Genomic DNA, 56,630 nt, shown 5'->3' with positions numbered 1-56,630 from the left:
CTTGCTGGCGATGTGCGCGTACAGGCTGCCTGGGAGCATGCCGACGGCCTTGGCGATGTCGCGCATCGAGGTGCCGGTGTAGCCCCGTTCGCCGAACAGGCGCGTGGCCTCTCGGAAGATCGTCGTGTATCCGTCGGACGCCTGCTCCGCCGCCGCACCCGTGTTCCACACAAAACAAATGTTTGTATAGTCGCTTCACCGGTGTCAAGATGAGGCGGGAGTGAGCGTCAATGAAGCATGCGAGCGCACGTCACGGGACCACGGCGGCGCAGATCCTCTGGACCGGGGCCGAGCTCTTCGCGGACCGGGCGTGTGTCACCGACCTGGACGCGGCGGCCGCCGGCGAGACCTTCGACTACGGGACGGCGGCGGCCAGGGCGGCCGCCACCGGGGGCGCGCTCCGTGCGCTCGGCCTGCGGCGCGGCGACCGCGTGGCCGTCCTGCTGCACAACAGCCAGAGTTACGTCGACGTCTTCCTGGGCGCGCTCGCGGCCGGGCTGATCGTCGTCCCGCTCAACACCCGGCTCACCGGCGAGGATTACCGGCACATGCTGACCGACTCCGGCTCTCGCGCCCTCGTCACCACCGCCGAGTTCGGCGAACGGCTCCCGGAGGTGCGCGGCCTCACCGTGGTCCTCGCCGACCCTTCGGCCGATGGATCGCTGCCCGGCCTGGCCGCGGCCGCGACTCCCCTCACCGCTCCCGAGCCGGCCGCCGAGACCGACGTCGCCAGCCTCATGTACACCTCGGGCACGACCGGTTCGCCGAAGGCGGTCATGCTCACCCATGCCTCCTGGCGCAGCGTCGCCGGCGCCGCCATCGACGTACTCGGGTTCGCCGACGGAGAAGTGACGCTGCACGTCGCTCCGCTGACGCACGGGGCCGGCTTCCTCTTTCTGCCGACGTTGATGAGCGGCGGCCACAATCTGCTCTGCCGCTCCTTCGATGCCGCCCGCACCGCCGCCCTGCTCGGCAGCCATGGCGTCACGGGAATGTTCGTCGTCCCGTCGATGATCAGGATGCTGCTGGACGCCGTGCCGCCCGCTTTCACGGCCCCACCGGCCTTCCGCCGCCTCTACTACGCGGGCTCCCCCATCGACGCCGGGACGTTGCGCGAGGCCACCGCGGCGTTCGGCGGGCGGGTCGTCCAGTCGTTCGGGCAGATGGAGTCGCCGATGTTCGTCACCGTGCTCGACCAGGAGGACCACCGCCGCGCGCTGCGCGAGCCCGGCCTGCCGCTGGTGCGCTCGGCGGGCGGGGTCCTGCCCGGCGTCGAGCTCCGCGTCGCCGGCGACGACGGGGAGCCCTTGCCGACCGGCGAGCCCGGGGAGATCCTCGCGCGGGCTCCGCAGACGATGGCGGGCTACTGGAACCGGCCCGAGGCCACGGCCGTGGCCCTGTCCGGCGGCTGGCTGCACACCGGGGACGTCGGCTATCTCGACGAGGACGGCTACCTCTTCCTGGTGGACCGCAAGAAGGACATGATCGTCACCGGCGGCTCCAACGTCTACGCGCGGGAGGTCGAGGAGGTCCTGCTCGCCCTGCCGGGCGTGCGTGAGGCGGCCGTCGTCGGGCTGCCGCACCGTGTCTGGGGCGAGGCGGTGACCGCCGTGCTCGTCGCCGACGGCAGCCCGCGCGCGGAAGAAGAGATCATCGCGGACTGCCGCGCGCGGCTCGCCGGCTATCGGGTGCCCAAACGGGTCGTCTGGGTGGAGGAGCTGCCCCGCAACGCCTACGGCAAGGTGCTCAAGCGGCGGCTCCGCGACGAGCTCGGCAACGTGACCCGCATTGACACCCGGGACGGGACGGAGCTAGCTTAAAACAAATGATTGTTTGTTTTGAACTCCCGGATGTGAGGAGTGACATCTGTGACTCAGACGCGACCGGACACCGAGCTGACCACGGCCGAACAGCAGTACCCGTTGCCACCGAGCCTGCTCGGCAAGTCCGTCTACACCGATCCCGACCGGTACCGGCGCGAGCTCACCGAGATCTTCCACCACGCGTGGTTCCCCGTGCACCCGTCGTCGGACGTGGCCCGCCCGCGCGACTACGTCGTCTGGGACCAGATCGGGCAGTCGATCGTGATCACCAGGCTCCCCGACGGCGCGGTCAGCGCCTGGCACAACGTGTGCCAGCACCGCGGCGCCCGGCTGGTGAACGGCTCGGGCAACTGCGGCAACGCCCGCTTCACCTGCCCGTGGCACGGCTTCGTGTACGGGCTGGACGGCGTGGTCGCCAGCGTGCCGCTACGTGGCAGCTTCGACGCGGCCGAACTGGACGGCCTCCGGGCGCCCGCCGTCAGGAACCAGGAGTGGGGCGGGTGGATCTGGCTGTGCTTGTCCGACGACGTGCCGCCCCTGCTGGACTACCTCGGCGTGATCGGCGAGGAGCTGTCCGGTTACGGGCTGGAGGGCTTCACCACCAAGTTCCGCACGTCGGTGCGCCTGACGGCGAACTGGAAGATCGTCGTCGACGGGTTCAACGAGACCTGGCACGTGCCCTTCACCCACAAGGACACGCTGGCCGGGCTCGTGATGTGGCGGGACGCCATCCTCAAGATCACGCCCCCGCACTCGTGGATGACGCTGCCGATCCGCGGCTTCACCGACAAGGCCCTGCGCGACGGCGACCATCGGGCCTCGCATCTCTGCCATTACCTGGTGTTCCCCAACACGATCTTCAGCTGCTTCCCGACGCACCTGCAGATGTGGAGCGCGTGGCCGATCTCACCCGGGGAGACGCTGCTCACCGCGTACGAGGTGGTCGGCCCGCCACCGGACGGCATGCCGGCGGACAAGTGGGAGCGGCACAACCGGCGGGACTGGGACCAGTTCCTCGAGGTGCTCGGGGAGGACGCCGAGGTCATCAACGGCCTGGCCACCGTGATCGGCTCGCTGGGCTTCAGGCGGAACATGTTCAGCACGGCCGAGAGCAGGCTCACCGCCTTCCACGAGGAGATCGCCAAGCGGCTCGGGGAAGGGGCGCCACGATGACCGCCGTCAAGGTGGACCGCTCGAGTTGTCAGGGGTACGGAAACTGCGTGTTCGCGCTGGCGCCGGTCTTCGACCTTGACGAGGAGGGACTCGTCGTGCTCAAGCGCGAGCACGTCACGCCGGATGAGCTGGACGGGCTGCGGCGGGCGGCTTACGACTGCCCGACCGACTCCATCGCGTTCACCGAATGACCGGGGCCGGGGCGGGCGTGCCCGCTCCGGCTACAGGCCCATCTCCTTGGCGATGATGCTGCGCTGGATCTCGTTGGCGCCGCCGCCGACCATGGCGTGCTTGGCCTCGCGGAAATAGCGCTCCATGTCGTACTCGGGCAGCTGGGCGTAGCCGCCCAGGGCCTGCATGCCGTTGAAGGAGGTCTTGAACGCGGTGTCGGCGGCGAACACCTTCGCCATCGACACCTCCTTGAGCGCGCGTTCGCCACGGGCCATCTTGGTCGCCGCGTTGTAGACCAGCAGCCGCGCCGCCTCGACCTCGCACTCGTTCTCCGCCATCCGGTGCTTGAGCACCTGGAAGGACGACAGCGGCCGGCCGAACTGGGTGCGGTCCTTGGTGTATCGGATGGTGTCGTCCAGCGCGGTGCGCGCGTTGCCGACGTAGGACGCCGCCAGGCTCAGCCTCTCGTACTCCAGGTGCTCACCGATGTACGCCCATCCGGTGCCCGGCTCGCCGATGATGTTCCCGCTCGGCACGCGGACGTCGGTCAGGAAGATCTCGGTGGTACCGAGGCTGCGGCGGACGATCGTGTTCAGCTTCCTGATGTCCACGCCCGGTGCCGTGTTCGGCACCAGGATGAGGCTCAGGCCCTTGTGCTTGTCAGGGCCCGTCCTAGCCAGCACCGTGATGATCGTGTCCGGGAGGTGGGCACCCGAGCAGAACACCTTGTTGCCGTTGAGCACCCACTCCTCGCCGTCCAGGACCGCCTTCGTCTGCAGGCTCGCGGCGTCCGACCCGGCGCCCGGCTCGGTGATGGAGATGCTGAACTTCGTGCGGCCCTGCAGGAAGCCCGGCAGGTACCTCTCGCGCTGCTCCGCGCTCCCGTGGTTGGCGATGTTCGTCGCGGTGAACATCGAGGTCATCACCGCGGCGGCGAAGTCGAGACTGTACTTCGCGATCGCCTCGCAGAAGATCGCGTACATCACCGGGTCGGCGTCCAGGCCGCCGTACTGCTCGGGGATCAGCAGGCCGAGCCAGCCGCGGTCGGCGATCTTCTGGTACGCCTCGTCGGGGAACTCGCGGGACTCGTCGTGCTTGCGGATGTAGTCCCGGCCGACCTCGCGCTCCATGAAGGTGTGCAGCGTGTCGCTCCACAGTCGCTGTTCTTCGGTGAACCGGAAATCCATCCTCGGCCCCTTCGTCGGTCGACGCCCGCGGCGCGGGCACGTGGTCTTCAAGCTAGCTCCGCACCTTCGTCATAACAAGTGTTTGTTTTAACGCAGGCGGTCGTCTAGGGTGAGGCACGAGCACTGGCGGTCACCTCACTGTCCCGGAGCAGCACCGTGAGCCTGGAGCGTACCCACCCCGACCTCCGCGTCCTGGACCTCAGCGAGAACATCGCCGGCCCGCTGGCCTGCATGATCCTCGGTGATCTCGGCGCCGACGTGATCAAGATCGAACGTCCGGGCACCGGCGAGGCCACCAGGGACCTGCCGCCCCGGTGGGGCCTCGAGAGCACGGTCTTCCTCACCATGAACAGGAACAAGCGCAGCGTCGCCCTCGACCTGCGGACACCGCAGGGCCGTGAGGCGGTGTTGCGCGTGGCCCGCGGCGCCGACGTCGTCGTGGAATCCTTCCGTCCCGGCGTGGCGAACCGGCTGGGGCTCGGCTTCGAGGACTTCCGCCGGGTGAGCCCGAGCGTGGTGCACTGTTCGGTGAGCGCCTTCGGCGAGCGTGCGCTCGGTCACGACCGGCCCGGCTACGATGCCCTCGTCCAGGCGTTCACCGGCATCATGGCGATGACGGGCGAGCAAGACGGGCGACCGGCCAGAGCGGCGCCCTCCGTCGTGGACATCTCCACCGGGCTGTGGGCCGCCATCTCGATCCAGGCCGCACTCGCCCGGCGCACCGGCGGCGGTGCCGAGCAGTTGCGCGTCAGCCTGGTGGACAGCGGGTTCTTTCTCCTGGCCCACCAGATCATGGGATACCTGGGCAGCGGGGTGTTCCCCGGCAGGCTGGGCTCCGCCGCGCCGAGCACCGCCCCGTACGAGGCGTTCTCCACCGCCGACGGTTCGATCATGGTCGCGGCCGCGACCGACCGCCTGTTCGCGCGGCTGTGCGCCGTGCTCAAGCTCGACCGCCTCGTGGCCGACGGCCGATTCCGCACAGTGGCGGACCGGGTCGTGAACCGGGCCGTACTGAGCGAGATCATCGAAGGCCGGCTCCGTACGGCGGGATCGGAGCACTGGCTGGAGGAGATCGCGGCCGCGGGGGTCCCCGTGGGGCCGGTCAACGACCTCGCCGCCGCGCTGGCCCACCCCGTGACGACCGAGCGCGGCATCGTGCGCGACGCCCTCGACGGGCGGATACCCGGGCTCAAGCAGATCCGGTTGCCCATCGACGAGCACGCCCGATGCTCGATGCGCCAGCCTCCCGCGCTGGGCGCGCACACCGAAGAGGTCCTCACAGAAGCCGGCCTGTCCGAGGCCGAGATCGGCCGGCTCGTTGCACCGATGGAAAGGACGGCGTGACAGGGATGAGCGACGTTTCCCCCGCCGAGCGACGAGCGAGGCTCGAAGCCCGGCACCCGGTGTGGGTTCCGCGCACAACCGCCCAGCAGCTCGACGTGACCGCGGCCGCCTTCCCCGACCGTCCCGCGATTCTCGGCGAGCGCATCCACACCTACGCCGAACTACGGGACTGGACGATCCGGCTGGCCGCCGGGCTGATCGCGGCAGGGGTGGAACCCGGTGATCACGTGGCCGTCGACATGGCCAACTTCCCTGAGGCGGTCGCGCTCAAGTACGCGGTGGCCAGAGTCGGAGCGGTGTCGGTGTCGATCAACTTCCTGCTCCGCCACGAGGAACTGCGCTACATCCTGAGCCAGTCGAACGCCACGATGCTGATCACGATGGACCGCTTCCGTGACGTGGACTACCTGGACGCGCTCGACCGCATCGCGCCCGGGTGGGAACGGGACGGCGAGGGCGCTGGGGGCGCTGTCCTGCCGCGGCTGCGCGCGGTCTTCGTCATGGGGACAGAGCGGCCGCCGGCCCGCGGCAGAACACTGGCGGACCTCATCGCCCTGGGCGCGCCCGTCCCGGACGAGGTCGTGCTGCGGCGGACCGCGGCCGCCGACCCGCTCGGCGCCTCCGACCTGCTGTACACCTCCGGCACGACAGGCAGGGCCAAGGGCGTGCTGCTGCGGCACGACGCCGTCCTGCGGACCGCCTACGCCAGCGCGTACACGCGCGCCTTCCAGGACGGCCGGCGCATCCTGTTCGCCCTGCCGATCTACCACGTCTTCGGCTACGTCGAGGCCACCGTCGCCGCGTTGTTCGTCGCAGGCGCGATCTGCCCGCACACGGTGTTCGACGCCGACCTGATGCTCCGATCCGTGGCGGCCCACCGGATCGACGAGCTGATCTGCGTGCCCGCGATGACCTCGGTCGTGCTGGAGAAGGCGCGGTCCGGCGACTACGACCTGAGCTCGCTCACCACGATGTTCTCCTCCGGCGCGGCCCACCACCCGGCGATGTGGCAGGAGATGGCAGCCGTGCTGGGCGTCGACGAGCTGTTCACGGCCTACGGGCAGACCGAGACGACCGCCTCCACCCTCTGCACGCGGCCCGGCGACCCCCTCGACCGGCTGCGGGGGACCAACGGGTGCCTGAAGCCGGCAGGCACGGCCGGCGAGCCCGAGCTCGGTGGCGCACTCGCCGTGTACCGGGTCATCGACCCGGAGACCGGCGCCGAGCTTCCTCGCGGGGAGATCGGTGAGCTGGTGGTGCGAGGGCCGGTGGTGACCGAGGGCTATTACGACATGCCGCAGGAGAGCGCCGCGTCGTTCACCGCCGACGGCTGGTTGCGTACCGGTGATCTCGGCCGATTCGACGAGCAGGGCTATCTGATGCTCACCGGGCGCCGCAAGGAGTCCTACCGGTGCGGCGGCGAGCTCGTCATCCCCGGTGAGGTCGAGGCGGTGCTCGCCGAGCACCCCGCCGTACTCGCCGCACACGTGGTGGGCATCCCTCACGAGCGCATGGGCGAGGTGGGCTGCGCCTGGATCGTCGCGGCAACCGCGGAACCACCCGATCCCGAGGAGCTCATCGCCTACTGCAGGCAACGGCTCGCCCGCTTCAAGGTGCCGGCCTCGGTCCTGTTCGCCGGCTCGGAGCAACTGCCGACCACGGTCACCGGACGGGTCCAGAAGTTCCAGCTCGTGGAGCGCGCGGTGCTCGAACTCGGCGCCCGGACGGCCGTGACCCCGGCGGCGCAGTCGTGAGCGGCCCGCACGTCGTCATCGTCGGTGGCGGTCTCGCCGGCCTGCGAACCGCGCAGACCTTGCGCGGCCTCGGCCACCGCGGCGGCATCAGCCTCGTGTCCGAGGAGTTCGACGAGCCCTACGACCGGCCGCCGCTGTCGAAGGGGTACCTGCTGGGCGTGCGCGGCGCCGACGACATCCGCCTCGCCGGCCGGGAGGAGTACGCCCGGCTGGGCATCGAACTCGTCCTCGGCCGCGCGGCCGCCGGCGTGGACCCACGCGCCAGGACAGTGGCGTTCGCCGACGGCGGCGAGGCCGGCTACGAGCGGCTGGTCGTCGCGACCGGCGCCCGGCCACGACGACTCCCGGGCCTGCCGGAATCCGTCCGCGTGCACTACCTGCGGACGGCCGCGGACTCCCGGCGGCTGGCCCGCGCGCTCACCGCCGGTGCCCGGGTGGCCGTGATAGGCGCCGGGTTCATCGGCCTGGAGGTCGCCTCCGCCGCGCGGCTGCGGGGCTGCCGTGTCACCGTCGTCGAAGCCTGCGCGCAGCCGATGGCGCCGCTCATCGGGGCCGAGCCGGCGGCCTGGCTACGAGGCTGGCACTCGGAGCGCGGCCTGGAGTTCCACTGCGGCACCACGGTCGGCAGGAGCGAGGAGCGGCCCGGCGCACAGGTTCTGTGGCTCGCCGACGGCACCGTCGTCGAGGCGGACGTGGTGGTGGTCGGCGCCGGGATCGTCCGCGACACCGCCTGGCTGGCCGCCGCCGGGCTGGAGACCCACCACGGTCTGGTGTGCGACGAGAGCGGGCGCACCTCGGCCGCGGACGTCTTCGGCGCGGGCGACATCGTCTGCCGGCACTCGGCGGGGCGGTGCCGGCCGATCGGCCACTGGACCGCGGCGGCCGACAGCGCGGCAAGAGTCGCCGCGACGATCGTCGGCGTGCCGCCCCCTGACCTGGGCGAGGACGGGTTCTTCTGGTCGGATCAGGCAGACCTGCGGCTGCAGTTCGTCGGCGCCGTCCCGCCGACGGCGACGGCGGCGGTCGTGCACGGCGGCTTCGACAGCGGCCGGTTCGTCGTCCACTACATCGACGGCGACCGGCTGACCGGGGTTTTCGCCGCCAACGCGCCGCGTGAGTTCCTCCGCGGGCGTCTCGCCCTGCGCGCCACCCGGCCGGCCTCCGACGGGGTGCGGAGATGACGCCCCGCCTCACCACGCCTGTGCGTGCGTTCGTTCCGGGGGTGTTGGCGAACGCCGTGCTTGCTGTTACCGTGACTTAAAACAACTGTTTGTTTTTGACGGAAGGTGCCACTGTGGCCAGGATCAATCCGTCGTTCGACGAGTACTCCAAGAAGTATGAGAACCTCCGCCTCGAGCGCGAGGACGGCATCCTCCACGTGACCCTCCACACCGGCGGCGACAGCCTCGTGTGGACCAGCCAGGCACACGACGAGCTCGCCTACGCCTTCACCGACATCGCCTGCGATCCGGAGAACAAGGTCGTGCTGCTGACCGGCACGGGCGACGCCTTCTGCGCGGAGATCGACTTCTCCAGCTTCAAGCTCGGCACCGCCGCCGAATGGGCGCACATCATGTTCGAGGGCCACCGGCTGCTCACGAACCTGATCAACATCGAAGTGCCGGTCGTGGCCGCGATCAACGGACCCGCGCTGATCCACCCGGAGATCCCGATCTTGTCCGACATCATCGTCGCGGCGGACACGGTCAGGTTCAAAGACGGCCCGCACTTCCCGTCCGGGATCGTGCCCGGCGACGGCGCGCACCTCGTCTGGACGCACGTGCTCGGCTCGACCCGCGGCCGCTACTTCCTGCTCACCGGCCAGGAACTGGACGCCGCTCAAGCCCTGGACCACGGCGTGGTGAACGAGGTCGTCCCCGCCGGCCAGACGCTCACGCGGGCTCGTGAACTCGCGGCGGGCATCGCGGCCAAACCCGATCTCGCCCGCCGGTACGCCCGCTCGGTGCTCACGCGGGAGATCAAGAGGCTGATCCACGACCAGCTCGGGTACGGCCTCGCGCACGAGGCATTGGCGGCGTTGAGCCTGTGAGCGCCACCTTCAACCGGCTCCGCCATCACTTCGAGGACTTCTCCGTCGGCGACGTCACAGTGTCACCGGCCCGGACCATCGACATCTCGGACATCACCGCGTTCGCCGGCCTCACAGGGGATCACTACCCCCTGCACGTCGACGAGGAGTACGGCCGCGGCACCCGCTTCGGTGGCCGGATCGCCCACGGCCCCCTCACCTTCAGCCTGGCCGTGGGCCAGGTCGCCCTGTCGGGTTTCCTCGGCGACGCCATCGTGGCCTTCCTCGAGTGCCAGGACATGCGGGCGCTCGCGCCGGTGTTCCCCGGCGACACCATCCGCGTGCGGGTCGAGGTCGCCGGGGCCGAGGGGGACAAGCCCCGGCACGGCGTGCTGCGACTCGACTACTCCGTACTGAACCAGAAGGAGGAGGAGGTCATGCGCTTCCGCATGGTGCTGCTCGCCCGCCGCCGGCAGGGAGATCCTGGTGAGTGACGTTGACGAGGCCGCGTTCATCGGCGTCGGTGAGCTGCCGTCAGGCCGGTACCCGAACCGGTCCTTCATGGGTTCGCTGGTGGACGTCGCGGTGTCCGCGGTACGGGACGCGGGCGTGCCGATGACCGACATCGACACCATCCTGCTCATCCCCTGTCTGCACTCCCCCGCCGACCAGGCCGACCTGGTGTTCTCCCGCGTGGTCGAAGAGCTCGGGCTGACCGGCCGCGCCAAGGCGAGCTACATGATCCACTCCGGCGGGTCGACGAGCGACAACACGATGCGTACCGCGGCCGGGCTGATCGCGAGCGGCCACGCCCGCAACGTCCTGGTCCTGCAGGCCGAGAAGTGGGGCTCGGCACCGGTCGGCGAGATGATCGACATGCTGACCGCCAACGGCATCCCCCGCGAATGGGAGAAGCCGTCCGGCCTGTCGTTCAACGCGGTCGGCGCGCTCATCACCAACCGCTACATGGCCGTGAGCGGCTCCACCCCCGCGCAGATGGCGTCGGTGTGCGTCGCGCTGCGCGAGTGGGCCCGGCTCAACCCGAACGCGATGTACCAGGACAAGCCGCTGACGGTCGAGCAGGTCCTCACCTCCAAGATGGTCTCCGACCCGCTGCACGCGCTGGAGTGCCCGATGCTCGCCGACGGCGCGGTGGGCTTCGTGCTGACGAGTGCCGCCAGGGCGCGGCGCTCGCACGAGCGCTGGGTGCGGATCGCCGGATCCGGCGGTTGCGTGTCCCACTACAGCATCGGCCAAGAACGGGATCTCGCCGTGCTCGGCTGGCCGAGGGCCGCGGCCGAGGCCTATGAGCAGGCGGGCTGGGGTCCGGACGACGCCGACCTCGCCGAGGTGTACGACTCCTATCCCGCGGTACTCACCATCGCGTTGGAGGGCCTCGGGCTGGCCAAGCCCGGCGAGGCGGCCAGGACGTTCGCCGCCGGCGACTACTCCCCCGGCGGCCGGCTGCCCGTCAACACCAACGGCGGCCTGCTCTCCGCGGGCCACACCGGCGTCGGCGGCGGCACGGCGTTGCTGGCCGAGGCGGTTCGCCAGCTGCTGGGCAGGGCGGGGCAGGAACGCCAGATCGCCGGTGTGAGACGCGCGGTCTGCGGCGGCTCCGGCGGGACCTACATGGACAGCCAGGTGCTGCTGCTGGAAGGGGTGACACGATGAACGATCCGGGCATGGAGCCGCTCACGCGTCCTTATCGCGACGCGCTGAGTCGCGGTGAGCTGCTCGTCCAGCGTTGCGGCGCGTGCGGCCGCGACAACATGTACCCGCGCCACCGCTGTCCCTTCTGTTACGAGGCCGGCCTCGGATGGGTGCGGGCGTCGGGCACGGGTGTGCTGCACAGCTTCGCGGTGACCCGCCTCGGGGCTCCGACCGGGTTCGAGTCGGAAACCCCGTACGCGCTCGGGGTGGTCAAACTCGCCGAGGGCGTACAGGTGCTGGGCCGGTTGTGGCCGGACGAGGACGGCGGATGGAGCGCGTACAGGTGCGACGCGCGGGTGCGGTTCCGGCCGGCCTCGGCGGAGGAGATCACGCGACGGCCGGTGCCGTGGTTCGCGGTGATGCCGTGAGCAGGGTGCTGATCGCGGGCGTCGGCATGATCCCCTTCGGGCGGGACGTACGGCGCGGCGAGCGGATGATGACCGAGGCCGTCGCGGAGCTGGCGCTCAAGGACGCCGGGGTGACGGCGTCCGAGGTGCAACGGGTGTTCCTGGCCAACGCGGCGGCCGGGCTGGTGTCCGGCCAGGAGATGATTCGAGGCCAGGTCGCCTTGCAGTCCACAGCTCTGGCCGGTGTTCCGCTGGTGAACGTGGAGAACGCGTGCGCGTCCAGCAGCTCCGCCGTCAACCTGGCGTACGAGACGGTGCTGGCGGGCCGGTGCGACCTCGCGATCGTCATCGGCGTGGAGAAGCTGTCGCACCAGGACAAGTCCCGCACCTTCGACGCGTTGCGCGGCGCCACCGACGTCGAAGCGTCCTGTCGCCCCGAGCCGGGCAAGCCCGCCTCGAACTCGGTGTTCGTGAACGTCTACGCCGAGGAGGCCAAGCGCTATCTCACCGAGTACGGCGCCGGCATCGAGGACTTCGCGGCCGTCGCGGTGAAGAACCGCACGCACGCCGCACTCAACCCGCTCGCCCAGTACCGGATACCGCAGACCCTTGAAGAGGTGCTGCACGGCAGGGTGGTCGTCGACCCGCTGACCCTGCCCATGTGCTCGCCCACCACCGATGGCGCCGCCGCCCTGGTGCTGTGTTCGGAAGGCTATGCCCGCCGCCTGGGCATCACCGGGTGCGAGATCCGGGCGACCCGCCTGGCCGCCGGGCGCGGCCAGGGTTCCCAGCCGGTCGCGACGGCTGCGGCGGCCGCGTTCGAGGACGCGGGGATCGGGATCGACGACATCGACGTGCTGGAGTTGCACGACGCGGCCGCGCCCGCCGAGATCCTCCAGTACGCCGAGATCGGGCTGTGCGCCCCCGGGGAAGGGCACCTGCTGGTGCGTACGGGCGCCACCGCGCTGGGTGGCCGCTCGCCCGTCAACGTGAGCGGCGGGCTGATGAGCCGGGGACATCCGATCGGCGCCACCGGCTGCGCGCAGCTGGTGGAGATCTACGACCAGCTCACCGGCCGCGCAGGAGGCAGGCAGGTCGAGGGCGCCCGGGTCGGCATGGCCGTCAACGCGGGCGGCTGGCTCGCGGGCGCGTACGCGGCGTGTGTCGCGAGCATTCTCGTGAAGGCCGGGTGAGTCATGGCGGCCACCGAACTGGAGACGCTCTACTACGACCGGGCAGCCGACGGGGTCGTCCTGCTGACCCTGAACCGGCCGGACCGCGGTAACGGGGTCGTCCCGCAGATGGCGGCCGACCTGCTCGCCGCGCTCACCGACCTCGAACGCGACACCGGGGTCCGCTGCCTGGTGATCACCGGAGCGGGGCGGCAGTTCTCCGCGGGAGCCGACCTCAAGGCCATGCGCTCCTACCTCGATGAGGTCTTCCCGGTCACCCATGAGCCCTACAACGCCCGTGTGCTGTTCCCGGTGACCCAGCGCCTCGTCGCCTCGCGGCTACCGGTCATCGCCGCGATCAACGGGGGCGCCACCGCGGGCGGCCTGGACCTCGCGCTCGCCTGCGACATCCGTATCTGCTCCACGGCGGCCAAGCTCGGCGAGACCTACATCAACCTGGGATTGCCTCCCGGTAATGGCGGCTCGTGGTTTCTCCCCCGGCTCGTCGGCTCTGGCCTGGCCGCCGAGCTGGCGCTGACCGGCGATGTCATCGACGCTGGGCGAGCGCTGGACATCGGCCTGGTCAACCGGGTCGTCGAACCGGCGGAACTGCTCCCTGCCGCCATCGAACTGGGAGCCCGCATCGCGGCCAAACCATGGCGGGCGCTGGAGGCCACCAAACACGCTCTGCGCTCGACCTGGCAGGTCGACCTCGCCACCTCGATGAGCAACAGCTACTGGGCGGTCTCCGCTCTGCACAACGGTCCCGATCTGGCCGAGGGCGTTGACGCGTTCCTCGAACGCCGGCGGCCGCGCTTCAGCCGCGACTGATCGGTGAGGTGCCCGAAGCGCCGTACAATCAGTTGTTAACCGAGTGTGGGAGGACGGTTGACAACCCGGAAGGAAAGACAGGCCAAGCGAAGCGGGCCCGTGTCACCGGAACGCATCGAGGAAGCGGCGATCCAGCTCTTCAGCGAGAAAACCTACCCGGTCGTGGGGATGCGGGATCTCAGTGACGCCGTCGGACTCCTGCCGGGCAGCCTCTACGTGCACATCAATAAGAAGGAGGATCTGCTCCAGCGCATCGTGGAGAAAGGCATCCAGCGCTACCTGGACGCGATCGAGCCGGTGGTGGAGTCCGACCAGACCGCGCCGGAGCGGCTGCGCGGCGCGATCAACGCGCACATGCGGGTTCTCGCCGGATCGCTGCAGCAGACTCGCGTCGCCTTCCACCAGTGGACCTACCTCGCCCCCACCGGCAAACGCCGCGTCGTCAAGCTCCGCCGCCGCTACGACGCCCTCTTCTCGCAGATCATCGACGAGGGCATCGAGGCCGGCGAGTTCCGGGCGGTCAAGAGCGCGCGGGTGACGGTGCTCGCCATCATCGGCATGCTCAACTCGGCCACGGAGTGGTTCTCCCCCACCGGTGAGCTCACGGCCGAGCAGGTCGCCGAGGTTCTCGCCGACGGGGTTCTCACTGGCCTGGTGGCTTGAGACGACCGTTCACGTACGAACAAATGGTTGTTCCCTCCTCCACCGGTTTCTCTCGTTCCGCAAGCGAAATCATGACGTAGCGTCACTGGTGGACGCGGCGAGGTGGAAGCAGACTGAGGCGCGCCTCTGGCGCCTGATCCCGGAGAGCATCCCCTAAAGGGGCGTGGTCTTCGCCCAAATCCAAGAGGGCCGTCGTGTCGTCCGTTTGCACGGGGCTGGAAGGAACGAGCGTTGACCTTCGGGCAGACCGAGCAGACGCAGGGCCGGCTACGCAAACTCAACGTCGGCATCGTGTCCGGCGCGATCTCCGCCGTTGGATCGCTGCTGATGGCGACCGACGCCGACTCCTGGTGGGACGCGCTCCTCATGGGCGTGGGCGTGTCCGCGGCTCTGGTGGTCGTCAATCGGTGGACCGTGGGCCGTTCCTCGCGCGTCGCGCTTCCTGGCCTGATCGTCACCGCGACTGTATGGCTCGTCGGAGTGCTGGCGGCGGACGCCTCGGCGCAATCGTACGGCTTCGCCATCGTGGCCACCATCACCGTTCTGGAGCTGCCGCGCCACCGGCGGGCGGCGATCGCGGGACTCGCCGCCTTCGCTGTCGCCGTGGTGGCGACGAAACTGGTGGTGGCGCGCGAGGACGTGGTCGACGTTCTGGTCCAGTACGTCCTGCTCTCCTCATGCGTCGCCCTGGGAGGAGTCGTCCTCACGGTCCTCCTCGCCGCGGTCCACGACCTCATCGGAGAGTTGGAGAAGGCACGGGAACGCGAAGCGGAGGTGGCCGTCATGCGGGAGCGCGTGCGTTTCGCCGGCGACCTGCACGACATTCAGGGCCATACGCTCCATGTGGTGAAGTTGAAGGTCTCGCTGGCCAAGAAGCTGCTGCACAGTGACATCGGGCAGGTGGAGCAGGAGCTGGACGAGGTGCACGCCCTGGTCGGCGACACCATCACGCAGACCAAGGAGCTCGCCCACGCGCAGCGGCGGCTCAACCTGTCCGCGGAGCTGGAGAACGCCAAAAACCTCTTCGAGGCCGCGGGCATCCACGTGCGCGTCGACCGCGGGGCCGAGGTGGACGTCCGTGTCGGTGAGCTGCTCGGCCAGGTCCTCCGGGAGACGACGACCAACATCCTGCGCCATGCCGAGGCCGAGCAGGTGTGGATCACCCTTTCGGAGACGGGCATCTCCATCGCCAACGACGGCGCACGCGAGGCGGGGCCTCCCAGGCTCAGCGGACTCGCCGCCCTCCGGGACCGCTTGGCAGCCCAGGAAGGCGAGCTGACGGTGGAGCGGAAGGACGGGCTGTTCCACACGGCCGCGACATTCCCCCGCCGGCGTAGCGACGCTGCTCCGGCGACGCGTATGGGCGACCGCTGACCACCGTGGTGTTCGCCGACGACGAGGCTCTCCTGCGGAACACCTGATCGTCCGGTCTGCGAGAGCGGCCAGATCGCTCCGGGGGTCACCAGTGACGCCGCGTCATGAACTTCACCTGCGAAATGTCATGGCGAGGTGGTGACGTGGCTGCACTGCCGGACGAGCGCCGCGACGGCTGTAATCGACCCACATGAAGCACTTACACCCCGGCCGCCGGCGAGCTGCTCGACCCGCTGGATCGGCTGTTCCAGACCCGGACGAGCGCTGATCACGCCTCCTGACGGCCCGTCCACGCCCATGCCCATCTCGTTCGTAGAAAGTGATCAGATGCGAAAAGCCTTGACAGCCCTGACCGTCGCCGCTGTAGCGACGACCCTCCTTCCGGGAGCGCCCGCCGCGGCGAGCGCGGTGCGGTGGGGGCCGTGCCCGGAGAACGTGGCCGCGTCCGGTCTGGAGTGCTCGACGCTCAAGGTTCCGCTGGACTACCGCGAGCCGGACGGGCGGACGATCGACATCGCGATCTCCCGCCTGGCGAGCAAGGACCCGACGCGGCGGCGCGGCGTGCTGCTCCTCAACCCGGGCGGCCCGGGCGCGGCGGGCCTGCGGTTCCCGGTCGATCTCGTGGCCGCCGGTATGCCGCGGAGCGTGCTGGACACCTACGACGTGATCGGGTTCGACCCGCGCGGCGTCGGCCACAGCACGCCGGTGACCTGCTCTCTGACGCCGGAGCAGCAACTGCGGGGCAACGTCCCGCCGTACGCGCCCACCGCGGCCGACGTCGCGAAGCGGGCAGAGGAGGTCAAGGCCATCGCCAGGCAGTGCGCCACGTCGAAGACGGGGTTCATGCTGCCGTACGTCACCACCGCCAACACCGCCCGCGACATGGACCGCATCCGGCAGGCACTGGGCGAGCCGAAGCTCTCCTACCTCGGTTACTCCTACGGCAGCCACCTCGGCGCGGTGTACACCACACTGTTCCCGCAGCGCGGCGACCGGATCGTGATCGACAGCAACCTGCCCCCTGGCGGCATCAACTATGAGGACAGGAGTCTGTTCGCCCGAGGCGTCGAGGACCGGCTCCCCGACTTCGCCGAGTACGCCGCCGCCCACCCCGGGTACGGGCTGGGCAGCACACCGGAGCAGGTGAGCGAGAAGTACTTCGAGCTCGCCGAACGGTTGGACAGGACACCGGTCCAGGGAACCGACGGTGCGATGTTCCGGATGGGCACGTTCGCCATGCTCTTCCGCGACGCGAGTTTCCCTGCTCTGGCCGGGCTCTGGCAGTCGATCGGCACCGGCAAGGCGCCGCCGGCGGGGGCGGCGGATGATCCCGTACCGGACGTGGACAACTCGCTGTCCAGTCACCAGTACGTGGTCTGCGGCGACTCGCGCTGGCCCCGGTCGATCCATACCTACCAGCGCGCCGTCGAGGCCGACCGGAAGCGGTACCCGATGTTCGGCGCGGCGGCGGCCAACATCCGGCCGTGCGCGTTCTGGCCGTCCGACCCCATCGAGGCGCCGGTGCGCGTCAATGACCGGGGCCCGTCGAACGTCCTCATGGTGCAATTCCTCCGCGACGCGGGGACACCGCTGGCCGGCGCCAGGAAGATGCAGCGGGCGCTCGGCGACCGGGCCCGGATGGTGACCGTCGAGCAAGGCGGCCATGGTGTTTACCTGCTCGGCAAGAACACGTGCGCGGACACCGCGGTGACGACGTTCCTGACCACGGGGAAACGCCCGGTGCGCGAGCTGGCCTGCGCGGCAGAGCCCATTGACACACACGCCTCTGATCAGACGACGATGCCAGGCCGTCAGAGTGCCCGGACGGCCGAGCGGCCGATCGATCCGCGACCGTGACTGCGGGTCGCAGCGTCGCACGCTACGTGTCGGGGCTGCGTAGCCACCCGTTGCGTTCAGCGCATCGTCGGGCGGTGGCCAGGACGCTCGTAATGGCGGGTGACGGATCGTTCGCGGGCCACAGCACCGAGAGTTCTGCCAGGATCGACGGATCGACGACGTCGCGAAGAATGACGCTGGTGCCGGCCTTCGCGGCGTGCTTGGCGAACGACGCAGGGGCCAGGCCGACCTCACGTCCGCTGGAGAGCCGGGCGAGCATGGCGTTGACCGGCGGTTCGTCGAACGCGCGAATCTCGGGTGAGAATCCCGCTTCGCGGCACGCGGCGACGATGCCGTCGTAGTACGCCGGGGCGAGCCGGCGAGGAAACAGCAGCAGCGTCTCCTCGCGGAGGGCCGTCACGGGGATGGCCGGTGCGGCAGCGAGGCGGTGGCGAGTGCTGAGGAGTGCGGAGACGGGCTCTTCACGCAGGATCTCGCCGCCTACCCCGTCGAGGGGATGCGGCGAGAGTGCGAGACCGATGTCCAGGTCGCCGGCGCAGAGCCGTTCGGGGATCTCGGCGCTGAAGAACTCTCGAGCGTCGACCGTGAAGTCGGGGTGGTCTTCCTGGAGAGCATCCAGGAGCATCGTGAGCGTCTCGAAGCTGGCGACCGGGGTGTAGCCCAACCGAATCGTGGTCGCGATCCCCGCCCCGGCCAGCCGGGTGCGCTGCGCGGCTTGTTCCAGCGCGGCCAGCGCTAACGGCGCCTCGTGAACCAGTGTCCGGCCGGCGGCGGTGAGCTGCACCCGGCGGCTCGAACGCACGAAGAGCGGGGTTTCGAGGGTCTCCTCAAGCTTGCGGATCTGATGACTCAGGGACGGCTGGGAGATGTAGAGACGCGTGGCTGCTCGGCCGAAGTGGAGTTCTTCGGCAACCGCCATGAAGTAGCGCAGGACGCGAGGACTGATATCGATAGACAAATCCTATCGCCCCACGTCCGGAAAAGTCTTGGACTCTCGCCTGATGCCCGCCATAGCGTCGTTTCACGCCACGGGGGACGTTCCAACCTGCCCCGGCGAGCCTTCGTCGTACATCAGCCTGGCAAGGAGAGCAGCATGAACATCGCCGTGATCGGACGAGCAACCTGTGGTCCGGTGACGACGATGCCCAAAGCGTTGTCAGGCAGCTGAGTCTCGACGCCGGACACGACGCGGTCCGCCTGGGCGACCTGAGCATGGCCGCCACTCAGGAAGGCCTGGCCGGCCCGATCTTCGCGATCGCCCAGTTCGTCCAGTTCGTCCACCGGATGGCATCACCCGAACAACTCTGACTCCCACCATCGAGCGTTCAACCCATCACGTAGAAGGAGACATCGTGACGCGTACCGAGAAGGCCGGGCTCGAAGCACTGCTCACCCCCGAGGAGAGCGTCCTGGTGCTCATCGACCACCAGCCCTACCAGTTCGCCAACGTCAACAGCCACGAATCAACCATGATCGTCAACAACGTCGTCGGCCTGGCCCAGGTCGCGAAGGCGTTCGACGTCCCCACGGTGCTGACCACGGTGATCGAAGAGCGTGGCGGCCTTCTCGTCAAGGCCCTCCAGGACGTCTTCCCAGACCAGAAGCCGATCAACCGCACGTCCATCAACACCTGGGAAGACCGTCGAGTCGTCGACGTCGTGGAGAGGACGGGGCGCAAGAAGCTGATCCTCGCCGGGTTGTGGACGGAGATCTGCGTCGCCATGCCCGCCCTCCAGGCGCTGGGCGAGGGGTACGACGTCTTCGCCGTCACGGACGCCGGCGGCGGGGTCACTGCCGAGGCGCACGACATGGCGGTGCGTCGCATGGTGCAGGCCGGCGTCGTACCCATCACCTGGATGGCCGTGGCCGGCGAATGGCAGCGCGACTGGGCTCGTGAGTCAACGGCCGGCGCGCTCGGGCAGATTCTCCTCGAGCACGGCGGCGCCAGCGGGATCGCGTTCGCCTGGGAGCTGCAACTCCTGGCCACACCCACCACCGATGGTGTGCAGCACTGACGGCTGCCGGCCTCAGGCGGGTCCAGCGCGTTCCGGCGCCCGGCAGCCATCGACGCGCACGAGGCCAGCGGTGCCACCGTCACACACGTGGAGGACTTCGCCGACGCGACGCTCTACTCCAATGTCAGCGTCAACGGCCACCTGTACAACCTCGTCGGAACCATCGCGGAGGCATGACCATGACCGGCAGCACCATCGTCGAAAGCGACCAGGCCAAGCGCAACACCGAGATCGTGGTCACCGCGATGCGTGAGCTCTTCGTCGAGAAGGACCTCACCGCGCTGGACCGCTACTGGGCAGAACCGTACGTGCAGCACAGCCCTCAGATGCCCAACGGCCTCGACACGCTGCGCACCGCCGTGCCCGGCCTGCAGGGATTCTCCTGGGAGCCGCAGCGCACCGCAGCCCAGGGCGACCTTGTGTTCGCCCACAGCATCGTCCATGGCTGGGCACCCGGCCCGGTGGTGATCGTCGACATCTTCCGCCTGGAGAACGGTCGCATCGTCGAGCACTGGGACGTCGTACAGGACCTCACCCTGCCCGAATCAACTGTCAGCGGTAACCCCATGGTGTGAACTCACGTGCACGCGGGAGGAGCGAAGCGGCGGCCCCGCTTCTCCCGACGGCGGCGAGCCCGGCTCTTCATCAGCCCGCGCACCGTCGAATGGCACCTGCGCAAGGTCTTCGGCAAGCTCGGTATCACCTCCACGCAGGCAACTCCAACGCCCCGCCCCCACCGGCCGTGCCTAAGAAGGCGCTGGAAGCGTGGGGGACTTGCCCGGTCGGCGATGGCGCGGGGGGAGTTGCCGCCAGGTGCGACCGCTGCTGGCCACGAACACGATCGCCGCCAAGATCACCAAACAAGACTCGGTCCTGACGGACTCGCCCCCAGGGGACGGATGCCCTGCCCGGGTCCGGCTCGTGTCTTGCGGTGGCAGACTGAAACTCCTGCGGCCGAACAACCCCCTGGCGACCAACTCGGCCGCAGGGTAGCGATGTAGGCAGCACAACGAAGCGGGGAGCATAAATGGCAGTACAACAGGCGTGGCCTCGCCTGCGGGTCGCGGAATGGGCGGAGACTCGTGACACCCTGCACATGTGGACCCAGATTGTCGGCAAGGTCCGGCTGGCTCACGCGCCGCTGGTCAATCACTGGTGGCAAGTCACGCTGTACGTGAGTCCCCGAGGGCTCACCACCTCGGCAATCCCGTACGGGGCCGGGGCATTCGACCTGGAATTCGATTTCGTCGAGCATCTGCTGCGTATTCGCAACAGTGATGGCGGGACTCGTGCGGTGGCTTTGGAGCCCAAACCGGTGGCCGACTTCTACGGCGAGACCATGGTGGCCCTGGCGGAGCTCGGGATCAGGACGGAAATTCAGGCGGCGCCCAACGAGGTAGAGCCGGCGATTCCCTTCGCTGAGGATCGCCAACATGCCTCGTACGATGCTCAGGCGGCGCAGCTGTTCTGGCGGCAGCTGTTGCAGGCGGATCGGGTACTCGGGAAATTCAGGTCGCGATTCGTCGGCAAGGTCAGTCCGGTGCACTTCTTCTGGGGCGCGATGGATCTGGCCTGTACCAGGTTCTCCGGACGAACCGCGCCTCCGCATCCCGGTGGCGCGCCCAACTGCGGGGACTGGGTGATGGTGGAGGGGTACTCGCGGGAGCTGGCCAGCTGCGGGTTCTGGCCGGGTGGCGGCGAGGAGGGCGCCTTCTATGCCTATGCCTATCCCGAGCCCGAGGGGTATGCGGATTATCCGGTGTCTCCGAAGACCGCTTACTACAGCCGCGAGAATCGGCAGTTCCTGCTGCCCTACGAAGCGGTGGCCGATGCGAAGGATCCGGACCGGGTGCTGTTGGAGTTCCTCGACTCCACGTACGAGGCCGCCGCAGAGTTGGCGCACTGGGACCGGGCCTCCCTGGAGGACGACCCGCATCGGTGGACACAGCATCGGCGTTCGTGAGATGCGACCCAGGGTCCTTCCCCCCCCCCGGTTTCCCGACACGATGATGCATCCGGATAACTCATGATGGTGGTCATGACCCGATCTTGCTGACGCGTTGCGCGGCGCGGTTTGCCTCGGCGACAGCAGCGTCGGCCTGCTCGCGGGTCTGCCGGATGCGCTGCCGCTTCCTCTTGGGCGGCGCTCATCCGCTCGTCGGCGCCGCCGCGGCCCCCCAGAACTGTCGGTGCCGGGTGCTTGGGTGGGGGCATGCGTTACGGCATCGACGTCGCGATCCTCGGTGACCTCGCGGAGCCGGCACACCTGGTCACCCTCGCCCGGGAGGCCGAGGCCGCCGGGTGGGACGCCGTGCTGGTGTGGGACCACTTGGCCTTCACCTGGGGCATGCCATCGGCCGACCCGTGGGTGACGCTGGCCGCGGCGGCGCAGGCGACCTCGCACATCAGGCTGGGTACGGCGGTGACGGCCGTGGCCCGGCACCGCCCGGAAAGGCTGGCCCAGACGGTGGCGACGCTCGACAGGCTGAGCGGCGGTCGCGCGATCCTGGGCGCCGGGCTGGGCGGCGTGAGGCAGGAGTTCACCGCCTTCGGCTCACCGCGTCCCGGCGGGGTCATGCTCGACGAGGCCCTCGACGTCATGGTCTCGCTCTGGTCCGGCGAGGAGGTGCACCACCGGGGCGCTCATTACACCGTCGACGGGGTGCGGCTCGCGCCGCTGCCCCTCCAGCGGCCCCGGGTGCCGGTGTGGGTCGGCGGCACGGCTGCGGGTGCCCTTCGGCGTGCCGCCCGCTGGGACGGCTGGATCGTCGCCGGCGACGACCGGGAGGGCCGCATGACGCTTTCACCCGACTCCCTGGCCGCCCAGGTCAGTGAGCTGCGCCGGCACCGGGCAAACGCGGGCGACCTCGACGTGGCGGTCATCGGGGTGAGCGAGCCAGGCTCGTCGGTCCGGGCCTACGCCGACGCCGGCGCCACGTGGTGGCTGGAGCACTTCCACAGCTACCGGGGGTCGATGGAACGACTGGTGCGGCGTGTCAAGGCGGGCCCGCCCGTGTGAAGCACCTGCGGTGCGCGCGTGACTCAGGACAGCCCGATGCACAGGCTCACAGCGTCCCGGCGTGCCAAGGCGGAACACCGCGGTGCACGTGGCCGAGGCCGACGCGGGCAAGCGCGCCTTCAACCGCCAGGAGCTGCGGGCCTTCTCCGATCACACCGACGAGCAGGTCAACCGGGTACGCGAGGCCGGCCGCAAGGGCTGGCTGCCGATCTTCCGCGACGAGGCGCTGTTCAAGACCGCCTACGCCTTCGGCCTGCGCCGCAACGAGGCCCGCATGCTGGACGTGGTGGACTTTGGCCACAACCCCGACGGGCCGGAGTTCGGCGTGCTCGACGTCCGCCCCGGCAAGGCCCAGAAGGGCTCGCGCACGGCATGGCCGGCCTCGATCACTGCGTGATCGTCTACTTCGGGAGAACCACGAACTTGTAACAACCTGACCGTTCGCAATACATGCGGTCATAGCGCACCAGCCCAGAGAAGAGTTCCACGACGACCCGCGACGCGCCACCGGCGACGTTGGCCGAGAGCTTGAAGCCGTGGCCGGCCGACCTGTCGCAGACACGACGGGTGTCCCTGTCGATCTGACGTCTTCCGGCCCACGCGGTGTACACGGCGGTGCGGCAACCGGAGGCCGCCCGTAGGCGAGCGCCGACCTGGACCGAACGGTTGTGCCAGGTAAGGCTGCCCTTGAGATACGAAGTGCCTTGCGTGATCGTGAAGGACGTCCTCGGATCAGCCGCCGCGCTCACGGGGGTCGCGGTCCCGAGTAGAACGGCGATCGCTGCGCCAAGTGCCAATGTGGTCTTCAGGGCTCTGCCTTCCTCAACGAAAATGAATTCCTCGGGAAGATCCTGCTTGCGGGCGCTTCCGCGGACCAGAGGGATAACCCCAAGTCGAGATGGTGTCCGCCCTCGGCGTCTGAGGCGCCCTTCATGCCGAGCAGGCCACGCCGAGTTCACCAGCGACATCACGGCAATGTCCTGGTCAAGGGCACCGGATGCATGAACGCTGACCCAACTGGCCGCGCTTCGGCGCACTCTGCGCAGGCGGTTCAGCGAACGTCTCGATCTCAGGAGGGACCGATCACCAAGGTCAGCCGCCACGAACGTCCGCTCCAGGGCGGGCAAAGAGACGCCAAAGCCATGCTCTAGCGTGATCACCATGAAGGCGGCTCGGTATCTGTGCTGGCTGGCCTGGGCACAAAGGGGCCGCGTCGCGCTGGGCGCGACGCTGGGAACCCTCTGGATGGTGGGCCTGACGCTCCCGCCGTACCTGCTGGCCAGGGCGATCGACGACAACCTGGCACCCGGCTGGGTGCTGGCGCTGCTCGGCGCGGGCCTGGTCAACGCCTGGCTGGCGATGTTGCGGCACCGCACGATGACCAAGATCCGGATGGACGCCAACTTCCGCACCGTGCGCGCCCTGGTCGAGCAGATCAACAAGCTGGGCGCCGACCTACCCAAGCGCGCTTCGACGGGCGACGTGGTGACGATCGGCATCGGCGACGTCACCGCCATCGCCGCCTCGCTGACGGTGACCGGCCCCGGCGTGGGCGCCGTGATCAGTTACGGCGTGGTGGCGGCGCTGCTGCTACAGGTCTCCGTGGTGCTGGCCGTGGTGGTGCTGCTGGGCGTGCCGCTGCTGGCGATCCTGCTCGGCCCGCTGCTCGGGCGGCTGATGAAGCTGCAGAACGGCTACCGCGAGAACCAGGGCAGGCTGACCACCCGCCTGGTCGACCTGATCGAGGGGCTGCGGGTGCTCAACGCCTTCGGCGGCAAGGGCGCCTACGCCGAGCGGTACCGCGCCGACTCGGCGAGCCTGCGCGAGCAGGGCTACCGGGTGGCGTCGCTGACGAGCTGGATCGGCGCGCTGGGCGCCGGATTACCCGCCCTGTTCCTGGCCACCGTCACCTGGCTGGGCGCCCGGCTGGCCGCCGAGGGGGCGATCACGGTGGGCGAGCTGGTCGGGGTATACGGGTACATCGCCGTGCTGGTGGTGCCGGTCTCCTTCTTCATCGAGGGCAGCTTCCAGGTCAGCCATGGCCTGGTCGCCGCCCACCAGGCCACCCGCTTCCTCGCGCTGCGCGCCGAGGAGCGGCCCCGGCCCGGCGGGCCGGAGGTCGCGCCGGGGAGCCTGGTGGGGCTGGTCAGCGCCCGGCCCGAGGAGAGCGTGGCGCTGCTCGAAGGGCTGGGCGGGTTCGACGGCACCTCCCTGATCGCCGACCACGACGCTGCCCTGTTCGCGGGCACGTTGCGCGAGGTCCTCCAGGGCCGGGGCGCAGCGGACGACGAGGCCATTCACCGGGCCGTGCACGTCGCCGCGGCACAGGACGTGGTCGCCGGGCTGCGCCATGGGCTCGACTCGATGGTCGAACCCGGCGGCCGCAACCTGTCGGGCGGCCAGCGTCAGCGCGTGCGCCTGGCCCGGGCGCTGCTGGCCGAGCCCGAGGTGCTGCTGGCGGTGGAGCCCACCTCCGCGCTGGACGCGCACACCGAGTCCCTCCTCGCGGGGCGGCTCCGTACGGCACGCGCCGGCCGTACGACGGTCGTGGCCACCACCTCGCCGCTGCTCCTCGCCCAGGCCGACCAGGTGCTGTTCATCGAGGATGGGCGGGTGGCCGCCTCCGGCACCCACCGCGAGCTGATGGAATCCACCCCCGCTTACCGATCGGTGCTCGCATGAACCGCGACCTGCCCATCGCCGACCGCCGGCAGGTACGGCGGGCCACCCTGCGCCTGGTCAGGCGCGACGTGCCGGGCTTCACCGCGACGCTGCTGCTCAACAGCCTGGCGGCGGCCGCCGCGCTGGTCAGCCCGTGGTTGCTGGGCCGCATCATCGACTCCATCAGCGCCGGAGACACCGTCGACCTGCTCGCCGCGATCGCCATGGGCGCGGCGCTGGCCCAGCTCGTCCTGTCCAGGTACGCCGAGAAGATGGGGCATCGGCTCAGCGAGCGTGTCCAGGAACACATCCGCGCCGATCTCCTGGACCGTGTGCTGGCCCTGCCCGCCACCACGGTCGAGCACATCCGCACCGGCGACCTGACCGCCCGCGGAACCACCGACGTGGCCGTCGTCGCCCGCACCCTGCGCGACGCCGCCCCCGCGATCCTCGTCTCGAGCCTGCAGGTGCTCTTCCTGATCGTCGCCGTCTTCCTGGTCGACCCGGTCCTGGGCGCCTGCGGTCTGCTCGCGCTGGCCGGCATCATGGCCGCCTCCCGCTGGTACCTTCGCCGCGCCCGCTCCGCCTACCTGGAGGAAGGCGCCGCCCGCTCGGAGCTGGCCGAGCACCTGGCCGGCAACGCCGCGGGCGCCCGCACCATCGAGGTCCTGGGCCTGCAGGCCAAGCGCACGCGGGCGGCGGAACGGGTGATCGAGCGCAGCCGGACCGCCCAGCTGCGGACCCTCTTCCTGCGCAGCGTGCTCTGGCCCTCGGTGGAGGTCTCCTCGCTCCTGCCGCCCGTACTGGTACTGCTGCTCGGCGGGGTGCTCCTGGACCGCGGCCAGGTCACGCTGGGCGCGGTCGTCACCTGCGTGCTCTACCTGCGCCAGCTCGGCCAGCCGATCGAGACGATCCTGATCTGGCTGGAGCAGTTGCAGAGCAGCGGCGCCTCCTTCGCCAGGATCGAGGGCCTCGCGACACCGGCGCGGGAGGAGGCCGCCGCCGCGGCGCCGCAGGGCGACCGCATCGAAGCGTGCGGCGTGCACTTCGCCTACGAAGGCGGCGACGACGTGGTGACCGGCGTCGATCTGACCGTACGGCCCGGCGAGCGCCTGGCCGTCGTCGGCCCCTCGGGAGCCGGCAAGTCCACCCTGGGCAAGCTGCTGGCCGGCATCGACCGCCCCCGCCTGGGCACGGTCACCGTCGGCTCGGTGCCCGTCGCCGACCTCTCCCCCGCCCAACTCCGCGAGCACGTCGTCCTGGTCACCCAGGAACAGCACCTGTTCCTCGGCACCGTCCGCGACAACCTGATGCTGGCAGATCCGACGGCCGGCGACGACCGTCTGGGCAAAGCGCTGGCGGCAGTCGGCGCCGACTGGATCGCCTCGCTCGACGACGAGCTGGGGTCCCAGTCGTCCGGCGCCACCCTCGGCCCGGACCGGGTCCAGCAGCTCGCCCTGGCCAGGGTCATCCTGGCCAACCCGCACACCGTCATCCTCGACGAGGCCACCGCCATGCTCGACCCCCGTACAGCCAGGCGTGCCGAACGCTCGCTCGCCGCCGTCCTGGAGGGGCGGACCGTCATCGCGATCGCCCACCGCCTGCACACGGCCCGCGACGCCGACCGGGTGGTGGTCATGGACAACGGCCGGGTGGCGGAGGTCGGAGCCCACGACGAGCTGATCGCGGCGGGCGGGGTGTACGCGGCGCTGTGGAGGTCGTGGCACGGCTCGCGGAGTGTCGGCGCCGAACACGATTCTCCCGCTGACCGGTGACGCCGGGAGATCCATGATCTCCCCTCCTCAGAGGTGCATGGAGGAAACCCCAACCACCCACCCGGCCCCCGCCAAGCGGCGGCGGGGATGGGGTCGGTCGCGGAAGGCCGGATGAGACCCACTGCGGAGCGCGCTTCCCCCATCCGGCTTGGGCGCGAAACGCCGCCGCTACCCCGCTCTTCCGGTAGCCGGCCCGCTATCCCCACTGTCCCGGCTGGTAGTCAGCCATGGGGGGCTGCTGGGTGATGACGTTCAGACGGTTCCAGGTGTTCATGAGGGCGATGTGGGACAGCAGGGCGCCGAGTTGGGCCTCGTCGTAGTGCTTGGCGGCATTCGCCCAGACCTCGTCGGGGACGCCTCCGGCCGCGTCCGCGATGCGCGTGCCCTGCTCGGCCAGCTCCAGGGCGGCCCGCTCGGCCTCGGTGAAGACCGTCGCCTCCCGCCACACCGCGACCAGGTTGAGCCGCACCGACGTTTCCCCCGCGTGCGTGGCGTCCTTGGTGTGCATGTCGACGCAGGCGGCGCAGCCGTTGATCTGGCTCACACGCAAGGCCACCAACTCCTGCGTCACCGCGGGCAAAGCGGAGTCGTGCACGACCTTGTTCGCGGAGATGATGTACTTCGCCAGCTTGCTCGTGACCGGGTTCTCGGAGATGTCGAGTCGCGCTTCCATGATGATCTCCTCTGCCGTGTTCGCTGTCACCCCGACGACGAACGAGCCCACCCCCGAGGGGACACCGACGCCCGGCACTGTCCCGTCGGTAACGCGGCGCCACGGCGTTCTTCCCGGCCGTCGGCGCTCTCCTCGGTCCGCAGCGGTTCTGGCAGCCACTGGCCGATGTAGTCCGCACGCGGCCTGCGCACCTTGCGGAACTGGTCGACCGCGGCGAACACCGTGTCACAGTGCGCGGCGCTCCAGCGTCTGATCGTAGAGCGGCCAGGCACTCCGGCCATGGCCGCGGGACGGGAACGTGCTCGATGACACACCACCAGCCAGAAGGAGACCGCACATGAAGGTCGTGCTCGCGGGAGCGACCGGCACCCTCGGCGGCGAACTCGTGCCGAGACTGCTCGCCGCCGGCCATTCGGTGCTTGGCCTGACCCGCTCCCCCGGCAAGGCGCGCCTGCTGGAGGACGCCGGCGTCGAGACGCGGGTGGTCGACGTGATGGACGAGCGGCGGCTGCTGGAGGCGTTGCGCGGACACCGCGCCGACGCGGTGATCCACCAGGCGACCGCGATCACCGGCACGCCGCTGCGGCACCGGGACCTGCACGCCACCGACGACCTGCGCGAGCAGGGGACGGCGAACCTGCTGCGGGCGGCCGAGCTGGTCGGCGCGCACCGGTTCGTCGCGCAGTCGTTCTTCCTCGGCTACGGCTACCGAGATCACGGCGAGGCGGAGCTGACCGAGGACCACCCGTTCGCGCCGACCGGCCGCGGCGGCTTCGAGCGGCACCTGCGCTCGATGCGGGCCAACGAGCGGCTGGCGTTCGGCACGCCGGGGGTCGACGGGATCGCGCTGCGCTACGGGCTCTTCTACGGCCCCGAGCCGGGCACCCGCAAGCTGATGGCGATGGCCTCGAAGCGCATGCTGCCGGCGCCGAGGCCGTCCGGGGTCACCTCGCCCATCCACATCGCCGACGCGGCGGCGGCCACGGCCGCGGCCCTCGACCGTGGGCGGGCCGGGCAGGCGTACAACGTCGTAGACGACACCCCGGTGAGGTTCGCGGACTTCGTCGCCGCCGTGGCGGAGGCGGCTGGGGCGCCGGCGCCGATCACCGTGCCGAGCTGGCTGCTGCGGCCGGCGCCCTACATGTACGCGCTCATGGCGGGCACCCGGATCCGGCTGTCCAACGAGAAGGCCAAGCGGGAGCTCGACTGGCGGCCGGAGTATCCGAGTTGCCGGGACGGCCTGCGGCACGTGCGCCCGGCGAACGCGTGATGCGCCGGCTGGGCGCCGCCGACACGCTGCACGTGCACGGCCACGACCGCGAGGCGCAGCTCGCCGCCGGGCGACCGTCGACGCTGAGCATCGACACGGACATTCCCGGCGTCTTCGAGGTTGAGCTCCACTGGAGCGGGCTGGTCCTGACCCGGTTACACGTGAGCCCGTGACCGGCGGCTGAGCTGCCTGCGGTGCACCACGAGGCCGGCCAGCGCCAGCAGCGAGACGAGACCGAGCTGCCACCAGTTGTCCGGGCTGCCGCCGAGGTCCAGGTCGGCCGCGTGGTTCACCGCGTGCAGCGTGTTGGTGACGAAGAACCCGACCAGCACGATCGACAGCACGTCATGCCATACCAGCGCGCTCAGCATCATCAGCCCAATGCCGATCTGGAAGACCCCGGCGTCGTGCAGGAAGTGCACGTAATTGGGGAACCGGGCGAAGATCGCGAAGCCCGCCGGGTCGATGCGCATCCACACGCCGAAGACCAGCATCGTCAGCGCGCCGACCACCACGGCCACCTGGACGAAGATCCTGGCCGGCCTGCTGTAGCCGTTCATCATGTCGTGTCCCTTTCCTGTGCTTGCTCGCTCTGGTGCTAGGACGAGCGCCCACCGCAGCGTGTGACACGGCTCAGCCCGCGGACATCACCGTGATGCCGAGGCCCGTGCAGACGACCGTGAGCGTGAGCATCGGGTACTGGCCGGTCCGCAGCTCGCCGGCGCGCACCGCGTCCAGCGCCCTGTCGTGTGCCGACACCACGCCGGCGATGTGGCCGAGCACGATCGCGCCCACCTGGACGACGACGATCAGCGACGGCGCCAGGGGTTCGCCATCGCGCGGCTGACATGGGTGCGCGCGGTGGCCGGGCTGAGAAACAACTCGGCACCGATCTCGTGGTTGCTGAGGCCTTGCCCCACCAGGGCCAGCACTTCGCGCTTACGACACCGACGAGTACCCTCCCTGCTCAAAGACGCCGGGCCGGCCGAGCTCTTGCATGCCGTCCGGGTGGTCGCCGCCGGTGGCTGCCGTCGGGTTGGGTGAAGACGAACCCGCTGTCGGTGCACGCCTCGCCCATGGCCGGCCGGTCCTGCCCGCGAGCTCCGATCGGCGGGCGTTGCCGTCGCGGGCCGTTCGCTGTCGGTGCCGGTTGCTAGCGTGACGCCCGAAAAGATCCGATCACGCTGATGCGGGCAGGAGATGGCATGACGACGGAGAACGTCAGCACGGCTGACGTCACGTACTGCGAGGGCTGGGATCCACAGATCCGTGCCGCCGTCGCTCCGATACCGGAGCCGGAGGCCCGTAGCAGGGACGCATCAGGCGAGCAGTACGCCGTCCTGCTGTCTGTCCAAGGGAGACCGAAGGCCTTGTTCCAGGTCGACTGGGGCCACGGTCATCTCGGGTTGTTCCTGTTCGATGAGTGCGAACGGCGCGACAGGGAGCTGGAATACCGGCAACTGGAGCCGGGACGGCTGCACCTGATGCGCTACCAGGAGTGGCGCCACACCTCTGACACCGACGCGGAGTTCCCTGAGCGTGGCTGGTGTTTCACGATGACGATCGACCCGGACGGGCGCGCCAGGCAAGTTCTGAGCGATGTCGGCGGGTCACGTCACACTGGCGCGAGCGTCCCGGTCGAGCACCGTTCGGTGGCCAAGGCGGAGTTCGGCGAGTGGACGGCCTACGTCGATGCGCGGATGCTCGGGCTGAGCGGCCCGATCACCCTGGTGCCGGCCCAGAGACCCGTGGAAGGACCGGCTTCGGGCACGATGCCCGCCTGGTCGGCCCCGCTGCCGCTGCGTCCCCGGCATCTTGAAGCGCTCTTCACTCCTGGAAGCCGCCTGGCCTCTGACGAGGGGCGCGTCGCGTTGATCACTGAGCCCTCGCACGCGGGGTGGCTTCACCTGCCCACCGGCTCGGTGATCGCGGCCGATCCTTACTTTCTGGGTGACTCCGGTCCCTTCACCGTCACCGTGGCGCCTGGTGACTACGCCGTGCTGATCGCCTCGATGCGCTGGGAGGGGACGGATTTGGAGGGCGAAACCCCGGCCGCGATGGTGCGGATCCTCGACAAGCAGACCGTCAGCTGGGAGCTCGCGTTGTTGCCGGGACAGGACGTCCGGTTGCTCGGCGCCGGTGAGTTCTTCGGGTTCGGCGTGGATGCGGGGATGGGCTGCTTCCTCGACGCCTCGGGTCGCGACGAGTTCGCGAGGCTCATCGAGGAGTGGGAGGAAGAGTCCGACCAGGAGGTGGACCTGTTGTCCTCTGAGGTCCGCGCCCCGGAGACCGGCACCAATCTGATCGCCTACCACAGCGGCTTGGGCGACGGCAGTTACCCGGTGTGGATAGGCCGCGATGCCGACGGGGAAGTCACCTCGTTCGTGGCGGACATGCTCATCCTGCACGACGCCGACGCACTGCCGCCCACCGCGCCGTCGACAGCCGTCCGCCTGCCGCTGTTCACTCCGGTGACCGACGACCGCCGCGAGGCGCCCTTCACCAGTCCCAGCGCCACAGCCGAGTTCATGGCGGCCCAGATCAGCCACGTCGCGGATGGCTGGGCGGAGCACCGTCGCTCTTTCACCGACTCCCACGTACTTCGCGACCGATGAAGGCTCCCGCCTCTTAGCACCACACGGACGCGAGCGGAACGGTGGCGGGATTGGAAGCAGGCACGTTCAGCGGTGCCGAGCGCGCCGGAAAGGGCCTGGGTGAGCTCGTCGAAGGGGTCATCCATCGGCAGTTCTTCCGCCTTCCCGGCCACTTCCTCGCGCTGGTACTTGAGCGAGACCAGGAACACCGGGGATGAACCCTCGCAGACCGGACAGCGCCGTGTGCTCCTGTCTGGTTCAGAGGCCCGGCGGCACGTCCCCCTCGGCGCATTCCCGCCGTACCCGGAGAACGCACTCTCTCGACCGGGGCGGGCTCGAACGAGGTGGCCGAGATCGACACCGCGAGCCTCGCCGTCACCCGGCGGATCGACCTGTCGGCCCACCCGTGCCCGTCCACCCTGGCATTACTGGGTGAGCGGCTGTGGGTGGGACACGGGTGCGACAACGGCCCTGGCGGCGTCGTCGGCCTGGATCTGAGCGCGTCCACACCGGCGCCGGTGGCGGTCGGGGGCGAGCACCTGCGCCCTCCCGTACTCGCGGCCGCCGGCGACACGCTCGTGGTCGGCCGGACCGGCCTGCACCACGCCGACATGCTGGTCTACGACGTCGGCGGTGGCACCCCGGAGTTGCGCGGCACGATCGACGGCGAGAAGTGGCGCATGGACTACCTGCGTGACCTCGCCCTGACCTCCGACGGCAAAACCCTGTTCTCCGCAGCCGACGCCCCCGGTCACGTCACCAGGTACGACACCAGCACCCTGGCGGCGACCGGCACCTACGGCGACGGCTGGGACGGATATCCGTCGGCCGTGGCGCTCGGCTCGGGCGGCGCCTACGTCGCCGCGGGACGCCAATGGGGCAGCACCGACCTCACGCTCTACGACGCCGCGACCGGCGCGCCGATGTTCGCGGCCGACCAGCCGGACGCCGAACTGCTCCCGGACGGCCTCGCGTTCTCCGGCCCGGACGTCTTCGTGCTGCTGCGGAGCCCCGCGAACCGGCTGCTGCTGTGGCGAGTGACGGGCGTCGCGCTGCCGGCGTCCAATCTGACGATGACGGCCCCGGCGCGCGCGTATGCCGGCTCGCCGGTCACCGTCGAGGGGCGGCTCACCCGCACCGACGGCAAGACGCTCGGGCTCAAGCCGCTCGCAGTGACCCGGCGCCTGCTCGACGGCACGAAAGAGCCGATCGCCGGCGTGACGACGCAGAAGAACGGCACGTTCACTTTCGAGGACACGCCGCCGGACATCGGTGAGGTGACCTACTTGGTGTTCTGGGACGGCGACGACCACTACCGCCGGAGCAGCGCCTCCGTCACCGTGACGGTCAGGCACAGATCCACCCTCACCATAAACGGGCCGCAGTCAGGCGTCGTCGGCACGGCCATGGAGCTGACCGGTGTGCTGAGGGCGGGTGGCAAGCCGCCCTCGCCGGGGGCCACGCTCACCGTGCAGCGCAGCGTGTACGTCGACGACGTCAGCGATGGAAGCGTCAAGCTCCCGCCGGTGAGCGTGAACGCGGACGGCACGTACACCTTCACCGACACGCCCGCCATCGCCGGCAGGTACAGCTACCTCGCGTTGTGGTCCGGGGAGGCCACGGCCGGGCCAGCCAAGGCCACCCACCAGATCATGGTCGAGTGACCTGACGGCCGTGCCCGGACACCGGGCCGGGCACGGCCGTCAGCCCTTCATCGCACCGCCGAAGTTGAACGATCCCGCCAGGTACTTGTCAACCAGCCACGTAAAGGACCACCGTCGGCGCCGGGTACAGGATCGAGAACGCGGCGACCTGCCCGTACTGGGAGAAGAACGTGAAAATGGGCCCAGAAATCGGTCGGCAACTTGGATGGCCTGGGGGTGCGTCGGTCCGGCCGCCGTCTGCGCGGGCCGGCGCTTCCAGCGTGGCGCGCGGCCTGAACATCCGAGAGCGGTTCACCTATTCGGTGCGGCGCAGGTCCATGCTGTCGGATCCGTCCCACCGGTTGCTCGCGGCCGCCTGACGGGCTGCTCGCTCTGCCAGTTCGCCGGTCAGGCCGGTGCGTTCGATGCACCATTCGACCCACTGGGGTAGCAGGTCGAGTATGGCCTCGGCGTACTTCTTGATGTATCCGTCTGCGACGAGAATCACGGTGTGCTCGATCCGATGCGGGGAGCAGGCATAGTAGCCGGGTCCGGAGAGGTCGGACCAGGTGTCGGCGAGCGTGGCGATGTCTTCTCGTTCGGGCCGGTGGTCAACTCGATCGCGTAGCCAGGCGGCGAAGTCGTCGATGATCGGGTTCAGGTCCTGCTGGGGCCTGGGCTCAGGAGCGACGGTGAGCGACTCGCAGAGGGCGCGGGCGCGCTGGCGCAGGCGGAAATGCTCGGCGATGAGCTCTTGCGACTCACTGCCGAGCAGCAGGGCATCCAGGAGGCCTGAACGGCACAGCGGGTCCAACAGGTCGCGGGCGGTGGCTTGGTCGCACGGGGCCGGTTGGGTGGAGGCGGGTGCCGCGTGCGTCCCCACGGCGGCTCGCCACTCGGCGAGCGCTTCCTCCGGTGAGGCGAAGACGGCGGCGTGCACGACCCGGTCTCCGGTGCAGCGGTCGATGTCCCAGCAGTACCAGTGCGGGTCCTCCTCACCCCAGGCGAAGGGGGCGAGGAGCGCGCACCGCGAGCCGTACTCGTCGGTCAGCAGCAGTGGCTCTCCGGCCGGAGCGGCCCGGAGAATCTCACTGGGCCACCCGGGAGCGCTGCCGGCCTCGGCCAAAGCCGTCGTGGTGTCCTTGATGGCTTCGCGGACGGCGAGATCGAGGTCGCGGCGCAGCATCTCCCCGCTGGACGGCGCGGTCATCGCGGCGAGCCCGTGCAGCAGTCGCCACAGGTCATCCATCTGCCCGCCGGTGCGTGCCGCGTCGTGGATCTCGTCGCGGACGAGGTCAGCCAGCGAGGCCAGGTACTGGTCCCAGTGGAAACCCATGCTCTCGGTCTGGGTGCGTGTCCACATCTCCTCGCCCACCAGGTTGACGACGGCGTTCTCCAACCGCAGAGGCGAGTGGGCGGGCAGATCGGCGAGGCGCTCGATGATCGCATTCTGGGAATCCGGCCACCACTGATCCCCAGCGGTCCCCAGCAGCGACTCAAACAGCACAGAACGAGCATCAGGCGAGGGCTGACGGGCGGCGAGTTGCAGCGCGCGCCGGGCAGGATGACCGCTGACTCCCCGCGTGGGGCTTGCCTTCGCTTTACGCTTCTTCGCCACGGCGCCGATCCTACGGTGTCTCATGGGCCAGGAAGGCTCGTTCGCGCGACGCGGCCGGCTGAAGCCAGACCTCGGGTCCGACCCGGCCCGGTTCGCCGTCGAAGCCACTCGCCGAGCGCTAGCCTCGGCTGGGTGATCGGACGCGCAGCCTGCGGGCCTCCCCGCCGTAGCACTCGCCACGCACATCAACAACCCCTGGTGTGCCCGGTCGGGACTCATCGCGGCAGCGCCGACCACCTCACCCCGGAGTTTCCCCGTACTCCGGACGCTTGGCCTGAGGCCACCCCTGATCGAATGCGAGCCCTAATAGCTAGGCGCGTTCTGGGGGCAGGCCGTAGCGGCTGACGGCCAGGTAGGTCTCCGGCGTCGCCGCTTCGAGGAGCCCCTCGTCGCCTTCCAGGTCGAGTTCTGGCTCCTGGGGACGGCGCAGCAGATTACTCCAGTCGCTTGTCACTCCCCGCTCGTAGGCGTCGCGGAGCAGGGGGCGGGCTTCCTCCTGCTGCTCGCGGAAGATCCGCCGCTGGGTGAGTCGCTGTTCTTCCTGAGCGTCATCGCTGAGTTCCTGGACATCGGCCGGCTGATCCTCGGCGCGCAGCTCCGGGGTGCGCTGGGCGATGGCCAGGTCTTCCTCGTGGAGGCGCTCGCAGGCGGCGAACAGCTTCCGGGACACGCCGAGGTGAACCTCGGTTCCGGGGATGCGGCAGGTGAGGAAGTCGTCGAGGCGGATCAAGAACAGAAGCCATCAGATCACGCACCAGCCGACACCGCACGAGTTAACCAGCAGGGTCCTGTAGGGCGTCAAAACCTGCTCGTGTGGTTTTAGCTGGGGTTTCTCCGAGCAAATTATACGGCTCGGCGGTACTCGTTGATCGCCCCTCCGAGTATTTCGTTGCGCTCGATCCGACTTTCCATCGGCACCCTCACATGCTCGTCGTGATCGGGTGGTCACTGCTCACGAGTTACGGGCGGCCTTCTCAAACACCACCTCCCTGGGCGCGGCCCCAAAGGCCCGCAGCGAACAGGGCGTGCGAGACCTGCCGCGGATCGAGCCGGATGACCACCTCGCCGCCCTCGGACTCCGTAAGGTCGCCCGCGGCCAGACCGATGAGAGCGAGCTCACCGGCCGCCAGATCACGGCTGTCCTTCCGGAATCGCTCCTCCGCTGTGGGCCCCTCCATGCGGACCTCTCTTACTTCTTGAATCGCTTGTCGGTGAGCAGCTTACGCAGCGTGGTGTCCTTCGCCGCCTTCAGCGCCTCTTCAACCGTCATCTCTCGGCATGACCGACTTGATGCTCCCCTTCCGGAAATCCGCCATGAACCTCGACACCGTCATCGTGCGATTCTGAACGATGTCGCTCTGGCCGCCTTGTCCCTGCCGGCTCCCATCAGGCCGGCCCTCGTACGCCGTCCTGCTGGGTGACGCTCGAGCAGACCACCCCTCATCGCCGGCGTGCTCCCGCGCCGCTTCTTGCCGGATGACGGCGTCGGGCCAGCACCTTGCCGTGATGAGATGGAGATCATCATCTGCGATGATCGGCGCATGAAGCGCATGAGCGTCGCGCTGGTCGTGGCCGGCCTGTTGAGCGTGACGATTCCCGGCGGCGCCGTGCACGCGGCTCCCGCATCGGAGTCTCTCGGCTCCGTCGTCGACGCGATCAAGAAGCAGTTCGCGAAGAAGAGCAGCGTGCGCTTCTCCGTCAGGCGACGCGGCGGCCCTCCGCCCTCGGAGGATCTCAAGATCTCCGGCGCGTACCGCTTCAAGGCTTCAGGCATGTACGCCGCCGACCTCACGGAGATCTCCTACGAGAAGGCGGCAACGGGCCGATCCCGAGAGATCACCATAGGCCGAGAGTTCTACTCACAGAGCTATGTGCGTTCCGACGAAGGCAAGTACACCTGGAAGTCGCCACCGACGCTAGGGGAATGGGCGTACGGGCGGAACTTCGCCGGGGTCGTCTGGGGCAAGGATCTGGTCAACGGGATCAACCCGGGCTTTCTCGAGCTGGTCGCCTCTCACGGTGCGACCAGCTCCGACGGCGGAACCTTCGAGGGAGTGAAGACGACCCTCCACAGCGGCACGGTGACGGTTCTCGACCTGGGTGAACAGCAGGCCGGGATCTCCTTCGGGACCGAGGACGGCGGCCCTGGGCACTCCGGCGGACAGATCACCTGGAAACTCTGGGCGGGCCCGGACAACCTGCCGAGACGCTTCCACGCCATCATGAAGTTCACCCGGTCGGAGGGCGGCAAGGCCCAAACCATGACGATGAACATCATCTATCGAGGATGGGGAACCCCCGTCAAGATCACGGCCCCGCCCAAGCACCTCATCGCCGACGGTTGGTGACGGACAATCCGCGGAACGACGCGGCACTTCGGAGCTCTCTGAGGGGCCATGGTGATTCCGGACAGCCATCTTATGGGCGTAGCCTATGCGGCTGTTTGGGTTGTAAGGGACTCGTTGAGTACTTCCAGGGGTGGCCGGTAGCCGAGCGCCGAGTGCAGGCGCCGGTGGTCGTGACAACCCTTCGATGTAGCGGATGACCTGCCCGCAGTCTCTGAACGCGGTCATCGCCGCAGGAGGACTCTTGAGCGACCGCATTCCCCTCGCCGAAGTGCTCGACCACATCAGGGCCGAGCTGGCGGACGCCGCCGCGCGCGTCGCGAACCAGGAGGTAGCGGCCGTGACACCAGGCCCAGAGATCACGCCCGACCTGGCGGTGGAGACCATCCCCAGCCAAGGGCGGGGGCCGCAGGCCCGCTGGCGTGCGGGCTCCGGATTCCTGCTGCACCATGACCGCGTGGTCACCGCCGGCGCACAATCTCGGCGACTCCAAGCTGTCGGTCAGGATCGACGGCCGCACCGAGTACCCGGCCTCCATCGCCTTCGACGGGCGAGAGGCCGGAATCGACCTGGCAGTACTGGAGATCGAGAACGCTCGCGTCGTAGCGGAGCCCGCCGCGATCGGGCTGGTGCACCGCGTCACCTCCGTCCAATTGGAGCCGTGCTGAGCGGTCGGCTTCCCCGCCTTCATCCGACGGCCAGGCAAGGAGCGGGCGCTGCGCGACCCCATCCAGGTGCAGGGCGTCATCGCACCCGCGTCCAGGTCCGTATCCGGGCTGCTGCGCCTGCAGGTCACCGCGGCGCCTCCCCTCCACCCACGGCGGCCAAGGGCGTCTCGCAATGGCAGGACGTCAAAGACCTCCTCCTCGGGGACGTGGCCGTCGGCCTGGTCATCGAACACGGCCACGACGAAGGAGCCGACGCACTCACCGTGCTGTCGTTCAGCGCCGTAGACACACCCGGACCCGCACCCGCGGCACAGGTGTGGCGACTGCTCGACGTGCTGGCGCTCCGGCGCACGTTATTCAATTTTGGCCTGCGCCACTATTCTCCCAATCTTGAGGAGGCGGTCGATATACTCGACCAATCCATGGACAACAATAGTATCTTCCGAAGCGCGCGCTTTAGCGCCCATCAGGCCAACCTTGACCCTGGCCAGCCGATCTATTGTCTCATCAAGATGGCATAGATCATCATCGTCTATTTGCCTTGTGATCGCGGCAATTGCTAGTACCCCGATTTGTGGATCCAGAAGAAGGAGCTGTGGACCACATGGGCCAGAAGAAATGGTCCCGGTCGTAGATCTGCCACACCACGACCTGAGCCAGGTTGGCCAGAACATAAAAGACCAGGTGAATCCGGAGACCCCATTTTCGGACGCTTTCGCTTTTTACTGATCTCATGCCCGGCAGGCTACGCGGTCCTACTTGATGACGACTTAGTCAGGCGTTCAGTAAGCGTCAATTACCCGGTTCTACATTGACCTGCGATCGAGGTGCGAACACCGCACGTGGAAAGGTCCATATCATGACGACGACTCGTAGAGCGGTACTGGCCGGATCCGCTGCGGTCGCGACCGACGCCCTGCTGGGAACTTCCTAGACCCGAGCACAGACGCAGGTACGGTCCCGGCAGGAAGCGCCGAAAGCCAAGCCCACACCCACGGTGGTCCTTGTGCACGCCGCGTTCGCCGACGCCTCCGACTGGAACGACGTCGCTGACCGGCTCATCCCCGACGGCTAGGTATCCAGTCATCGCCCGGTGAACCCGCTGCGCGGCGTGGCCTCTGACTCCGCTTACCCGATTCCGCCGTTGGAAAGTGCAGCCAAGACGATCGGACCGTCGAGTCTGACGAGGATGCTCGGATTACACACCCAACGCCCTGAACCCGTGCGTCCGACGCTCCGACAGCGCAGGCAGGAGCACTCCTCAATCGCTGGGAAACCCACGCCAAAAGATCATCCCTCGTTGTCCCAGCTTCGCCCCACCGAACGAACTCGAACACAAGGACCAGGTCAACTTGCGGATCACCTGGTCAAGATAAGCGCGCCCTGCAGGATTCGAACCTGCGACCGTCGGATTAGAAGCAAGATCTTTTAGTGCCGCACGGTGCCGTCTGATGACGATTTGTGCCGCCTTTGCGCGCTTTTCATGTCCGGCAGGGCCAGGCCCAGGGCGTACGAGCACGCACCGAGCACGGCTGACCGCCGGCGCTGGGGTCTGACGGCACGCTCCGGGGGTCGCGATCCCGACCGGGCGCTTCGACATCGGCCACCGGACTTATCGCCCAGACCCTGCTGACGTGACGGCTGCGGCGGTCAGTCGCAGCCGCAGCCGTCACAGCAACAGCCGTCCTCGCCCGAGCAGCAGGAGCAGCAGTTGCCGCAGCAGTCGTAGCCGGAGCAGTCGAAGCGCTCGCAGAAGGAGCCCTCGCGGTCCTCGTCCCAGGCAGGCCGGTACAGGCCGCACGTACAGCACGTCAGTGCGGCGCACGCCAGCGACAGCAGCCCGCCGGGATCCTGCTTCGGCGGCCGTCCTCCCGGCGGCGCGCCGGGATCGCCGGGCGCGTGTCCGGGCGGGTGGCCGGTGCCGTGGGTTCCGGCGGTGGCGAAGGCTCGGGAGACGGCGCTGCCGGTCTCCCGCACCAGCAGGGCGCGCGTCAGGCCAGGTCGGGGCATGTCCAGCTCGTCCACGGCGGCGCGCAGCTCGGCGTGCGCGGCGTCGCAGTGGCGGCGCGCCTCGTCCAGGCCGGTGCCGGTGGCGGCCAGCGGGTTGTACGCCCCAGACGTCCGGTCGTCGGCCAGGTCCTCCACCGCGTCGATCAGGTGTGCCAGCTTCCCGAATCCGCGACCGGCCGCCTCCAGAGCCTCCCGGTTGTGCGGCTTCCCCGCGAGCACTGCGGTGTGCGCGAACGCGGCGGCGACGGCGTCCTCGGTGGGCCCCGTCAACTCTCGTAACCCGGGCGCCGCGCTGCTTCCCGAGGGCGCCTGGGCGGGGGCGCGTTCCAGAAGGGCCTGGCGGTCGGCCGCCGCCGTCAGCGGGCTGGGGTCGAACCCCAGCGTGCCGGCCATGGCCGTACCGGCCGAGGACCAGCGGCCCGCCAGGCGGGTGGCGCCGGCGGCCACCGGGCCGCGGGCGTACACGCCGTCCCCGTCCGCCACGTGGTCGCTCACCTTTCCGGCCGCCAGGAGCAGCGACACCGAGGCCGCCAGCCGTACCCCCTCGGACTCCACTACGTCGGCACCCTTGAAACCGCGGAGCGCACACGGGCCCGCCCGCCGGCGCGCCGCGGACGTGGGCGACTGGGCCTCGGCGAGGACGGACACGAGCAGGCCGTCGTAGTTGGTCACCAGGCGCGACAGGTGTCCGTGCTCGTCGCGGAGCGCCAGGCAGAGCCCGCACAGGTGACCCATCCAGTCCGCGTAGAGCCCCTTGCACATGACGTGCCGACACGGGCGGACAATGCCGAACATACGTCCCCTTATGTGAGCATTTGCGAGCCAACCGTAGCACCAGGTCGCCGGAAGATACCGCGGCGGCGAACGGATCCGCAGGAAGGAGACGGTGCCCTCACCGACCGGCCTGGAGCACTGCGCTTGCCGACCTAAAGGCCCAAAATCGTTGGACAAGGGGAACCCACACGGCCATCGTTTGCCATGATCGGATCTGGCTCGGTGCAGCAGCAGTGCCGCTTGTCTGACCACCACCCGCGAGCAACTGCAGAAGCCGTTTAGAAGCTCAGAACGGATGGCCAGCGGCAAGTAGTTACGTCTGGGCCCGCACCTGACCAGCTTGGGGTCATCCACCGGAGCAGATACACCTCTGTCGACGTGGTGCAGGCTCGGCGAGGGCGCTGAGCTCGTCGCGGTCGGCGTGGTGTTTTCGCGCGACTGCGTCGTCGCGATGCGGCCCGACGGCACCGTGTCCTTCCGATTCACCGACTTCGACCACATCTTGGGGGAACCGGGCGAGTACGGATGCACGCCGAACGTCTATCTGCACCCCATGACGACCCACTAACGATCCCCGCACCGCCACGGCCAGCCCTGGCGGCGCGGGACCTAAACGGCTGGTACAAATGGGGCATGAGCGAATCCGTCGGGTATCCCCCGCGGCGGAACGTGCCGGCGGCCCGGCGTGTCTACAGTCGGACGTACCGTGTGTGGGCCCGCGTGCTCCTGTGGACGCCGATCGCCCTCACGGTAGCCGGTGTCGTCCTCGGCCTGGGGCTGTTCGCGGCAGCTGACGCCGACCCGACGCACAATTCGTCCGCGCTCGGCTATCTCGGCCTCGTTGTGTGGGGCGCCCTCGCGGTCCTTTCACCGGTCCTGCTCGGGTCATTCATCGCCGGGCTGGTCATGCTGAACCGCACGCGCAGTTGAGGTCGCGGCGGGACGCGGCCCGACACAGAGTGCCGCTGCGCAGGCAGCCAGGCGGAGAAGCGGCGCCGGGGCGGAAGGCGGGTGGACCGGATCGACGCCTGCATGCCAGTTTGGTTGTGATGCCCCGTACCGCTTCATGACCCATCGCAGGTGCTTGATCTGCGGTTTTGACCTTCAGCAACCCCCAGCCCGGGAAACTCATCTCGCTGAGAAGCTGACAGTCGGATTAAACATCCGGCCCCGCAATCGCCGCCTGCTCGCGGCGAGGCGTGGCCGCTGCTCTTCTCGCAACAGCTGGAGATGCCGAATGGATCATGGTGTGTGCGGGGTTGGTGCGCGCGAGCACGCAGGGAGCACTGCAAACGCTGGACGAAAATTCCAGAACGCATCCGATCCCGCGTCATCGCAGGTCAGACCATGATCAAAGCGCGCCCTGCAGGATTCGAACCTGCGACACATCGGATTAGAAGCAAGATCCTTAAGTGCCGGACAGTGTTGTTTGATGATGGTTCGCACCGTCCGACAGCGATTCCCACGTCCGGCAGCGCCGGATCACGCCCGGGCGTGCCGGGGCGTGCGAGCACGTACCGAGCACGGCGGCGGTCCTGCCCACCGCCGCAGCGCCATACTCCGAGCTCCGCCCATGACCTGGGTATAAAGGCAGAGCGCACACCCCATCACGGATTGATGACCGCTTCCGGCTTTTGTATAGAGCGTGCCGGGTAGGGGATGCGCATGGCCACACTCATAGACCGGGTACGCGCATATCTGCGCAGCCCCAAAGGCAGAGCAAACATGGAAAAGGCGAAACGGATGGCCCGTGACCCCCGCAACCAGCAGAAGGCTCGGCGTTTTCTAGAGCGGTTCCGGGGGCGGCGTCACTGATCCGGGCGGACGGCGGTCTGCAGTACACCGACCACCCGAAACTCTACGAGGCCAGACTGGTGTGCCCCGGGCCGAATGGGGCGGACGTCCTCGCAGCGGCGGTTGAGCAGGTCGGTGTAGTCCTCGACAGCGGCGCGCGAGTTCGCGAAGACGAGGTTGGGGGAGCCGCGCAGCGTGGCCACAAATCCGACTCTGACCTGCCCACCCCCGACTTCCGCAACACCCTTTAGGCGTTCGATCGTCAGCGAGACGCCTGCGGGGACGAGTCGTTCTCCACCGGGAAGGTGACCATGCCGGTGCTGCCGTTGTAGTTCGTATTGCCTTCCCAGGTGGCGATGTAGGCGGTGTCCCCTGTCTCGGGCGGGGCGTCGGTGATGGTGAACGTGCCGTTCGCCGCCGTCGTCACGGCCGGGAGGGTCTGGGTGGCACCGCCGCCGAGCCGGCGGCGGGTCACAATGAGCTGCTGGACGCCGGGCTCGGTGCCGTCGCTCAGCGTGAACTTGCCGGTGACGGTGAGCGGCTTTCCGGCCACGGCGTCGGAGGGCATGGTCAGGGTCAGCGACGATGGGGTGCGGGTGATGTCCTCGATCCGCCACAGGTGCAACCGGCGCCGACCAGCGTGGTGATCACGTAGAACCGGCCGCCGTGGTGGCGGATGATGGGCGCATAGACGCCGCTTGCCGAGTTGCTCCCAGTGCACCAGGTCACGACTGTGGAAGATCGATACGCCGGGGAAGTATTCGAAGCTGGAGCACACCAGGTAGTAGTCATCGCCTGCCCGGCACACGCTGGGGTCGGGGAAGAACCTGTCGGGTGGCCGGGAGGATCACGAGGAGGGGCGATGTGGCCGTGCGGGAAGACTCTGCTCATTCCCCGAAACTCCCCACCGACATTGAACACGGCACTCCCTTTGGGCAGGGAAACTGTCGGTATGGCTTTCCCGTCTCAGGAGCATCAGCCCTTCGCTCACCTGAGCGCGCCCAACGCGGCCTTCTACCGGGGGATCCTCCGAGCGTTCGCGCGAGCGAAGGAACGATTCATCGTGCATCTCCGGCCCGAGGACGTGGCAGCGGAGCTGCGGCGGGACAATGACGACGCGCTCGCGCAGGCACTGGACAAGCTGCGGGAATGGGGCAACCTGCGGGCTGACGCCGACACCGGCAGGGTCACGAGCGTGGAGGACTTCCACCGTAAGCGGTACCTGTTCCAGCTCACGCATGCCGGGCAGGCCGCCGAGCAGGCGATCTCGTTCTACGAGGATGCCATCGGGAAACGCGGGGCACTGCAGTCTGTTGCGTTGGGAGACATCGCCGAGCAGTTGCAGTCGCTGGCCGTTCTTGCTCGCGATGCGGATCCCGACCTTGCGCGCGCGCACCTGCTGCTGCTGTCCCTGTCCGATCGGTTCTCGTCGCTGGCCGACAACGCGCAGGCGTTCATGGCCTCGTTGCGGCGCGCGATCGACTTCTCCGACGGTGACGTGGCGGGGTTCATTGCCTACAAGGAACGGCTGATCGACTACATCAACCGTTTCATCGCCGACCTTGCCAACTCCGGCGCGCGGATCGCCACGCTCCTGGGTGAGCTGGAGAAATTCGACCATGATCGGCTACTCCGGCTGGCCGCGCGCCGTGAGGCCGCCGACGCGGTGCCCGACGAGGAAGAGGCGGCGGAGGCGTACGTCAAAGCCGAGGAAGCGGCGTTCGCTTCCTGGTCCAATCGCTGGCGCGGCCTCCGGGACTGGTTCATCTCCACGGGCGCCGATCGGCCGTCGCAGGCGCGACTGCTTCGCCAGGCGGCGATCACGGCGATCAAGCAGCTCATCGACACGGTCGGGCTGCTCAACGAGCGGCGATCTGGGCGTTCCGACCGCAGCGCTGACTTCCGGGCGCTGGCGCGCTGGTTCGCCGAGGCTCCCGATGAGGCGGCTGCGCATCGGCTGTGGCGGGCGGCGTTCGGGCTGACCCCGGCCCGGCATCTGACGGTGACGGCCGCGACGCTGGAGGAATGGCGCGAGGTCGAGGGAGGAGTCCCCTGGCGAGAGGCGCCGCCGATCAGGATCTCGCCGCAGCTACGCCGTACCGGCTCCTATGAGCGGCGCGGTAAGCCGAACAAGGTGACCGACCGTTCCCAGGCCCGCCGACTGCTGGTGGAGCAGGCCGAGCGGGAGGCGAGTGAGACGGCCGCGGCTCGGGCCGCACTGCGGACCGACGGGCCAGTCCTGCTGTCAGAGCTGAATAGTCTCGATCCACGGGTGTTCCGATTGTTCCTGGGGCTGCTGGGCGACGCGCTCGCGGCCCGCCGGCCAGGCGAGACGGAGGTAAAGACGGTGAGTGCCGACGGATCGATGGAGATACGCCTGATGCTCGTTCCCGACGGCGGCGAGGTGGAGATCCATACGGAGGACGGCGTGCTCACCGGGCCCGAGCACGTGATTGATATCACTGACCTGACGGTCGGAGCATGATCGGGGACGAGGAGCGGATTCAGCGGCGTGCCGCGCTGCGCGCGCTCCTGGCCAGACCGCTACTCACCGCCGAGCGTGATCCCGAGGCACTGCTGCTGGTGCGCCGGCATGTGACCGAGTTGCGCGACTGGCTCGCACGCGAGACCGGCTGGCGGCTCATGGTGGACTCGGGGACGGCGCGGCTGTTCAAGACCGCCCCCGATACACAAGACGCGACTCACCCGGCGCGGGGAAAGGCGGGAGAGCCGTACGGTCGGCGCCGCTACGTACTGTTCTGCCTGGCTCTGGCCACGCTCGAACGGGCGGACGCGCAGACCACGCTCGGCCGGCTTGCAGAGGAGGTGCTGTCGGCCGCGGCAGAGCCGGAGCTGGACTTCACCTTCACTCTCGATACCCGCGCCGAGCGAGCCGATCTGGTCGCCATCGTGCGCATGTTGCTCGACTGGGGTGTGCTGCGCAGGGTCGCCGGCGATGAGGAGGCTTACCTGTCGGAGACCGGTGACGTGCTGTACGACGTACGCAGGCCAGTACTGGCCACGCTGCTCACCGGCGCGAGGGGCCCGTCCACGATCACCGCGCCCTCGTTCGAGGAGCGGCTCGCCGAGCTGACTGCCGAGCCGGTCGCCGACACCGACGACCTGCGCAACCAGGCCCTGCGCCGCAGGCTGACCCGCAAGCTCCTGGAGGATCCGGTGATCTATTTCGCCGACCTCGACGAAGCCGAGCGCGCCTACCTGACCTCCCAGCGACATGCCATTGTCCGCCGGTTGGAAGAGGCCACCGAGCTGGTGGCCGAAGTTCGAGCCGAGGGCATCGCGATGGTCGATCCCGAAGACCAGTTGACCGATGTCCGCATGCCGGAGCAGTACACCGACGGCCACGTGACGCTGCTGGTGGCCGAGCAGCTGGCCGTCCACGGCGAGCTGACGGTCGAAGAGCTGAAGGCCTTCGTCCGGCAGGCGGCCCGCGAGCACATCTCCTTCTGGCGCAAGGGCGTGACCGAGCCGGGCGCCGAGACCGGCCTGCTCGCCACGGCCTTGGACAAGCTGACGGCGTTGCGGCTCGTGCACGTCGCCGAGGGCGCTGCCGTGGGGCTGCCCGCCATCGCCCGCTACGCACTGGCCGAACCCGTGATCAAAGGACAGTGATGCTGACCTCCCCGACCTCCGAACGCTGGAAGCCGCTGCGTGCCGGGCTCGTCGACCTGTTCTATTACGACGTAGAGGAGTTCCACTTCCACGACGGCCGCCTGCTGCTGCGCGGCAACAACGGCACCGGCAAGTCCAAGGTGCTGGCCCTGACGCTGCCGTTCCTGCTTGACGGGGAGCTGGCCCCGCATCGGGTCGAACCGGACGGCGACCGGCAGAAGCGCATGGAGTGGAACCTGCTGCTGGGCGGCAAACACCCGCACCCCGAGCGGCTGGGTTACGCGTGGCTGGAGTTCGGCCGACGTACGGTGGACGGTTCGGAGGAGTTCCGTACGATCGGGTGCGGGCTGAAGGCGGTCAGGGACCGCGGCATCGTCCGGCACTGGTTCTTCCTCACTCCACAGCGCATCGGCGCGGAACTTCATCTGCTCTCCTCCACCGGCGTGGTACTCACCAGGGAGAAGCTACGCGAGGCCGTCGAGGGCCGCGGGATGGTGTACGACCGGGCCGCTGACTACCGCAGGGCCGTGGACGAGGCTCTTTTCGGGCTCGGCGAGCACCGCTACGAGGCCCTGGTGAACTTGCTCATCCAGTTGCGCCAGCCGCAGTTGTCGAAGAAACCGGACGAGAAACTGCTGTCCCGCGCCCTGACCGAGGCGCTGCCGCCGCTCAGTCCCGCTCTGATCACCACGGTCGCCGAAGCGTTCCGCGGCCTCGACGAGGAGCGCGACGCCCTGCGGGGGCTGGAGGAAGCGCGCGAGGCGGCGACAGGCTTCCTGATCCACTACCGTCGCTACGCCGCCATCGCGGCCAAGCGCAAGGCTGCCGTGCCACGACTGGCACACAGCCGTTATGAGCATCTGGGCCGGGACCTCGGCGAGGCCGAGGGCCGCCACGCCGCGGCAGAGACGGAGCTGGCGGCGGCCCAGCAGGTGCTGGAAGAACTGGAGGAACAGCGAACCCTGCTGGAGGCACGCCGGGACGCGCTTCGGGAAAGCCCCGAGATGCGTGACGCGGAGCGGCTCAAGCAGTACGGCCAGGAGGCCAAGCGGCTGGCCGATCACGCTCGCCGCTGTGAGCAGGAACGCGACCGCCTCGCAGGCGAGGCGCAGCGGCGCGAGCAGCGAGCCCGTACGGCCCGGGACAAGGCCGACGCGACAGGGCGCGACCTCGACCGGGTGCAGGATCTGACCGTGTCGGCCGCCCGTGAGGCGCGGTGCGAGCCCGGGACCGCCCGCACGGAGCCGGATCATCTCCTTACGGCCGACCAGCCGGAGCTGGCGCGGATCCGGCGTGAGGCCGAGGCGCTGGCGGATCGTCAGGAGCAGATGATCGGCGAGTTGGAGCGGCTCATCGACCGCGTGCGCCGCGCCCAGGAGCGAATGAGAGCCGCGCGCGCCGAGGTGGAGCGGCTGACCGCGGAGACACAGGCCGTGGCTCAGCGCGTCGCCGACGCGGAAGAGGCGGTGAGCGGGGCCGTCACCGGGCTCGTCCAGGAGTACACCCTCTACCTGGCCGGTCTCGTCGAGCTGCGGCTGGACGATCCCGATGAGGTGATCGCGGCACTGCAGTCCTGGGCTGCCTCTACCGACGGCCCCAACCCGGCCGCGAACGCCGTGGGCGACGCGACCAGAACGGCCACTGACGCGCTCGGCCGGTTGGGGGCAGAGCTGGACTCCGAGATCCAGGAGGCGACGCGGGCCGCCGCAGACCTGTCCGAAGAGATCTCCCGTTTGGAGGCCGGTGGCCACGAGGCGCCGCCCCCACCTCACACGCGCGGCCCCGCCACCCGCCTCGACCGTCCAGGCGCACCCCTGTGGAAGGTGGTGGACTTCGCCGACGCGGTGCCCGCCGACCATCGGGCCGGGCTGGAAGCCGCACTGGAGGCCGCCGGCATCCTGGACGCCTGGGTGACGCCGGGCGGGAGGTTGCTGGCCGCTGATGACACCGTCGTCGTCGCCGGCGGGCCGCTGTCCGGCCCATCCTGCGTCGCCGTCCTGCGTCCGGCTGTTGACCGGGCCGATCGGCAGGCCACGACACTGGCCGACAGCGCCGTGGAGGCCGTGTTGTCCGGCATCGGGCTCGGACCAGGCAACGACGGCCAGGCGTGGGTGGCGGTCGACGGCAGGTGGGCGAACGGCGTGCTCACCGGCTCCTGGCGCAAGAGTGAGGCGCACTACATCGGCGAGGGCGCCAGAGAGGCGGCGCGGCGGACCCGGCTGGCGACTCTCCGCGGGGAGCTGGACCAGGCCAATCGGCGGATCGAAGAGCTGCGCGGCCGACTTGAGTCGCTCGCCGCCCGCCGGGACAGGCTCGCCGCGGAACACCGCGGCCTGCCCCCGGACTCCGAGCTGCGGGAGGCGCACGTCAAGCGCGCCACCGCCTACGAACGGCGTGAGGAGGTCAACGCCGCGCACGCCGCGGCGGGCATGGCGCTGCGCGAGCGGCAGGACGAGCTCCGGGATGCGGGCATCCAGGCTGAGGAGTTCGCCGCGGACGTCGGCCTGCCCGCGGATCCCGCGGCGCTCGATGAGGTCAAGGGTGCGCTCACCCGCTATCGGCTGGCCCTGGCCCAGTTGTGGCCCGCCATACAAGTATGGCGTGACGCGCAGGAGAGCGCCGCGGACGCCTCAGGGGAGCTCGGAAGGACGAAGGAGCAGCTCGACGGCGCCGCCGAACTGGCCGCGAAGGCAGGTGAGGAGGCGGGCGCCGCAGCCGAGGCGTACCGCACGCTGGTCGAGACCGCGGGCGCCGCCGTCGAGGAGCTGTTCCGCCGGCTCGACCAGGTGGAGCACGAACTGCGCGAGCGTGCCATCGCCGAACGCGCCACTCGCCTGCGCGAGCAGCAGGCCCTGCAGGAACGCGGCAAGGCCGAGGGCGAACGCGACAACCTGCGCAAACAGATCGAGGAGGCGGTCACGGCACGCGACGCCGCCGTGCAGGAGTTCCAGGCGTTCGCCGCCACTGGCCTGCTGCACGTCGCGCTGGCCGGCCTGGACGTTCCCGACACGGACGGCAAGTGGGCGGCGACACCCGCCGTGCTCCTGGCCAGGACGGTCAACGCCGAGCTCAACGCCGTGGACGACGGCGACGGCCCGTGGGACCGGGTGCAGAAGAAGGTCGCCGAGGAGCACAAGCTGCTGTCGGACGCCATGGCCAGGCACGGGCACTCCGTAGGGCTGGCCCTGCACGACGGCGTCATGATCGTCGACGTGATCTTCCAGGGGCGCGCCAGGGACATGCCCGAGCTGGCCGCGGCGCTGGCCGAGGAGACCGGGCAACGCGCACAGCTCCTGTCAGCCAAGGAACGCGAAATCCTGGAGAACCACCTTCTCAACGAGGTCGCCGGCACGCTGCACGAGCTGATCGCCGCAGCCGAGTCGGAGGTTCAGGAGATGAACGCCGAGCTGGAATCCCGTCCCACCTCCACCGGCATGCGGCTGCGCCTGATCTGGAAGACGGCCAGGAACGCCCCCGACGGGCTCGACCGGATCAGAGGCAAGCTCCGCCAGACAGTGGACGCCTGGTCCTCCGCCGACCGGTCCGCCGTCGGAGCGTTCCTGCAGGAGCGGATCGCCCGCGAGCACACCGACAATCCGGCCGCGGGCTGGACCGAGGCCCTGACCAGAGCGCTGGACTATCGTGCCTGGCACGAGTTCGCGATCCAGCGGCTTCAGGACGGCCAGTGGCGGGCCGCGACCGGTCCCGCCTCCGGCGGAGAACGGGTGCTGGCGGCGTCGATGCCGCTGTTCGCCGCCGCCTCGGCCCACTACAAGTCCGCGGGCAACCCGTACGCGCCGCGCCTGGTCGCACTGGACGAGGCGTTCGCCGGAGTGGACGACGACTCCCGGGCCAAGTGCCTGGGCCTGCTGGCCACGTTCGACATGGACGTGGTGATGACCAGCGAGCGTGAGTGGGGTTGTTACCCGCAGGTGCCCGGCCTGGCGATCTGCCAGCTCTCGCGCCGTGATGGCATCGACGCCGTGCTGGTGACGCCCTGGCGATGGGACGGGCGCGAGCGGCGGCGGGCAGAACGCCCTGCTGTCGCCGTGCCCTCCCCCGCACCCACCGTACGGCAGCAGGAGGACCTGTTCGGCATGGACGAGGGCGGCGCGACCGGATGAGCGGCGGGGACACAAACGACTCCGTGGCAGGCGGCGGCACGGGCGGCTCCGGCTCCACGGCAGGCGGCGGTGCGAGCGAGAGGCTGGTGCGGCTGCTGGGCGGCGACGAGACCGCCTGGCTGGTCGACCGGGCACGCCGCCGTCTGGAACAGGGCAAACCGCTGACCGGAACGGTGACACTCACGACGGCGACCCCAGCGCAGCGCCGCGCGGCCGAGGTGCTGCTCGGCCGCCGTGCGGGAGCCGGTTCCTCTCTGTCGGTCTCCTTGGACGAGGTGGACCGGACCCTGCGAGTGGGCGGCATCACCGCGGACGGTCTGCACGAGGCCGTCATCCGCCTGCGCGGCCCGGTGCGGGACCTGGCCGGGGAGAAGGTCGCGCAGGCGACAGCCTGGGAACGAGCATTCGCCAGGCTCGACGCCCTCGTCATCGACCGGCCCGAACTGTCCGGGTGGCGATCGTGGCTGGAATCCACCGGCCTGGTCAGAAGGCTCGCCGCCACGGCCGGAGAAGCACGTACCCTGCTCGACCGGCTGAGCACCGTGCTGGAGCGGCTGCCGTCACCGGGCACGCGTCTCGGCCGGCTCGCCGCCGAAACCTGCGCAGACGCACACGCTCTGGACGAAGGACGCCCGCTGGCGACCCTCGCCCTGTCCGCGGCCCGCGCCCTGTCCGGCCTGCCGTACGCGGGCGAAGGCGGCGCGGACGCCCGCCGCTCGGCCTGGGCCGCGGTAGGTGTGCACCTTGACGACCTATCCTCCTTCGTGCTCTGCCTGGGGCTACCGGGTGACGACCACTCCCCCACCGGACGCATGCTCAGCGCCGCCAGGACAGCGGGCGAGCCATGCGTGCTGACCCTGCGTCAGCTCCTCCGGCACGAAGCACCACTGCGCGCGAACCTGGTCAGGATCTGCGAGAACCCGGTCGTGGTCGCGGCAGCGGCCGACGAACTCGGAGCCTCCTGCCCACCCCTGGTATGCGGCGGCGGCCGGCCGTCGGCAGCCGTCTGGCGGCTGCTGGACCTGCTCGCGGCCGGCGGCGCGACGTTCGCCTACCACGGGGACTTCGACGGGGGCGGGATCGCCATCGCCGCCGCGGTCCACGAACGGGTGGGATTCCTGCCGTGGCGCTTCGACGCCGCCTCCTATCGAGCCGTGCCCTCCTCGGCTCCGCTTTCCGGGCAGGTGCGCCCGACCCCCTGGGATCCGGAGCTGTCCGCGGTGATGGAGCGACGGGGTGTGCGGGTCGAGGAGGAGCTCGTACTTGCTGAGTTGATCGCTGACCTGGCTCCGAAAGGACGTCGCGGGCACTGAAGTCGCAGACTTCCTTGTGATCACCGAGGTGGTCTCGACGCTCGGCCCACATATTCCCCGATCTTGTGCGGTGCCAAAACTCGTCCATGGCACCCGGCCTGGCCTTCTATCCTCGGCACTCGTGTTTCTACGCCTGCTGTATCTGCTGATGGCCCGGTTGTTCGGCTGGTTGACGCTTCTCACGCGGGGCGACACCTCCAAGGAGATGGAGATCTTGGTGCTGCGGCATGAGGTAGCCGTCCTGCGTCGTCAGATCGCCCGGCAACAACCGGACTGGGCCGACCGGGCAGTGCTGGCCTCACCGTCTCCTGGGGTAAGACGTCCAAAGTGGCAAGTTCGAGGTGGAACGTTACGGCGAGTTCCTCGTGGCCCGCGTAGGCCCGGACCCCAGTACGCCTGGAGAAGGCCAGCCATCATCACCTCGGTACTCAACTGGGAGGTGTTCACCACGGCCGCCGCCAACGGATACTTCGCCAACCTGCCGAAAGCCGCAATCGGGGAACCCTACGGCCCCAAGGTCATGACACCGGCCGTGGCGTAACCGGTGACCACGATGTCCTACGGCCAGCGTCCGGCCCGGGGAAGGAGGCCGCGCGGGTGGACCCGTCCCCCCTGCGGGCCGTGGGGGTATTCGACGCCTTGTTCGTTCTCGTGCTGGTCCTGGCCGGGCTGAACAATCGACGCCAGCCAGCGACGATGTGCCATCGCGCCGCTGCGGCCCCCAAGACAAGCCCCCTGCTTGCTTGTCAACTCTGGGTCAGCCGGCCCGCCCCTCAGTATGCGGGGGACCTCGGCATCTCGTTCACCAGCTTCGAGGAATGGGCGCAAGAGCACATGCGACCCATAGCTTGACGCTAGATCCAGCTGGGGCCATCTGCTGGAGGGCGCTGTCGATCTCGAAGCGGATCAGCCGATGGGGTTGAGCCAGGTGCCCACCTCGGACACTCCGCAGTCCGGGTGGACCCGGGGGCGCTTCGGCTCCACCGCAGGTTCATTCGTCTGATCGTCGGAGCCGTCGCCAGAGCGGCCTCGCCAGGTCCGGCAGGTCATCTCAGCCGGTCACTTCCTGCTTGCTGTTCGCGCGCTTGGCGGTGGGCGGCCATGCGAACGGGAGCGTTGGCGGCCCCGTAGCCGTTGTAGCCGTTGACCCGTTGCAGCACCTCGAAGAACATCTGTGATCCGAGGATCTCGGTGTAGAGGTGGAACAGTTCGCCGTGCTCGTCGCGGTCGTAGAGCACGTTGAGGTCGCGCATCTGGGACAGCAGGTCGGGCGCGAGCGCGAAGCGGGCGTCGAGGTCGTCGTAGTAGTTGTCGGTGATGGCCAGAACAGGGGCCCCGCGATCGCGCAGTGCCCGGGCGACGGAGAACAGCGCGTCGGTGCTGAAGGCGATGTGTTCGGGGTCTCGTACCGTGGGGGCCCAGTCGCCGCGGCGCAGCACCGCGCCGTGCAGGGCAATGCGGACGCGGCCCGAGGAGTCGGCGACCGTACGGCTGTGGACCAGTCCGAACGGTGCCGCGTATTCGATCTCGTCGAGGGGATCGAGGCCGAGGAGTGCGCTGTAGAACAGGGTTGATTCGGTGAAGCGGTCGAAGGGCTGTGCCAGTGCGATGTGGTCGATGTGGCGGAGGAGTGTCCGGTCCGCGGCTTGCCCGGTGGGTGTGAAGTCGGTGCGCCAGTCGGTTCCTGGTCCGCTTCCGCAGAAGAAGATGTGGGTGCCGTCAGGAGCGGCGACGGCGTTCAGATCGGCTTCAGCGTGGTCGCGGCGGCGGTGCAGGCGTGGGGCGAGCAGGGCCTGGGCGCGGTGAGCGGAGTCTTGGGGGACGTCGCTCTCCACCGCCACGGCGGCGATTTTCGCGTTGTTCGAGGTCGAGGGGTGACTGGGAGCCCAGTTCAGCAGCACGTTGCTGGAGTCCTGCTGCCAGAGTTGCACGGGTTTGGTGCAGTGCTGACCGATGTGGGTGAAGCCCAGTGCGGTAAGCGCGGCGGTGAGTTGTGGCCCCGACTCGTCGTCGACGGTCACTTCGGCGAAGGAGAATCCCCTCAGCGGAGGGGACGCCGGAGGTACCGCGGACGCCATGTGATCAGGCTGGACGGTCAGGGACTCGCGCAGGGCGAGCAGGGACCGCATCGCGTCGGCAGCGGCCGGTCGCGGATCGCTTTGCCGGAAGACGTCGTTGAACACCTCCAGCGACAGGGGTCCGGTGTAGCCGGCGGCCAGCACCTGCTTCACGAAGCCGGGCAGGTCGAAGGCTCCCTGGCCGGGGAAGAGGCGGTGGTGCCTGCTCCACTGCAGCACGTCCATGTCGAGGACGGGCGCGTCGGCCAGTTGCAGGAAGAACAGCTTGCCCGCCGCAATGTCGGCGATCCCGGTCGGGGCGGGATTTTTGGACAACACGTGGAAGCTGTCCAGGCACAGGCCGAGGGCGGGGTGGTCGGCCCGCTGGACGATGTCCCAGGCGTGCTCCCAGGTGTTGACGTGACGGCCCCAGGCCAGGGCCTCGTAGGCGATGCGCATGCCGTGCCCGGCGGCGCGCTCGGCCAGGGTGTGCAGGTGTTCTGCTGCCAGGTCGTCATCGTCGATCGCGTGCGGGGACAGGGTCGAGCACACGAGCAGGGTGTCGGCGCCGAGGCGCCGCATCAGTTCCAGCTTGTGACAGGCGCGGCGCAGAGCATCCCGGTGCAGGGCGCCGGGGAGTGCTTCATAGTCGCGGAAGGGCTGGTACAGGTCGATGGTCAGGCCCAGGTCAGCGCACCTGCGCCTGATCTCCTCAGGAGACAGGTTCGAGACAATCAGGTCGTTCTCAAAGATTTCGACTCCGTCGAATCCGGCCGCCGCGGCCGCGTCGAGCTTGTCGTCCAGCATTCCTGACAGGCATACGGTCGCGATGCCGGTGCGCAGGCGAGGGGAGGCGGTCACGGTGCTGCCTTTCTCATCGTGGCGCGGTGTGCGCACGAACCAGAGGTTCCGGGGACGAGGAGCGCGCCGGAGCCAGCTAAGCTGTGCGCTATACGCACAGGGGTGGCAAGGGGAGGCGGCGGGTGTTGGCTGAGCCGGTGGCGAAGGGGCGTGGCGAGTACGGGCCGCATTTCGTCCAGTCGGTGGCGCGGGCACTGTCGGTGATGCGGTCGTTCACCGCCGAGCGGCGTCGGCAGAGCCTGGCCGAGGCGAGACCGGCGTTCTTGGCCTGCTGTACCAGGCCGGGGTCGATGTCGGCGGCGTCGACCTCGCCGGCCAGGAGGGCGTTCGTCCGTGCTTGCGGATCGTCGATGCCCTGGATGCGCAGGGACTCGGGCCGACCGTCGGCTTTGCCGCCCCAGTAGCCGGAGAACGCGGCGAAGACCTGCTCACCGCCCTCGACGCTGTTGTCGGCGTCGTAGGCCCATGGCCCGGTGCCGACGGGCGCTTTGTTGATCGAGCCGCCCTTCATCGCCGTCGGGCTGCCCATGTAGGCAGCCGAGGTGCCGAGCACGCGAAGCAGTCCCGGGTCGGAGTTCTTCAGGTTGATCTTTGCAGTGTGGTCATTGACGACCTCGATGTCCTTGACCGATGCCAGGTTGCCGCTGAGCGGGCCGCCGTTCTCGATGGTGTCCTGGAGGTTGAGCTTGACGGCCTCGGCGTCGAAGGCGCTGCCGTCGTGGAACTTAACCCCTTCGCGGAGGGTGAGCGTGATCGACTTGTCCTCGACGGTCCACTTGGTCGCCAGCTCGGGCTGGAAGTCGGTCGACGCCGGGTCGGTGGGCAGGCGAAGCAACGCCTCGTACGGGGCACGCATCCACGCCTCCACCGAACCGCTGTGCGGCGCCCAAGACTCGGGAAGGCCCTCGAACGCGAGACGGACCTCGCTGCGGCCCCCGCTGGAGGTGTCATCCGACGAGCACGCTGTCAGGCCGGTGAGGGCGAGCACGGCGAGCAGGCCACCGATTGGTGAGCGCAATCTCATGCTTGTCTCCTTGGACGATAGGGGACCCCAAGAGACGGGGTGCGCGACCGACGAGTGTCAGTCGCGCACCTGCGCCGCCCGTTGGCGCAATGCGGGCATCTGGGAGGAGTGAGCCATCACAACGATCAGCGCGGTGTTCACGTCGATGCCGCAGCGGGTGCGGACATTCGCGACATCGGAACCATTCCTCCGCCTGCCTTAAGCGGCTTTGCCACTTGGGCAATCGTGATGCGGCACGGCCTACAGTCGTCAATGGATTTGGCCACTTTGATGTGACGCACGTCTCTTCACATGCAGACGAGTGTTGCGCCTGCGAGGCCGATTGTCCCTCTTCCGTTCCGTAGAACGGCACGTTGGTGCCAGGATTCGCTCCGAGGAGTGCGACTTGATTCTATCGAATTGGTTATCAGATTTGGCCAATGCCCCGTTGCCCGCCGTTGATCGAGTGTTCTGCGCTTAGGCGTCCCTCAGAGAGGCCCTGCCCTATCGGAACGTCCGGTCGCCAGGGCAAGACGAACGGTCCCGTCGATTCTGCGACGGGACCGTTCAGGCCGGCTCTCTTCCTGGTCAGGCCGCTGAGCGTGCGGCCCACAAGTCGGGCTCGAAGCGTATGCCGGGCTTCGCCGTCAGCCGCGCGACCTCGACAACCTGCGGCACCGGCAGTTCGCGCCCGAAGTACCCGGCCACGATCGGCTCGATGACGGCCCAGTCCCGGATGTCGGTCAAGTACCAGTTGCTCCGGAAGACGTCGTCGAAGGTGGCTCTCGCCGATTCGAGCAGCTTTCGCTGGTTTTCCATGGCGTCGTGGGCCTGCTGCGCGATGGTCGCGGCAGGGATCTGGGCATAGGCTTCGGCGGCCGTTCCGCCGACGAAGACCGGCATCGCCGCGGTCCCCGTGAGCATCAGAAGCTCGTCGCTGAGCGACACCCCAGAGCCCTGCGGTGAGACGGTCTCGGCCACGCGCGCCCACCCGCTCACCTCTATGTGGGCCTCGGGTCGCTGCAGGTTCGAAACCACCACGCCGTTGACGATCGGTTGGTGGTCGCCGAACCACGCCTGGGCCTCCGCCTCGATCGCAGGCCAAGACCGGGGGTCTCGGAAGTAGACCGTCAGTTTGGCGATATCGGCACGATCAGCGCCCTGCGCCGCGAATTCGGATGTGATCAGATCCAGGCTCTGACGGAACTCGTCGGCCGGCGACTCTGCCGGGCCGGGTCGGACGGTCGGTAACTGTCAAACTGTTTGAGACGTTTTAGGCGACTTGTTCTGTATCGGAGTTGGTTTCCTCCTTGGCGGGTTCGTTGATCCAGACGGCTTTGGG

At 69.1% G+C, this 56,630-nt stretch carries 56 protein-coding genes and 2 pseudogenes (1 of these 58 running past the window's edge); 38 read left to right on the top strand and 20 right to left on the bottom strand.

The features are described 5' to 3' along the window. Window positions 1–171, bottom strand: the start of a protein-coding gene (locus ACFOY2_RS28330; RefSeq protein ID WP_379531122.1) for a TetR/AcrR family transcriptional regulator. It extends 450 nt beyond the left edge of the window; the window shows 171 of its 621 coding nt (coding positions 1–171); it begins with the start codon at window positions 169–171; the stop codon falls past the left edge of the window. A gap of 59 nt (window positions 172–230) precedes the next feature. Between ACFOY2_RS28330 and ACFOY2_RS28325 the strand changes: the two genes are divergently transcribed. The 3 genes from ACFOY2_RS28325 to ACFOY2_RS28315 are packed head-to-tail and all read left to right on the top strand — an operon-like array spanning window position 231 to window position 3,187. Beyond that, complete coding sequence (locus ACFOY2_RS28325; RefSeq protein ID WP_379531121.1) at window positions 231–1,820, top strand: class I adenylate-forming enzyme family protein; 1,590 nt, start codon at window positions 231–233, stop codon at window positions 1,818–1,820. Window positions 1,821–1,868: 48 nt separating this feature from the next. Beyond that, the gene (locus tag ACFOY2_RS28320; protein ID WP_379531120.1) at window positions 1,869–2,996 is read left to right on the top strand and encodes an aromatic ring-hydroxylating oxygenase subunit alpha; all 1,128 of its coding nucleotides are present in this window, start codon (window positions 1,869–1,871) and stop codon (window positions 2,994–2,996) included. After that, window positions 2,993–3,187, top strand: a complete 195-nt coding sequence (locus ACFOY2_RS28315) for a ferredoxin (protein ID WP_379531119.1) — start codon at window positions 2,993–2,995, stop codon at window positions 3,185–3,187. Before ACFOY2_RS28320 ends, ACFOY2_RS28315 begins: the two co-directional genes overlap by 4 nt. Window positions 3,188–3,217: 30 nt before the next feature. Here ACFOY2_RS28315 and ACFOY2_RS28310 read toward each other — a convergent pair whose 3' ends face one another. Further along, on the bottom strand, window positions 3,218–4,354 hold the full coding sequence (locus ACFOY2_RS28310; protein WP_379531118.1) for an acyl-CoA dehydrogenase family protein: 1,137 nt from the start codon (window positions 4,352–4,354) through the stop codon (window positions 3,218–3,220). Between the two features lie 156 nt (window positions 4,355–4,510). Here ACFOY2_RS28310 and ACFOY2_RS28305 point away from each other — a divergent pair, with 156 nt between their 5' ends. From ACFOY2_RS28305 to ACFOY2_RS28250, 12 genes are all read left to right on the top strand, one after another. Beyond that, window positions 4,511–5,698, top strand: a complete 1,188-nt coding sequence (locus ACFOY2_RS28305; protein WP_379531117.1) for a CaiB/BaiF CoA transferase family protein — start codon at window positions 4,511–4,513, stop codon at window positions 5,696–5,698. Between the two features lie 5 nt (window positions 5,699–5,703). Beyond that, entirely contained in the window at window positions 5,704–7,452 is a 1,749-nt protein-coding gene (locus ACFOY2_RS28300) for an AMP-binding protein (RefSeq protein WP_379531116.1), read from the top strand. Then, window positions 7,449–8,633, top strand: a complete 1,185-nt coding sequence (locus ACFOY2_RS28295; RefSeq protein WP_379531115.1) for an NAD(P)/FAD-dependent oxidoreductase — start codon at window positions 7,449–7,451, stop codon at window positions 8,631–8,633. The genes ACFOY2_RS28300 and ACFOY2_RS28295 overlap by 4 nt, the downstream gene beginning before the upstream one ends. A 113-nt stretch (window positions 8,634–8,746) precedes the next feature. Further along, entirely contained in the window at window positions 8,747–9,502 is a 756-nt protein-coding gene (locus ACFOY2_RS28290) for an enoyl-CoA hydratase/isomerase family protein (protein ID WP_379531114.1), read from the top strand. Further along, entirely contained in the window at window positions 9,499–9,975 is a 477-nt protein-coding gene (locus ACFOY2_RS28285) for a MaoC family dehydratase (RefSeq protein ID WP_379531113.1), read from the top strand. The genes ACFOY2_RS28290 and ACFOY2_RS28285 overlap by 4 nt, the downstream gene beginning before the upstream one ends. Continuing rightward, window positions 9,968–11,155, top strand: a complete 1,188-nt coding sequence (locus ACFOY2_RS28280) for a thiolase family protein (protein WP_379531112.1) — start codon at window positions 9,968–9,970, stop codon at window positions 11,153–11,155. The genes ACFOY2_RS28285 and ACFOY2_RS28280 overlap by 8 nt, the downstream gene beginning before the upstream one ends. Beyond that, window positions 11,152–11,562: a Zn-ribbon domain-containing OB-fold protein gene (locus ACFOY2_RS28275; protein WP_379531111.1), complete on the top strand. Its 411-nt coding sequence runs from the start codon at window positions 11,152–11,154 to the stop codon at window positions 11,560–11,562. Before ACFOY2_RS28280 ends, ACFOY2_RS28275 begins: the two co-directional genes overlap by 4 nt. After that, window positions 11,559–12,734, top strand: coding sequence for a thiolase family protein (locus tag ACFOY2_RS28270; RefSeq protein WP_379531110.1), 1,176 nt, complete (start codon window positions 11,559–11,561; stop codon window positions 12,732–12,734). Before ACFOY2_RS28275 ends, ACFOY2_RS28270 begins: the two co-directional genes overlap by 4 nt. A gap of 3 nt (window positions 12,735–12,737) precedes the next feature. Next, window positions 12,738–13,544, top strand: a complete 807-nt coding sequence (locus tag ACFOY2_RS28265; protein ID WP_379531109.1) for an enoyl-CoA hydratase/isomerase family protein — start codon at window positions 12,738–12,740, stop codon at window positions 13,542–13,544. A gap of 99 nt (window positions 13,545–13,643) precedes the next feature. Continuing rightward, entirely contained in the window at window positions 13,644–14,207 is a 564-nt protein-coding gene (locus ACFOY2_RS28260) for a TetR/AcrR family transcriptional regulator (protein ID WP_379531108.1), read from the top strand. A gap of 231 nt (window positions 14,208–14,438) precedes the next feature. Beyond that, window positions 14,439–15,581, top strand: a complete 1,143-nt coding sequence (locus ACFOY2_RS28255) for a sensor histidine kinase (RefSeq protein WP_379531107.1) — start codon at window positions 14,439–14,441, stop codon at window positions 15,579–15,581. A 327-nt stretch (window positions 15,582–15,908) separates the two neighbouring features. After that, on the top strand, window positions 15,909–17,438 hold the full coding sequence (locus ACFOY2_RS28250) for an alpha/beta hydrolase (RefSeq protein WP_379531106.1): 1,530 nt from the start codon (window positions 15,909–15,911) through the stop codon (window positions 17,436–17,438). A 22-nt stretch (window positions 17,439–17,460) separates the two neighbouring features. Here the strand turns inward: ACFOY2_RS28250 and ACFOY2_RS28245 are convergent, their stop codons facing one another. Both ACFOY2_RS28245 and ACFOY2_RS28240 read right to left on the bottom strand, forming a co-directional pair. Continuing rightward, entirely contained in the window at window positions 17,461–18,396 is a 936-nt protein-coding gene (locus ACFOY2_RS28245; RefSeq protein ID WP_379531105.1) for a LysR substrate-binding domain-containing protein, read from the bottom strand. A gap of 113 nt (window positions 18,397–18,509) precedes the next feature. Beyond that, a complete protein-coding gene (locus tag ACFOY2_RS28240) occupies window positions 18,510–18,719 on the bottom strand; it encodes a hypothetical protein (RefSeq protein WP_379531104.1) in 210 nt (69 codons plus the stop codon). Between the two features lie 71 nt (window positions 18,720–18,790). Here ACFOY2_RS28240 and ACFOY2_RS28235 point away from each other — a divergent pair, with 71 nt between their 5' ends. The 6 genes from ACFOY2_RS28235 to ACFOY2_RS28210 all read left to right on the top strand — a co-directional run bounded on the left by ACFOY2_RS28235 (window position 18,791) and on the right by ACFOY2_RS28210 (window position 22,869). After that, window positions 18,791–19,453 (top strand): hydrolase, encoded by a 663-nt coding sequence (locus tag ACFOY2_RS28235; protein ID WP_379531103.1) that lies wholly within the window; start codon window positions 18,791–18,793, stop codon window positions 19,451–19,453. A 3-nt stretch (window positions 19,454–19,456) separates the two neighbouring features. Beyond that, window positions 19,457–19,630: a MoaF-related domain-containing protein gene (locus tag ACFOY2_RS28230; RefSeq protein WP_379531319.1), complete on the top strand. Its 174-nt coding sequence runs from the start codon at window positions 19,457–19,459 to the stop codon at window positions 19,628–19,630. A gap of 2 nt (window positions 19,631–19,632) precedes the next feature. Continuing rightward, window positions 19,633–20,028: a nuclear transport factor 2 family protein gene (locus ACFOY2_RS28225; protein WP_379531102.1), complete on the top strand. Its 396-nt coding sequence runs from the start codon at window positions 19,633–19,635 to the stop codon at window positions 20,026–20,028. 452 nt (window positions 20,029–20,480) lie between these two features. Further along, window positions 20,481–21,416, top strand: coding sequence for a DUF5996 family protein (locus ACFOY2_RS28220; protein ID WP_379531101.1), 936 nt, complete (start codon window positions 20,481–20,483; stop codon window positions 21,414–21,416). A gap of 249 nt (window positions 21,417–21,665) precedes the next feature. Beyond that, window positions 21,666–22,472 (top strand): LLM class flavin-dependent oxidoreductase, encoded by an 807-nt coding sequence (locus tag ACFOY2_RS28215; protein ID WP_379531100.1) that lies wholly within the window; start codon window positions 21,666–21,668, stop codon window positions 22,470–22,472. A 61-nt stretch (window positions 22,473–22,533) separates the two neighbouring features. Next, window positions 22,534–22,869 (top strand): hypothetical protein, encoded by a 336-nt coding sequence (locus ACFOY2_RS28210; protein WP_379531099.1) that lies wholly within the window; start codon window positions 22,534–22,536, stop codon window positions 22,867–22,869. Between the two features lie 4 nt (window positions 22,870–22,873). Here ACFOY2_RS28210 and ACFOY2_RS28205 read toward each other — a convergent pair whose 3' ends face one another. After that, window positions 22,874–23,635, bottom strand: coding sequence for a hypothetical protein (locus ACFOY2_RS28205; RefSeq protein WP_379531098.1), 762 nt, complete (start codon window positions 23,633–23,635; stop codon window positions 22,874–22,876). Here ACFOY2_RS28205 and ACFOY2_RS28200 point away from each other — a divergent pair. Then, window positions 23,634–25,154: an ABC transporter transmembrane domain-containing protein gene (locus ACFOY2_RS28200; RefSeq protein ID WP_379531097.1), complete on the top strand. Its 1,521-nt coding sequence runs from the start codon at window positions 23,634–23,636 to the stop codon at window positions 25,152–25,154. The two genes, ACFOY2_RS28205 and ACFOY2_RS28200, sit on opposite strands and share 2 nt — an antisense overlap. Further along, on the top strand, window positions 25,151–26,908 hold the full coding sequence (locus ACFOY2_RS28195; protein WP_379531096.1) for an ABC transporter ATP-binding protein: 1,758 nt from the start codon (window positions 25,151–25,153) through the stop codon (window positions 26,906–26,908). The genes ACFOY2_RS28200 and ACFOY2_RS28195 overlap by 4 nt, the downstream gene beginning before the upstream one ends. Before the next feature lie 196 nt (window positions 26,909–27,104). Here the strand turns inward: ACFOY2_RS28195 and ACFOY2_RS28190 are convergent, their stop codons facing one another. Then, window positions 27,105–27,581 carry a carboxymuconolactone decarboxylase family protein gene (locus ACFOY2_RS28190; protein WP_379531095.1) on the bottom strand — a complete coding sequence of 159 codons (477 nt, stop codon included), beginning with the start codon at window positions 27,579–27,581 and terminating at the stop codon, window positions 27,105–27,107. A gap of 26 nt (window positions 27,582–27,607) precedes the next feature. Beyond that, on the bottom strand, window positions 27,608–27,802 hold the full coding sequence (locus ACFOY2_RS28185; RefSeq protein ID WP_379531094.1) for a hypothetical protein: 195 nt from the start codon (window positions 27,800–27,802) through the stop codon (window positions 27,608–27,610). A gap of 116 nt (window positions 27,803–27,918) precedes the next feature. Between ACFOY2_RS28185 and ACFOY2_RS28180 the strand changes: the two genes are divergently transcribed. Then, window positions 27,919–28,851: an NAD-dependent epimerase/dehydratase family protein gene (locus ACFOY2_RS28180; protein WP_379531093.1), complete on the top strand. Its 933-nt coding sequence runs from the start codon at window positions 27,919–27,921 to the stop codon at window positions 28,849–28,851. Continuing rightward, window positions 28,848–29,024, top strand: coding sequence for a hypothetical protein (locus ACFOY2_RS28175; RefSeq protein WP_379531092.1), 177 nt, complete (start codon window positions 28,848–28,850; stop codon window positions 29,022–29,024). The genes ACFOY2_RS28180 and ACFOY2_RS28175 overlap by 4 nt, the downstream gene beginning before the upstream one ends. Here the strand turns inward: ACFOY2_RS28175 and ACFOY2_RS28170 are convergent. The 3 genes and pseudogenes from ACFOY2_RS28170 to ACFOY2_RS28160 form a co-directional block, all read right to left on the bottom strand. Next, complete coding sequence (locus ACFOY2_RS28170) at window positions 29,007–29,414, bottom strand: hypothetical protein (RefSeq protein WP_379531091.1); 408 nt, start codon at window positions 29,412–29,414, stop codon at window positions 29,007–29,009. The genes ACFOY2_RS28175 and ACFOY2_RS28170 overlap by 18 nt on opposite strands. A 70-nt stretch (window positions 29,415–29,484) precedes the next feature. After that, window positions 29,485–29,646: a hypothetical protein gene (locus ACFOY2_RS28165; protein ID WP_379531090.1), complete on the bottom strand. Its 162-nt coding sequence runs from the start codon at window positions 29,644–29,646 to the stop codon at window positions 29,485–29,487. Between the two features lie 35 nt (window positions 29,647–29,681). Continuing rightward, window positions 29,682–29,795, bottom strand: a pseudogene (locus ACFOY2_RS28160) (response regulator transcription factor); the annotation flags it as partial. A 261-nt stretch (window positions 29,796–30,056) separates the two neighbouring features. On the opposite strand from ACFOY2_RS28160, the gene ACFOY2_RS28155 reads away from it, so the two are divergent. The 3 genes from ACFOY2_RS28155 to ACFOY2_RS28145 all read left to right on the top strand — a co-directional run bounded on the left by ACFOY2_RS28155 (window position 30,057) and on the right by ACFOY2_RS28145 (window position 33,109). Then, window positions 30,057–31,466 carry a DUF4241 domain-containing protein gene (locus tag ACFOY2_RS28155; RefSeq protein ID WP_379531089.1) on the top strand — a complete coding sequence of 470 codons (1,410 nt, stop codon included), beginning with the start codon at window positions 30,057–30,059 and terminating at the stop codon, window positions 31,464–31,466. 50 nt (window positions 31,467–31,516) lie between these two features. After that, window positions 31,517–31,663 (top strand): hypothetical protein, encoded by a 147-nt coding sequence (locus tag ACFOY2_RS28150; RefSeq protein WP_379531088.1) that lies wholly within the window; start codon window positions 31,517–31,519, stop codon window positions 31,661–31,663. 126 nt (window positions 31,664–31,789) lie between these two features. Next, a complete protein-coding gene (locus ACFOY2_RS28145; protein WP_379531087.1) occupies window positions 31,790–33,109 on the top strand; it encodes a YncE family protein in 1,320 nt (439 codons plus the stop codon). Window positions 33,110–33,404: 295 nt separating this feature from the next. Here ACFOY2_RS28145 and ACFOY2_RS28140 read toward each other — a convergent pair whose 3' ends face one another. The 3 genes from ACFOY2_RS28140 to ACFOY2_RS28130 all read right to left on the bottom strand — a co-directional run bounded on the left by ACFOY2_RS28140 (window position 33,405) and on the right by ACFOY2_RS28130 (window position 35,884). After that, entirely contained in the window at window positions 33,405–34,595 is a 1,191-nt protein-coding gene (locus ACFOY2_RS28140; protein WP_379531086.1) for a hypothetical protein, read from the bottom strand. A 421-nt stretch (window positions 34,596–35,016) separates the two neighbouring features. Further along, on the bottom strand, window positions 35,017–35,436 hold the full coding sequence (locus ACFOY2_RS28135; protein WP_379531085.1) for a hypothetical protein: 420 nt from the start codon (window positions 35,434–35,436) through the stop codon (window positions 35,017–35,019). A 244-nt stretch (window positions 35,437–35,680) separates the two neighbouring features. After that, window positions 35,681–35,884, bottom strand: a complete 204-nt coding sequence (locus tag ACFOY2_RS28130) for a hypothetical protein (protein WP_379531084.1) — start codon at window positions 35,882–35,884, stop codon at window positions 35,681–35,683. A gap of 363 nt (window positions 35,885–36,247) precedes the next feature. On the opposite strand from ACFOY2_RS28130, the gene ACFOY2_RS28125 reads away from it, so the two are divergent. The 3 genes from ACFOY2_RS28125 (at window position 36,248) to ACFOY2_RS28115 (ending at window position 38,240) form a co-directional block, all read left to right on the top strand. Next, entirely contained in the window at window positions 36,248–37,054 is an 807-nt protein-coding gene (locus ACFOY2_RS28125) for a hypothetical protein (RefSeq protein ID WP_379531083.1), read from the top strand. 446 nt (window positions 37,055–37,500) lie between these two features. Continuing rightward, on the top strand, window positions 37,501–37,719 hold the full coding sequence (locus ACFOY2_RS28120) for a hypothetical protein (RefSeq protein ID WP_379531082.1): 219 nt from the start codon (window positions 37,501–37,503) through the stop codon (window positions 37,717–37,719). Window positions 37,720–37,925: 206 nt separating this feature from the next. After that, on the top strand, window positions 37,926–38,240 hold the full coding sequence (locus ACFOY2_RS28115; RefSeq protein WP_379531081.1) for a hypothetical protein: 315 nt from the start codon (window positions 37,926–37,928) through the stop codon (window positions 38,238–38,240). A 1,129-nt stretch (window positions 38,241–39,369) separates the two neighbouring features. On the opposite strand, the gene ACFOY2_RS28110 is transcribed toward ACFOY2_RS28115, so the two are convergent. Further along, entirely contained in the window at window positions 39,370–40,524 is a 1,155-nt protein-coding gene (locus ACFOY2_RS28110) for a DUF5685 family protein (protein ID WP_379531080.1), read from the bottom strand. A gap of 403 nt (window positions 40,525–40,927) precedes the next feature. Between ACFOY2_RS28110 and ACFOY2_RS28105 the strand changes: the two genes are divergently transcribed. Both ACFOY2_RS28105 and ACFOY2_RS28100 read left to right on the top strand, forming a co-directional pair. Beyond that, complete coding sequence (locus ACFOY2_RS28105) at window positions 40,928–41,071, top strand: hypothetical protein (RefSeq protein ID WP_379531079.1); 144 nt, start codon at window positions 40,928–40,930, stop codon at window positions 41,069–41,071. Window positions 41,072–41,136: 65 nt separating this feature from the next. After that, window positions 41,137–41,433 carry a hypothetical protein gene (locus tag ACFOY2_RS28100; RefSeq protein ID WP_379531078.1) on the top strand — a complete coding sequence of 99 codons (297 nt, stop codon included), beginning with the start codon at window positions 41,137–41,139 and terminating at the stop codon, window positions 41,431–41,433. An 878-nt stretch (window positions 41,434–42,311) separates the two neighbouring features. On the opposite strand, the gene ACFOY2_RS28095 is transcribed toward ACFOY2_RS28100, so the two are convergent. Both ACFOY2_RS28095 and ACFOY2_RS28090 read right to left on the bottom strand, forming a co-directional pair. After that, window positions 42,312–42,500 (bottom strand): hypothetical protein, encoded by a 189-nt coding sequence (locus ACFOY2_RS28095; RefSeq protein ID WP_379531077.1) that lies wholly within the window; start codon window positions 42,498–42,500, stop codon window positions 42,312–42,314. A gap of 59 nt (window positions 42,501–42,559) precedes the next feature. Then, window positions 42,560–42,922: a hypothetical protein gene (locus ACFOY2_RS28090; protein WP_379531324.1), complete on the bottom strand. Its 363-nt coding sequence runs from the start codon at window positions 42,920–42,922 to the stop codon at window positions 42,560–42,562. 327 nt (window positions 42,923–43,249) lie between these two features. Between ACFOY2_RS28090 and ACFOY2_RS28085 the strand changes: the two genes are divergently transcribed. The 5 genes from ACFOY2_RS28085 (at window position 43,250) to ACFOY2_RS28065 (ending at window position 51,908) form a co-directional block, all read left to right on the top strand. Further along, window positions 43,250–44,782, top strand: coding sequence for a TIGR02677 family protein (locus ACFOY2_RS28085; RefSeq protein ID WP_379531076.1), 1,533 nt, complete (start codon window positions 43,250–43,252; stop codon window positions 44,780–44,782). Continuing rightward, window positions 44,779–45,930 carry a TIGR02678 family protein gene (locus ACFOY2_RS28080; RefSeq protein WP_379531075.1) on the top strand — a complete coding sequence of 384 codons (1,152 nt, stop codon included), beginning with the start codon at window positions 44,779–44,781 and terminating at the stop codon, window positions 45,928–45,930. The genes ACFOY2_RS28085 and ACFOY2_RS28080 overlap by 4 nt, the downstream gene beginning before the upstream one ends. Continuing rightward, complete coding sequence (locus tag ACFOY2_RS28075) at window positions 45,930–50,054, top strand: TIGR02680 family protein (protein WP_379531074.1); 4,125 nt, start codon at window positions 45,930–45,932, stop codon at window positions 50,052–50,054. Before ACFOY2_RS28080 ends, ACFOY2_RS28075 begins: the two co-directional genes overlap by 1 nt. After that, window positions 50,051–51,367, top strand: a complete 1,317-nt coding sequence (locus ACFOY2_RS28070) for a TIGR02679 family protein (protein ID WP_379531073.1) — start codon at window positions 50,051–50,053, stop codon at window positions 51,365–51,367. The genes ACFOY2_RS28075 and ACFOY2_RS28070 overlap by 4 nt, the downstream gene beginning before the upstream one ends. 121 nt (window positions 51,368–51,488) lie before the next feature. Further along, window positions 51,489–51,908: a hypothetical protein gene (locus ACFOY2_RS28065; RefSeq protein ID WP_379531072.1), complete on the top strand. Its 420-nt coding sequence runs from the start codon at window positions 51,489–51,491 to the stop codon at window positions 51,906–51,908. 505 nt (window positions 51,909–52,413) lie between these two features. On the opposite strand, the gene ACFOY2_RS28060 is transcribed toward ACFOY2_RS28065, so the two are convergent. The 4 genes and pseudogenes from ACFOY2_RS28060 to ACFOY2_RS28045 all read right to left on the bottom strand — a co-directional run. Continuing rightward, window positions 52,414–54,321, bottom strand: coding sequence for a bifunctional sugar phosphate isomerase/epimerase/4-hydroxyphenylpyruvate dioxygenase family protein (locus tag ACFOY2_RS28060; protein ID WP_379531071.1), 1,908 nt, complete (start codon window positions 54,319–54,321; stop codon window positions 52,414–52,416). A 52-nt stretch (window positions 54,322–54,373) separates the two neighbouring features. After that, on the bottom strand, window positions 54,374–55,309 hold the full coding sequence (locus tag ACFOY2_RS28055; RefSeq protein WP_379531070.1) for an ABC transporter substrate-binding protein: 936 nt from the start codon (window positions 55,307–55,309) through the stop codon (window positions 54,374–54,376). Between the two features lie 567 nt (window positions 55,310–55,876). Further along, on the bottom strand, window positions 55,877–56,269 hold the full coding sequence (locus tag ACFOY2_RS28050) for a RidA family protein (protein WP_379531069.1): 393 nt from the start codon (window positions 56,267–56,269) through the stop codon (window positions 55,877–55,879). Between the two features lie 12 nt (window positions 56,270–56,281). Further along, a pseudogene (locus tag ACFOY2_RS28045) lies at window positions 56,282–56,500 on the bottom strand (RidA family protein); the annotation flags it as partial. Window positions 56,501–56,630 lie beyond the last annotated feature (130 nt).

Source organism: Nonomuraea purpurea (assembly GCF_042650645.1).
Lineage (GTDB): Bacteria > Actinomycetota > Actinomycetes > Streptosporangiales > Streptosporangiaceae > Nonomuraea > Nonomuraea purpurea.
The sequence above is the reverse complement of the archived record's forward strand: the minus strand, read 5'-3'. Positions and strand labels throughout refer to the sequence as shown.

Bases quoted from the DNA above. Each gene is read 5' to 3' on its own strand.
- ACFOY2_RS28055 (WP_379531070.1), bottom strand. From the start codon at position 55,309: ATGAGATTGCGCTCACCAATCGGTGGCCTGCTCGCCGTGCTCGCCCTC.
- ACFOY2_RS28205 (WP_379531098.1), bottom strand. From the start codon at position 23,635: ATGGTGATCACGCTAGAGCATGGCTTTGGCGTCTCTTTGCCCGCCCTG.
- ACFOY2_RS28315 (WP_379531119.1), top strand. From the start codon at position 2,993: ATGACCGCCGTCAAGGTGGACCGCTCGAGTTGTCAGGGGTACGGAAAC.
- ACFOY2_RS28120 (WP_379531082.1), top strand. From the start codon at position 37,501: ATGACCGCGTGGTCACCGCCGGCGCACAATCTCGGCGACTCCAAGCTG.
- ACFOY2_RS28130 (WP_379531084.1), bottom strand. From the start codon at position 35,884: ATGGAGGGGCCCACAGCGGAGGAGCGATTCCGGAAGGACAGCCGTGAT.
- ACFOY2_RS28085 (WP_379531076.1), top strand. From the start codon at position 43,250: ATGGCTTTCCCGTCTCAGGAGCATCAGCCCTTCGCTCACCTGAGCGCG.
- ACFOY2_RS28310 (WP_379531118.1), bottom strand. From the start codon at position 4,354: ATGGATTTCCGGTTCACCGAAGAACAGCGACTGTGGAGCGACACGCTG.
- ACFOY2_RS28275 (WP_379531111.1), top strand. From the start codon at position 11,152: ATGAACGATCCGGGCATGGAGCCGCTCACGCGTCCTTATCGCGACGCG.
- ACFOY2_RS28195 (WP_379531096.1), top strand. From the start codon at position 25,151: ATGAACCGCGACCTGCCCATCGCCGACCGCCGGCAGGTACGGCGGGCC.
- ACFOY2_RS28225 (WP_379531102.1), top strand. From the start codon at position 19,633: ATGACCGGCAGCACCATCGTCGAAAGCGACCAGGCCAAGCGCAACACC.
- ACFOY2_RS28155 (WP_379531089.1), top strand. From the start codon at position 30,057: ATGACGACGGAGAACGTCAGCACGGCTGACGTCACGTACTGCGAGGGC.
- ACFOY2_RS28220 (WP_379531101.1), top strand. From the start codon at position 20,481: ATGGCAGTACAACAGGCGTGGCCTCGCCTGCGGGTCGCGGAATGGGCG.
- ACFOY2_RS28325 (WP_379531121.1), top strand. From the start codon at position 231: ATGAAGCATGCGAGCGCACGTCACGGGACCACGGCGGCGCAGATCCTC.
- ACFOY2_RS28075 (WP_379531074.1), top strand. From the start codon at position 45,930: ATGCTGACCTCCCCGACCTCCGAACGCTGGAAGCCGCTGCGTGCCGGG.
- ACFOY2_RS28100 (WP_379531078.1), top strand. From the start codon at position 41,137: ATGAGCGAATCCGTCGGGTATCCCCCGCGGCGGAACGTGCCGGCGGCC.
- ACFOY2_RS28180 (WP_379531093.1), top strand. From the start codon at position 27,919: ATGAAGGTCGTGCTCGCGGGAGCGACCGGCACCCTCGGCGGCGAACTC.
- ACFOY2_RS28200 (WP_379531097.1), top strand. From the start codon at position 23,634: ATGAAGGCGGCTCGGTATCTGTGCTGGCTGGCCTGGGCACAAAGGGGC.
- ACFOY2_RS28250 (WP_379531106.1), top strand. From the start codon at position 15,909: ATGCGAAAAGCCTTGACAGCCCTGACCGTCGCCGCTGTAGCGACGACC.
- ACFOY2_RS28265 (WP_379531109.1), top strand. From the start codon at position 12,738: ATGGCGGCCACCGAACTGGAGACGCTCTACTACGACCGGGCAGCCGAC.
- ACFOY2_RS28300 (WP_379531116.1), top strand. From the start codon at position 5,704: ATGAGCGACGTTTCCCCCGCCGAGCGACGAGCGAGGCTCGAAGCCCGG.
- ACFOY2_RS28190 (WP_379531095.1), bottom strand. From the start codon at position 27,581: ATGGAAGCGCGACTCGACATCTCCGAGAACCCGGTCACGAGCAAGCTG.
- ACFOY2_RS28125 (WP_379531083.1), top strand. From the start codon at position 36,248: ATGAAGCGCATGAGCGTCGCGCTGGTCGTGGCCGGCCTGTTGAGCGTG.
- ACFOY2_RS28215 (WP_379531100.1), top strand. From the start codon at position 21,666: ATGCGTTACGGCATCGACGTCGCGATCCTCGGTGACCTCGCGGAGCCG.
- ACFOY2_RS28080 (WP_379531075.1), top strand. From the start codon at position 44,779: ATGATCGGGGACGAGGAGCGGATTCAGCGGCGTGCCGCGCTGCGCGCG.
- ACFOY2_RS28070 (WP_379531073.1), top strand. From the start codon at position 50,051: ATGAGCGGCGGGGACACAAACGACTCCGTGGCAGGCGGCGGCACGGGC.
- ACFOY2_RS28110 (WP_379531080.1), bottom strand. From the start codon at position 40,524: ATGTTCGGCATTGTCCGCCCGTGTCGGCACGTCATGTGCAAGGGGCTC.
- ACFOY2_RS28170 (WP_379531091.1), bottom strand. From the start codon at position 29,414: ATGATGAACGGCTACAGCAGGCCGGCCAGGATCTTCGTCCAGGTGGCC.